Source organism: Microvirga ossetica (assembly GCF_002741015.1).
GTDB classification, from domain to species: domain Bacteria; phylum Pseudomonadota; class Alphaproteobacteria; order Rhizobiales; family Beijerinckiaceae; genus Microvirga; species Microvirga ossetica.
This window is the reverse complement of the sequence record NZ_CP016616.1, coordinates 1580804-1636588: the sequence shown is the minus strand read 5'-3', so window position 1 is coordinate 1636588 and position 55785 is coordinate 1580804. Positions and strand designations below refer to the sequence as shown.

Sequence of the window (55785 nt, the reverse complement as noted above, 5' to 3'; positions counted from 1 at the left end):
AGCCGGGACATGTCCGCCCGAAGCCCGGCGAGATTTTGCGAGACAGGGGCGAGCGCCTTGAGCGCCTCGTCCATAGGGAATGCGATTCGCGGCGGGGCGGCGCGCTCCGAGGCGACCTGCCGCTCCACCGTGTCGAGGCGCTCCTTCATCGAGGACAGAGCCTGGGACAGGATCGCCGCGACCCGGTCCTGCTGGTCGGCCGAGGCGCGGGCGCTATCGGTGAGGCGGATTTCCGCCTCCTCGATCCAGCTTGCCATGGACTCGAGCGCGATGGAGGTCCGGGAGGCCTGCTCCTGGGCCTCGCGCTCGGTCTCGGCCGCGATCGCAGCCATCAGCGTCTCGTAATCTCTCTTCGTCTGGGAGCGGGAGGACTGCGACATCCGCGCGATCAGGTTGTCGAGGTCGCTGCCGGCCCTTCGCGTCGCCGGGGGAGGGCTGCTCTGGTGCTCGGCGAGGATGGCGGCCGCCCATTCCTCGAGACTCAAGCCCGCCCGGCGCGCCGCGGCCTTCGCCAGCTCGCGGGCATCGAGGTCGAAATCGTCGGGTCTCGAGAGGACGGGTCGTCTCATAACAGGCTCGCGGGGATACGCTCGAACGCTTGAGACGGCCCCGACCCCGTGCCGATGCTCGCCCGACGGGCGTAAGGCCGAGAGGCGAATCACTTCGCCTGGTGGCCCTTCGTCCGACGCCGCACCTTTTGCCCGGCGTAGTAAAAAACCCGTTAAACGGAGGGGGATGAAAGGCATTTGCGGCCCGTCGGGGCTGCGCTTTCCCCTTAGGCATCCTGCAAGGGGAGGTCTCTGCGGGCTCCGATAAAATGATGATCGTAATACTCTTGCAAAATCCGAAATAAATGTTCTATCATTTCATTACCAAAGGAGATGTGCTCCAAGCACAGCATCGACAACGAGACATGACGGGGCGTTCCATGGATCATTACGCAAACGGCACGGCGGCCGAAGGCGCCGCAGACGGCACGAAACTCTACACGATCGGCGACCTTGCCCGTGAGTTCGGGGTCACCCTCCGCACGCTGCGGTTCTACGAGGATCGCGGCCTCCTGTCCCCCCGACGGGACGGAACCGCCCGCATCTACGATCCTCGCGATCGCGAGCGCCTCTCCGTGATCCTGAAGGGCAAGCAGCTCGGCTTCACCCTCACCGAGATCCGCGCCATGGTGGCCGAGGAGCGCTCAGGCGGCGGGCCCGGCATGAACCTCAAGCTCTCCCTGGACCAGATCGAGGACCAGATCCAGCATCTGGAGCAGCACAAGAAAGAGATCGAGGCGGCCCTCGCCGAACTCCAGACCCGCCGCGCTGGCCTCGCCGCCGCCGCCTAAGACAGCGCGTCTTCCTCGTTTTCCCTTGAACGCCCAAATCGGGCCCGTGAGTATTGGGTCCGGTTTGGGCGTTCTGCGTTGTGTCGTCGGATCGCAGGGCGCACAGACCGTCGGGTAGGGGAACGGACGAATATAGACCCTTTGTCTGTCGTCGAAGATTTGTCGCCCTACCTCTTTCCAAAACGGCAAGATAGTTTATATGTGAACTATCTGCTTGGCCGGCGCGCTCCCGTTTGGGAAGATACGGCGTCGGCGCCGATTTGGGAGAGGTCCGAATGCCGGTCTACAAGGCCCCCGTCGAAGACGTCATGTTCCTGTTGAACGACGTGTTTCCGATTGAGCGTCACAACAACCTCCCCGGCTTCGCCGATGCGACACCCGACACGGTGGAGGCTATCCTCGAAGAAGGCGCCAAGCTGTGCGAGGAGGTGTTCGCGCCCCTGAACCTCTCAGGCGACCAGGAGGGCTGCACCCGCAGCCCGGACGGATCGGTGACGACACCGAAGGGCTTCAAGGCGGCCTACGAGGCTTACTCCGCCGGCGGCTGGATGGGGCTAGCCGCGCCCGAGGAGTTCGGCGGGCAGGGCCTGCCTTCGGTTCTCAACACGATCATGCAGGAATTTGTCTCCTCGGCGAACCTGGCGCTCGGCATGTATCCGGGCCTGACGCAGGGCGCCATCGCTGCGCTCATCGTGCATGGCACCGAGGAGCAGAAGAAGACCTATCTGCCGAAGATGATCGAGGGCGCATGGACCGGCACCATGAACCTCACCGAGCCCCATTGCGGCACGGATCTGGGTCTTCTCAAGACCAAGGCGGTGCCGAACGGCGACGGCTCCTATTCTATCTCCGGCACCAAGATCTTCATCTCCGCCGGCGAGCACGACATGGCGGAGAACATCGTCCATCTGGTGCTCGCCCGCATCGAGGGTGCGCCTCAAGGCACCAAGGGCATCTCGCTCTTCGTGGTGCCGAAGCTCCTCGTCAACGGAGACGGTTCGCTCGGCGATCGCAACGGCGTCGCCTGCGGCTCCCTCGAGCACAAGATGGGCATTCACGGCAACGCCACCTGCGTCATGAACTACGATGGTGCGAAGGGCTGGCTCGTGGGCGAGGAAAACCGCGGCCTCAACGCCATGTTCGTGATGATGAACGAGGCGCGCCTCGCAGTCGGCGTGCAGGGGCTCGCCCAATCCGAGGTCGCTTATCAGAATGCGGTGGCCTACGCGAAGGACCGCCTGCAGGGCAGGTCGCTCACCGGCGCGAAGTTCCCCGACAAGCCGGCCGATCCGATCATCGTGCATCCGGATGTGCGCCGCACGCTTCTCTCCATCAAGGCGGTCAACGAGGCGGGCCGCGCGCTCATCGTGTGGACGGGGCTCAACAGCGACATCGCGCACCGCTCCTCCGACGAGGCGCAGCGCCAGGTCGCCGAGGATTACATGGGCCTGATGACGCCGGTGGCGAAAGGCGTGCTCACCGATCTCGGCTTCGACAACGCCGTGAAGGCGCAGCAGATGTTCGGCGGCCACGGCTATGTCGAGGAATCGGGCATGTCGCAGTTCGTGCGCGATGCCCGCATCACGCAGATCTATGAGGGCGCCAACGGCATCCAGGCCATGGACCTCGTCGGCCGCAAGCTCGGCAAGGATGGCGGGCGCGCCGTCATGACCTTCTTCAACGAGGTCGGCGCCTTCTGCCAGGAAAACGCAGGCGACGAGAACCTGAGGGCCTACATCGCGCCGCTGCAGCAGGGCCTCGGCCATCTGCAGCAGGCGACCATGTGGTTCATGCAGAACGCCATGGTGAAGCCCGACAACGCCGGCGCCGGCGCCACCGACTACATGCATCTCTTCGGCCTCGTCGTCATGGGCTACATGTGGGCGAAGATGGCAAAGGCCGCTCAACGCAAGAAGGCCGAAGGCAACGGCAGCGCGGACAAGATGGACGCCAAGCTGCTGACGGCCCGCTTCTTCATGGAACGCCTGATGCCCGAGACCGGCACGCGGCTGGCCCGCATCACCGCGGGCGCCGACACGACCATGGCGCTGCCGGCGGAGATGTTCTGACAATCGCAAAGGGGAGCCCGATGACGTCCAAGCGCCTTCCATTGCCAAAGCGCTTCAATGTCGCGACGACTGAGGAAGCCTATGGAAGGCTTCGCGCTCTCCACCAGACCTACTGGTTGTCGAACAACTACCTGCTGACCGTCTTGCTCGAACATCTCGACGAATATGCCGATCGCGAGAAACTCGATACGGTCTTCAGGACGTTCATCGCCGAATATGGGGCTCCGGCCCCGGTGCCTGGCGAGCCCTCCGGAAAGGGAATGGGCTCAGGCATGAAGAAACGCAGCTAGAAGGAATTTGCCATGGCTGAAGCCTTTATCTATGACGCCGTCCGCACGCCGCGCGGACGCGGCAAGCCGGACGGTTCGCTGCACGAGGTGCCCGCGGTCGATCTCGCCGTGACGGCGCTCGATGCGATCCGCAGCCGCAACGATCTCGATCCGATCCTGGTCGAGGACGTGGTGCTCGGCTGCGTCGATCCGGTCGGCGAGGCGGGCGGCGACATCGCGCGCGCTGCGGCGCTGAAGGCCGGCTTCGGCAAGGAGGTGCCGGGCGTGCAGATCAACCGCTTCTGCGCCTCCGGCCTCGACGCGGTGAACCTTGCCGCCGCGCAGGTGATGTCGGGCATGAAGGACATCGCCATCGGCGGCGGCGTCGAATCCATGAGCCGCATCGGCATGGGCGCCTCAGGCGGTGCATGGCCCGTCGATCCGGGCCTCGCCATTCCCACCTACTTCCTGCCGCAGGGCATCTCGGCCGATCTGATCGCGACGAAATACGGTTTTTCGCGCGACGACGTGGATGCCTATGCCGTCGAATCGCAGAAGCGCGCCGCGAAAGCCTGGGACGAGGGGCGCTTTGCCAAGTCCGTCGTGCCGGTGAGGGACGTGAACGGCCTGACCATCCTTGCCAAAGACGAGCATATGCGGCCGCAGACCGACATGCAGTCTCTCGGCCAGCTCAAGGCCGCCTTCGTGCAGATGGGCGAGATGGGCGGTTTCGATGCGGTGGCGACAGCCGCGCATCCCGATGTGGAATTCGTCAACCACGTCCACCATGCGGGCAACTCGTCGGGCATCGTCGATGGCGCCGCCGCCGTTCTCGTCGGCAACAAGGAGGGCGGCACGAAGGCGGGCATGAAGCCGCGCGCACGGCTCAAGGGCTTCGCCTCCATCGGCTCCGATCTCGCGCTCATGCTCACCGGCCCCATCGACGTGTCGGAGTTGGCGCTGCGCAAGGCCGGCATGACGAAGGACGACATCGATCTCTTCGAGATCAACGAGGCGTTCTCGTCCGTGGTGCTGCGCTACATGCAGGCGATGGATCTCGATCCGGCGAAGGTCAACGTGAATGGCGGCGCCATCGCCATGGGCCATCCGCTCGGCGCCACCGGCGCCATGATCCTCGGCACGGTGCTCGACGAGCTCGAACGCACCAACAAGCAGACGGCCCTGATCACGCTCTGCGTCGCCGCCGGTATGGGCACGGCCGCGATCATCGAGCGGGTTTAATTTTCACTGTCATCCCGGGGCCGCGAAGCGGAATCCGGGATCGTAAGACCAGAAATTCGGACGACGATCCCGGCTCTTCGCTTCGCTGCGGCCGGGATGACGGGACCCCTCCCGGGAGGACAGGATGACGAACTTCACCAATTTCCGCTTCGAGATCGATGGCGACGGCATTGCCGTCGCCACATGGGACATGCCCGGCCGCTCCATGAACGTGATCACGCCCGAGGTGATGGGTGAGCTGGCGCAGATCGTCGAGACGGTCGCCGGCGACGAGGCCATCAAGGGCTGCGTCATCACCTCCGGCAAGGAGGCATTCTCCGGCGGCGCGGATCTGACCATGCTCCAGGGCCTCGGCGCGGAACATGCGCGGCTCGCGAAGGAGAAGGGCGAAGAGGCTGCCATGCAGTTCGTCTTCGACGAAACGCGCAAGCTCTCGCTGCTCTATCGCCGTCTCGAGACCTGCGGCAAGCCGTTCGCGGCGGCCGTGCACGGCGTCTGCCTCGGCGGCGCCTTCGAGCTGGCGCTCGCCTGCCATTTCCGCGTGCTGTCGGATGAGGATTCCACCCGCGTCGGCCTGCCCGAGGTGAAGGTCGGGCTTTTCCCCGGCGCCGGCGGCACGCAGCGCGTGGCGCGTCTCATGCAGACGGGTGATGCGCTGCAGATGCTGTTCAAGGGCGAGCAGATCCGTTCCTTGATGGCGCGCAACATGGGCCTCGCTCATGCGGTCGCGCCGCGGGAAGGGATTGTGCAAGCGGCGAAGAACTGGATCAAGGGCGGCGGCTCGGCCGTCGCGCCCTGGGACCAGAAGGGCTACAAGCTGCCGTCCAACAAGGTCTATTCCGCGGCCGGCATGCAGATCTGGCCGCCGGCCAACGCGATCTACCGCCGCGAGACGCAGGACAACTACCCGGCGATCCGCGCCATTCTGGAATCGGTCTATCAGGGCCTGCAGCTGCCGATGGATCTGGCGCTCAAGGTTGAGTCGCGCTGGTTCGCCAAGATCCTGCGCTCGAAGGAAGCGGCGGCGATGATCCGCACGCTCTTCATCTCCATGCAGGATTTGAACAAGGGCGCGCGCCGTCCCAAGGACGTGCCGCCGACGAACCTGAAGAAGGTCGGAATCGTCGGCGCGGGCTTCATGGGCGCGAGCGTCGCCTATGTGACCGCCAATGCGGGCGTCGAGGTGGTGCTCATCGACCGCGACATGGAAGCGGCCGAAAAGGGCAAGGCCCACTCGCACAAGCTCATGTCCGATCAGATCATGAAGGGGCGCGCCAAGACGGCGGACCGCGATGCTTTGCTCGCGCGCATCACGCCCTCGGCCGATTACGGCGATCTCAAGGATTGCGACCTCGTCATCGAGGCCGTGTTCGAGGATCCGAAGGTGAAGGCCGAGGTGATCCAGAAGGTGGAGGCCGCGATCCGCCCGGATTGCATCTTCGCCTCCAACACCTCGACCCTGCCGATCTCAGGGTTAGCCCAACAGTCGAAGAAGCCCGACCAGTTCATCGGCATTCATTTCTTCTCGCCGGTCGAGAAGATGATGCTGGTCGAGATCATTATGGGCAAGGAGACAGGCGACAAGGCGCTTGCCACTGCGCTCGACTATGTGCGCCTCATCAAGAAGACGCCGATCGTCGTCAACGACTCGCGCGGCTTCTTCGCCAATCGCTGCGTGCTCGCCTATATCCTCGAAGGCCATCTCATGTTCGCCGAGGGCCTGCCGGCAGCGATGATCGAGCAGGCGGGCAAGCAGGCGGGCATGCCCGTCGGTCCGCTCTCGCTCAACGACGAGGTCGGTGTCGATCTCGGACTCAAGATCCTGCGCGCCACGAAGGCGCAATTGGGCGAGGGTTCAATCGTACCGGAGCAGGAGCAATTGCTCACCACGCTCGTGGAGAAAGAGGGACGGCTCGGCCGCAAGAACCGCAAGGGCTTCTACGATTATCCGGAAGGCGGGCAGAAGCGCCTCTGGCCGGGCCTGAAGGATCTTCAGACGAAGCAAGTAGAGCCCGAGCGCGTCGACATGCAGGAGCTGAAGCAGCGCCTGCTCGTGACGCAGGCCTTGGAAGCCGCGCGCACCGTCGAGGAGGGGGTGATCACCGACCCGCGCGAGGCGGATGTGGGCTCCATCCTCGGCTTCGGCTTCGCGCCCTATACCGGCGGCGCGCTGTCCTACATCGACTTCATGGGCGCGAAGACCTTCGTGGACCTGTGCCAGAGCCTTCGGGCCAAGCACGGCGACCGCTTCGCCCCGCCGAAGATCCTCCTCGACATGGCCTCGAGCGGCGGGACGTTCTATGGACGGGCCGGAGCGAAGAAGGCAGCGTGAATGAACTTCCCTCCCTTGCGGGGAGGGATTGAGGGTGGGGGTCGTAAAGTCAGAGCTCTTCATTGCATTGTGGAGATGCGAGGGCAGTACAATCCCTAAATTGGTTGTTCGCCTACCCAGTCGAACCACCCCCACCCCTTACCCCTCCCCGCAAGGGGGAGGGGAGAAAGGCTTCCCATGAAACCGCACTTCGCCATGATGGCGGGCTACAATGCGTGGTGCAACGAGCGCGTCTACGATGTGGCCGCGCAACTCTCCGATGCGGATTACCGCGCGGATCGCGGCGCGTTCTTCAGGTCGGTGCACGGCACCCTGAACCATCTTCTCGTCACCGATCGCATCTGGCTGAAGCGCTTCTCCGGGACGGGCGAAGCGCCGAACCGGCTCGATGCGATCCTGTTCGAGGATCTTGCCGGGCTTCGTGCGGCGCGCGCGAGGGAGGACGAGCGGATCGTCGGCTATATCGACAGCCTTTCCGATGCCGATCTGGCGGGACGCATCCGGTACAAGACGATCACGAACCCGGCCGAGATCGAGCAGCCCCTGGCGCCGGCTCTGGTCCATTTCTTCAACCATCAGACCCATCATCGCGGCCAGATCCATTGCCTGCTCACCGGCTTCGGCCTCGAAGCGCCGTCGGTCGATCTCATCCTGTTCCAGCGCCAGACGGGAATGGGTCTCGCATGAACCTGTGGCTGCGCGTCCGTCACCTGATCCTCACCGCGTTCTTCCGGCCAAAGCTCGATCCGGTGCGGGACGTATCGCGCCTGACCTTCCGGGTCTGGCCGCACGACCTCGATATCTCATTTGCGAAAGGCATGAAAAGCTAAGTTGTTCTAAAATCAAGATAAACATGATTTTGTGTCTCCCAGGTCAGTTGGCCAGAGGGACGAACGTCGCACCACGGAAGCTGGGCCATCCATCAAGGATGCGATCCACGAGGGCAGGGGCCTCAAAGGCGTCGATCTCGATGATCTCGCCACCCAGGTCGCAGATTGCAGGTTTGGGCATCCATAAGTCGTCGGCCATCTTGAGCATCCCGTGAACGACGTGGTTGCGGTGGTCTTGTCCGGTACCGGGGGTGCGGATGCCAGCCAAGTGCAAGAACGCGGCCTGTTGGGCGAAGGTAGGGTTCAGTAGCCCGTCAACGGGTCGGAGGGTTTCCCGGTAGGCCGCACGTCCAACGGCCTTGGCGTCTTCCCACGAGGGTGCATCCGCATCGAGCCGCAGGGTTGGCGCGACGGTCCAATTGCCCATCTTCAAGGTTCGGTCAGCCGACATGCCCCGGAACCAGGGTGCAGCCGCCTTTCAGGCATGCAGCCCCGTTGATCGTCGTGGAAGCGGATCATAAGCGAAAGTGATCGATGACCCTCGGCAAACGCCGCATCCAAACCCTCAGTGAATGGGAGCGCCGGATCAAGTTGAAGCTCCGGGATCGCGGTTGGCCGGAGCATGACATCGACCGTCGCGCCGACGAGATCATGCGACGGGCGTTCAAGCCTGAATGGATGGACGCGCTCAGGGCGTATTGAGGGTGAGGTCCAAGATCCCGTCCAATGGCTCCCGTTTTTAAGCCCCTCTCCCGGCAGCTTAGGTCACCAAAACCGAACGAGTAGATGGATGTGCTCATGCGCATCGAGGATGATCTCCAAGATCTCGCCCAGGGCTAATGGACGTGGACCGTCCGACCCGCAGCCATGACCAGCGTCACGCCATGAAAACGTTCAAGGCCGCTCCCGACGAACTCTCGGAGGCGAGAGTCGGGTGAGGTCGAACTGTTTGAAGCGGTTCGTGCGAGCTTGGATCTGCGATGAATGATATCCTGCTGCCCATGGACCATGCCACATACGAACCAGGAGATCACTTTTGAGAGGGAGTGATCCTGCCCATCCGTCGATCTGGAGGCCCATGATGTCTTCACAGTGGGATTTCATCCGAAGACGGTCTTCGCAGCTTGCGCTCGACCTTCGTTGCTGGGCCTTCGGCATCTATTGGGATGATGATCTACTTGGGGTGGATCTCGGGCCACTGGGGTTCACGTGGTGCCCAGGAGACGACAGGTTCAAACGGTTTCGTTGGTCGTGGATGGTATTTGAGAAAAGTCTTGGCAGGATCAATCTGCACCTGGACATAGATAGCTATAATTGGCGACTTGGATACGTCATGGCTGCACCATGGGATCATGGGCTGTATCTGGGTCCGGCCAATCTCCAAATCGAGTATGATCGTTGGAATGACGAGAGCGCCTGATCATGGAATCAAAGAAGTTGAAGCATCCGCCGACATGGCAGGGCAAGGATGGCCTCGACTACCAGGAGCAGACCCGGCACGAATGGGATCGTGAAGAATTCCCATTTCGCTCTGGAGATCGGGTCGTCGTCAAAGGTCCTGATACGATCTGGGACACCGAAGGTCGCGAACACCTTCTGACTAACGATATGAAAGGAATGGTCACGGAGATCTGCCACGACCCCGAATGGACCACGCATCTCTGGGTCAGCTTCCCCGGTCTGGGGCGGGTATGCGTTGGCTGGGAAATGCTCACACGAGACGAAACATCAGACGAGGTAAAGGATCACGAGCAGCAGAACCGTGTTCGCTGTTACCATCCACTTCAAACGATTCAGGTCTCTAAGAATCCTGTCCATCAGTCGTCCCTGTGAAGCCGGTCCTCATCATATCCCTCATGTATTCACGCGTGAACAGGGCGGCTTTCGGGTACAGATCCTGCACTTTTTAGGCATGGAAACACCGGCATTACGCCTATTGCGATGCTCTCCTGCTGAAATCGTTTGAAAACGCCTTTACGAACTCTCAGGGCAAGGCTGCCGTCGCCAGTAACACCGCTTTAGACTCGTGTAATAGTGTGATATTTTGAGTCTTCGATGTAGGAGGTCGATATGGATGAAGACCACTTCAACATGGCCGTCCGCAAGTTCCTCAAGGAAGTCGGCGTAACATCGCAGCGAGAGATCGAGCGGATTGTGCGTGAGGGAGCCGTAAAAGGGACGAGCCTGCGGCTTCGCATGACCCTGACCTCAGCCGATGCGCCTACGCTAGAGCATGTGGTCGAGACGACCATCGAACTTCGGTAACGCGTTCTATGTCGCTCTTCTAACCGGACCTCCCATGCGATGGTTGAGTTCTCAAAGACCGGCGTCGTCTGTGCCGGTTGGAATGTCATGGCCAAAATCGTTTGAAAACGCTCGCGGGCAACTCTCAGGAGAGGGGTAGGGCAGGATCTAAAACCGTTTGAAGAGGGGCCGCAGATTAATCACCCTGACCTTCGGCTACCGGACTCGCCCAAGTGTCGGAGTGCATGGAGCTTGTGTGGGGCTCCGGTTAGACGCGGCACCCCGGCTCACCTTTTACCTCAACTTTTCTCTCGACGAGGGAAACAGCCTTTCGACACTAACCTTTTCGTTGAGGACGAGCGAAGCGAGGCCCACGACGTTACCGGGCACACTTCCGGGTAGTCCCCTTGTAGACAAGAGGCATAGCCGGGTTGTAGTTACGTAGTCACTCATAGGGTGCGCAGCAAAACTCATAGTCTATGTAGTCTTTCGGAGTCTATGTAGTCTACGTAGACTATGAGTTTTTGTTGCGATGCAAGATGCGGTTCCCCGTGACTACACGATGACTACCGGACCAAGGAATTTGAGCAGTATGAAATCGGCGAGGTCCTGGACGTAGATGCGCCACGTGTGGTGTGACCTGCACAGGAACCCTTCGGCGATGTAGTAGAGCGTGCCATCCGCCGTCCGCTTACGGCATTTGCGGAATTTCTCGATATGAGATTTGAACTGCATTACGTCGTTCCCCAGGCGTCGCGGTATTCACAGAGGTCCAGTCGTCCCTGGTATTTGACCGGGGCTTTGAATGGATTGCCCTTCATGTCCGTCGTGGCGAAGGCTTCAAGGGACAGCAATTCCCCGTTGACCGACAGGATCATGAAGTTTGGATGCCCGTTTTCCATCTCCACCATGATGAACTGGCGGTCGTAGTAGTTGGTGCCCTTCTTGCCATCCATCGTGCCCTTGTCGCCGATCAGGCCGAACCATAAGAGCTTCGGTGAGTTCAGGGGAGGAAGCGCATTCTTCCAGACCTGCATCAGTTCGTCGTGGTATTCCTGGCTGATGGATTTACGGGCCAGGAGCTTGGTCAAACGGCTTTCCATCTGCCAGTACTCGATCAGGACGACTGATCGTTTGAAGCTCCATTCGGACAGGCGAATGTCTTCGGCGTCGTCGGTCCACACTTCCAGGGTCATCTTGTAGCGATGGGAGTTCTTCACCTTCGCGCCATCCGGCCAGTTATCGAAGAAGGTGGCTTGCAACAGCGTGATATCGTCGATGGCGGGACACGTATCGGTTTCGAACTGGGCCGGGATCTGGGCCGGTGCTGGGATTTGGGCTGCCTGGGTCTGGGCGAACATCTGGGCCTGCCCTTGCAGGGCGGCTGCAATGGCATTGGTGATGAATGCCCGCAGTTGTGGGTCGTTAGGATCAAAACTCATATGAAGAATATCACTTTCAAAAAATTGGCCCCGCTCAGTAGTGGAAGGTACTGAACGGGGCCACTAAAGACCGGCTGCCTAATAGTTGCGCCGGTAAAGCTTACTGTGCGATGCTTCCACCCATCGTTCTCACATAGAACTATTTATACCAGCAGCCTATTTTCACTGCAATATTAAAACAATTCTATGGAGCATACATTGGCGACTGGATGAGCCACCGCCCATGAGTTCAAAACCGTTTGAAAACCGATGTCGGCATGGTCGTAGGCGGTCGTGGAAGTTATGAATGAGACGATGGGACAATACCGGCTGGCTTAATTGCCTGGACGAAAATCTGACATTGCCAAGGCGAAATGTGCCCTATTCTAAAGCATGGGAGATCAGGAGCGTCGGAAAGACAGCTATTGGTTAGAGTCTGATGCTTGATACCTGCTTCTGGTACCTACTATGCTGGCGCTTCACGCTATTGAGAGGGGAGCGTCATGGCTGAGACCTTCGACAGCCGCGCCGACATCTTGCAGCACATCCTTGAGGTCCGTACCTGCATAGATACCTTTCTCACCGAGATGTTGAGGCGCGGTCGTGTGCATGACGCCAGCAAGTTCGATCCAGCGGAAAAGCCCGCCTTCGACGAAGCCATTCCACTCCTGCGAGGCGTCCCCTATGGCTCGCCCGAATACGCCAGCGTGTTGGAGCGTCTTGCACCGACTTTCGACCATCACTACCGCTGCAATTCCCATCACCCAGAGCACTATGGCCCACAAGGCATATCAGGCATGGACCTATTCGATCTGGTCGAGATGGTCTGTGACTGGATGGCAGCAGCGAAGCGCAACCCGCAGGATGGGATAAAGCTTGCCTACAACGTCGAGCTTTTCGGCATTCAGGATCAACTCGCTGCCATCCTTGCAAACACCCTTGCCCGCTGGCCTGGGCGGCATCCGGATCAGCCGAAGCAGGACTCTTCCAAATGATTTTTTCCACCATGGACGGGCCGCCACTCGACATCGCAGACCCTGCTGTTGAACAAGGGTCTAAGTTAGGACGCTGGACGAACTGTCGTGAAATGGATTGAGGAGGAGAATCTGTGACTTTCTCCTACCGAAGAACGTTCACCGCGTGTTTTGACGGGGGTGCACACCCGCAAGATACGTGAACCGCCGTTAAGCGCTGGAAGAGCCAGTTGAGCGGTCCTCAGGGTGCGAATTTTTAAAGACGGTCGGGGATACCGAGAAGCCAGGGCTTGAGCGAGAACGGTTTGAAGTCGGAGCGGGCGTACCGAGGCTATTGGAAGGCAGGGTTCAAATCGAAGCTTACCCGCTATGATGACAAGCAGGGAGGAGATGGCCATGACCGAAGCAGGCACGCATATCGTCCGGGTCACTCTCCAGGACGAGCCGACCATCTACCGGGAGATCGAGGTCGAAAGCCGTAAAACGTTGAGTAATCTGGCCGAAGCTATCGTGCATGCCTTCGGCTTTGAGTTCGATCACGCCTTCGGATTTTACTCGAAGCTCACGGGCCAAGACGTAATGCGTTCCCAGCCCAAGTACGAGTTGTTTGCCGATATGGGAGAGGCGACCGAAGCCAAAAGCGTGGAGAAGTCCCGCATTGTCGATGCCTTCCCAGACGTGGGCCACATCATGCTGTTCATGTTCGACTATGGCGACGACTGGCGCTTCGTCGTCGAGGTCATCCGCCTGGGCCAAAAGGCGGCGAAGACCCGTTACCCGAAGGTGCTCAAAAAGGTTGGCAAGGCTCCCGAGCAGTACGGTAATTGGGATGACGACGATGAGGACGAACTCTAAGGCTTCTGGGGTTGGCGCAAGATCTCAAGGCGCTCTCAAAATCGTTTGAAGAGGATTTGGAGACAAGCCGCTCGCTGCCAGTCGTAGGATCGAGGACGAAAGGCAAGGGGGTACATATCTTGAAGCGCCACATCCAGTTGCACGTGATGGTTTGACATGACGAAGTTCACCCATTCTCGGTCCATGCCCAAGAGCATGCAGGCCACCTATGAGACCATCACGGGCCTGACGGACACCTTCTGCCGAGAGCACCTGAATGACGAATACCTTCAACTGGCGAGGGACATGGCGGCAGCCTTATGCCGGAAGCGACCAAGCCCTGTCGTGTCAGGGCAGCCCCGCACTTGGGCATGCGGCATCATCTATGCCCTTGGCCAGACAAACTACCTCTCAGACAGATCCTTCAAACCGTTCATGACCATGGCCGATGTGTGTGCCGGGTTCGGCGTCGGCCAGAGCACAGCCAGTGCGAAGGCGCAGGCCATTTCACGGGCACTCAAAATCAGTCCGCTCAATCCGGAGTGGTCGTTGCCAAGCCTGATAGAGAAGAATCCGCTGGTTTGGATGGCCGAAGTGAATGGCATACTTGTGGATCTACGGGACATGCCGCGTGAGGTTCAGGAAATCGCCTTCGAAAAGGGCATGATCCCGTACATCCCTGCCGACCGTGAATGAAGTCCATCGAGTCGGGTAGCAAATAACTGGCCGATGCCTCGGATCTATAAGGATGAGGGAGATCCTCAAACAGTTTTCTGAACCTCGCGTTCCTCCTGCACGGCACGCCATGCGCGGAGGACGGCTTCAATTGTTTGATCAGAATCCTCTTCAGTGGTTGGAGCCGAAATCACTGAGATCCGCATTACCCACTGGCCTCGCCACTGGGCTCCACCCATGAAGCATGTGCCGTCTGCCTGAATACGCCGAACTGTTCGAAGAGTCAGGTCGTCACCGATCTCAGGCGAGGCGTCCGTACCAAAGCGAACGATGATCTGATTGAGCACGACCTCGTTCACCACGCTTAGGCCCGGCTCAGAGGCAAGACCATCAGCAATGCGCTGGGCAAGACGGCAGTGGCGCTCCACCATGGCTGCGATGCCCTCGCGTCCAAGGTGTTTGATCATCGCCCAGGTCGCAAACCCTCGCGCTCGCCGGGATAGCTCAGGAACGAAGTGGGACGGGTCACGCTCACCCTCAGAAATGGGAGGTAGATAGCTGGCGGAAATCGTCATTGCTCTGCGGTGAGCTTCCGCATCCCGGACGATGGCATAGCCGCAGTCATAGGGTGTCTGAAGCCACTTGTGACCGTCTGTGGCCCAGGAGTCAGCGTCTTCCACGGACCCCGCAAGGCCCGCCTTTTCTGGACAGGCGCGAGCCCAGAGCCCGAAAGCTCCGTCCACGTGAATCCAAGCTCCGTGGGCTCGGGCTAATGGGATCAGGTCAGGGAAGGGATCGAGGGCTCCTGTGTTCACCTGTCCAGCCTGCATGATCACGATGACGGGTCCGATACAGGTTCGGATGGCCTCAGCAAGGGCTGATGGTATCATCCGTCCGGCCTCGTCCGCCTTCACGCGGATTGCACGGTCGTGACCGAGCCCCAGGAACTGCAAGGCCGAGGAAACCGTGGCGTGAGCTTCTTCGCCGAGCAGGACAGAAATCGGTGGAGCCCCGAAGAGGCCATGGGCTTCCACATCCCAGCCGACCCGCCTGAGAACCTCACCCCGTGCGGCGGCGAGGCAAACGAAGTTCGCGACTGTCGCTCCGGTCACGAAACCCACAGACGCTTGTCGCGGCAGACCGAGCAGGTCCAGTAACCAGCGGGCTGCAATCGTTTCGGCAGCCGAAGCCGCAGGTGCCGCCACGTGGTTTCCAGCGTTCTGCCCCCAGACCGAAGTCAGCCAGTCAGCCGCGACTCCAACCGGATGTGAAGCACCGATCACCCAGCCATAGAAGCGGGGGCCGGTCATTGCATTCAGCCCCGGAGAGGCTCGGGTCACGAGGTCAGAAAGGACGAGATCCGCAGGGGTGCCGCTCTCAGGCGTGGGGTCCTCGAACGCTTGCAGCGCCTCTTGGTAGGTTGCCTCAGGGTGTTGTGGGTGGTCTCCAACTGAGGTCCGGAATGTCGTCGCATAGGTGGCGACCTTTTCGAAGAGGCTAGCTGCTTCAAGGCTTGCGCTGCTCATAAGTCGTCCTCCTGTGCCACCGGACTAACTGTTGATGCTGCTAATGGTACGTCGAAAGCTCGACTGCGCTAACGCACATCATACTGGAATAGCATCAGGGATGGGCATTGTGCGTCTGGGCTCAGGTGGTTCACGGCCTTGTGAGAACGGCGGTGCAAAATTTGACCACGGTAGCGGCGGGATAGACCCGCTGCGGGCGGCGTAAAAGTCGTCCACCTATTCCCTTTCTGCCGGTTGCAGGGAGGGCTGGGGGATTTTCACCGTGGAACTTTACCGGAAGGTTCGGCTGGCGTGCTCTGAAGGCATGAGCCAGCGCGAGGCGGCGAAGCATTTCAACATATCGCGCGACAGCGTTCGCAAGATGATGGCCTATGCGGAGCCGCCCGGCTATCGGCGTCATGCTCCTGTCCGGCGCCCGAAGCTGGAAACGTTCGTCCCGATCATCGATGCCTGGCTGGAGGGCGATCGGTCGGTTCACCGCAAGCAACGCCATACGGCGAAGCGGGTGTTTGACCGGCTCCGGGAGGAGCATGGGTTCACCGGCGGCTATACGACGATCAAAGACTACATCCGCGAGCGCGAGCGGCGATGCCAGGAGATGTTTGTGCCGCTGTCGCACCCACCCGGCCATGCGCAGGCCGACTTCGGGGAGGCGGTGGTCGTGATCGGCGGGGTGGAGCAGAAAGCGCATTTCTTCGTGCTTGATCTTCCGCACAGCGATGCGTGTTTCGTCCGGGCCTATCCCGCGGCTGTGTCTGAGGCCTGGGTGGACGGCCACATCCAGGCCTTTGCCTTCTTCGGTGCGGTGCCGCAGTCGGTGCTCTATGACAATGACCGCTGCCTGGTGGCAAAGATCCTGCCGGACGGGACGCGCAAGCGGGCGGCGTTGTTCAGTGGTTTCCTGTCGCACTACGTGATCCGGGATCGCTACGGTCGTCCGGGCAAGGGGAACGACAAAGGGAATGTGGAGGGCCTCGTCGGTTATTCCCGTCGCAACTTCATGGTGCCAATCCCGAACTTCCCGAGCTGGGAGACCTTCAACACCTGGCTGGAGGGGCAATGCCGCAAGCGGCAGGATGACAAGCTGCGGGGGCCGGCCGAGACGATCGGCCAGCGCCTGCAGCGGGATACCGCGGCCATGCGTCCCCTGCCGGCCTCGCCATTTGAGGCCTGCGATCAGGCCAGCGGGCGCGTCTCATCGCAGTCGCTCGTGCGCTACAAGACCAACGACTACTCGGTGCCCGTGGCCTGGGGCCATCAGGATGTCTGGATCCGGGGCTATGTCGACGAGGTGGTGATCGGCTGCCGCAGCGAGGTCATTGCGCGCCATCCCCGCAGCTACGAGCGGGAAGAGGTGATCTTTAATCCGCTACATTACCTCCCGTTGATCGAGAACAAGATCAACGCACTCGATCAGGCCGCTCCTTTGCAGGGATGGGACCTGCCCGAGGAGTTCGCGACCTTGCGCGGCTTGATGGAAGTCCGCATGAACAAGCAGGGCCGGCGCGAATATGTGCAGGTGCTGCGGCTGCTGGAACTCTTCAATCTCCCGGATCTCCATGCTGCGGTGAAGCAGGCCCTGCAGATGGGGGCGATCGGCTTCGATGCGGTCAAGCATCTGGTCCTGTGCCGGGTGGAGCGCAGACCGCCGCGGCTGGACCTCGATGTTTACCCCTATCTGCCGAAAGCCAGGGTCGAGAAGACATCGGCGGCGGCCTATATGTGCCTGATCTCGGAGGATGCCGCATGAGCGCTGAAGCTCCCGAGATTTTGCTCGCCCACCACCTCAAGGCGCTCAAACTGCCCACATTCCTGCGCGAGCACCAGAAGCTGGCCCGCCAATGCGCCACCGAGGGGCTTGACCATGTCCGCTTCTTGGCCCGGCTCGTGGAGATGGAGCTGATCGACCGCGAGCGGCGGATGGTCGAGCGGCGCATCAAGACCGCGAAGTTCCCGGCCGTCAAAAGCCTCGACAGCTTCGACTTCGCCGCCATCCCGAGACTGAACAAGATGCAGGTCCTAGAGCTGGCGCGTGGCGAGTGGATCGAGCGGCGCGAGAATGTCATTGCCCTCGGCCCCTCCGGCACCGGCAAGACCCATATCGCCCTGGGGCTCGGGCTGGCCGCCTGCCAAAGGGGACTGTCCGTCGGCTTCACCACAGCCTCTGCCCTGGTCAGCGAGATGATGGAGGCCCGTGACGAGCGCCGCCTGCTTCGTCTCCAGAGGCAGATGGCCGGATACAAGCTGCTGATCATCGACGAACTGGGCTTCGTGCCCCTCTCGAAGACCGGGGCGGAGCTGCTGTTCGAGCTGATCTCGCGACGCTACGAACGCGGCGCCACCCTCATAACCAGCAATCTGCCCTTTGACGAATGGACCGAGACCCTTGGCTCAGAACGCCTTACGGGCGCACTTCTCGACCGACTGACCCACCATGTCAGCATCCTCGAGATGAACGGCGAGAGCTACCGTCTTGCTCATAGCCGATCGCGCAAACGGCAAACATCGTCCTGAAATCAACCCGATGACAATTGGCCCAGGGGGCCAATGCGCCATGGCACGCGCCAGCTATGTGGTCAGCGCGCCCGCCACTGGCCCAGTTTTGCGCCGCCCCGTGGTCGACTTTTGAACCGCCGTTGACACAATCCCCAGCAGTATCAGAAAGCCATAACGCTCCAACTTGGCGAACGGTCTGGCCAGCACATTGGGCAGAATACTCGTGACAACCCTGCCTCCATCCAGGGGTGGTATCGGCAGCATGTTGAAGATCGCCAGGATCAGGTTCAGCAGGATAGACTGATAGAGGGTACGAACGAGCCACGGCGCAATCGTCTCAGGCAGCAGCGGTGCAGTCCGAAGGAGAACCGCCGATATGAAGGCGAGCGCCAAATTCGTCAGTGGCCCGGCCAGCGCAACAAGGGCCATGTCCCGGCGCGGATGGCCTAATCGCCCGAATGCCACCGGGACAGGCTTCGCCCACCCAAATAGGAAGGGAGCATTGGTCAGGAAGAGCAAGGCAGGAAGCAGGATTGTCCCAAACGGGTCAACATGCTTGATCGGGTTGAAAGTGACACGACCCAGGCGGTGGGCCGTATCGTCCCCAAGCTTCCAGGCGGCATAGGCATGTGCCGCTTCGTGGAAGGTGATGGCGATGAGGATCGGGACGAACCAAGTCGATGGCGTGTAGATGGTGCCAGGAAAGTCCAATCAGCAATCCTCATCGTTGCGCCGTGTTGATGATTAGGCGGCGCAAGCGAATTTAATCGGTGTCACTCTGGAAGACCAGCCGTGCGTAGGCCGTCAAACAAGGCATGCTGAAAGGATGGGCTTGGGGGCATTGATGCTTGTTTGATCGCCGCAATCGTGATCCCCGGATGCGCCTGAACAAGACGGGTGAGCGCCTCCCGTGCCTCATCCAATCTTCCCAGATTGGCGTATGCTGCCGCAACAATCCGCCATGCCCACGTCGCACTCGGCTTCTCGGCAATCCCTTGGCGCACCCAAGACGCGGACTCTGCGAAGCGCTCGGCATGAAAGTGGGCGATGCCAATTCCAATGGCAGCATCGAAGTTGTATGGATCGAGCGGGCTAATGCGGATCGAGCGCTGGAAATGCTCGATGGCAAGATCCGGCTGGTTGAGAAAGTTTCTGATCCAGCCGCTGTGATGCCATGCCCAGGCTGAGTTCGGATCAAGCTGCACAGCCCTGTCAATGAGCGGGACCGCCTCAGTAAACTCTCTCCCGACCGCATGAGCCGACGCGAGGATCGTCAGCACGAGCGGATCATCGCTGTCGAGACGAGCGGCTTCCTTCGCCAGCCTGAGAGCCGCCGAACGCTCCTCTTCCGGATGGTTCGTCCATAGGAATGGCACCCGCTGTCCGTGACACCAAGCAGCAAGCGCTTTGGGTAGAGCATAACTTGGATCAAGAGCCATCGCTTGCTCAAGCAGGCCGAGAGCTTCTTCATTCGTCGCACGTTCCACCGCCCAAATCGACGGCAGAGCCCGCATAACGTAGTCATAGGCATGGAGATTGCCCGGTCTCTTGCGCCGAGCACGCTCGATCTCGGAAGAGCGGATAGTGGGCTGCAAGGCCCCGATAATGCGCTCGGTGATCCGGTCTTGTAAGTCGAACAGATCCGTGATCTCACCGTCGTAGTGGTCCGATCATATATAGCTGCCACTCTGTCCGTCGATGAGTTGCGCTGTAATCCTGACCCGATCACCCGCCCGCCGCATCGTACCTTCCAGCACATAGCGGACCCCAAGTTCTCGGCTGACCCGCTTCACATCCGCAGCACGTTCCTTGTAGGCGAGGGTGGAACTTCGCGCGATGACGAACAGAGAGCGAAAACGCGACAGGCCAGAGGTAACCTCGTCCACGATGCCTTCAGCCAGAAAACTTTGATCCGGATCTTCGCTCAGGTTTGTGAACGGCAGCACCACAATGGACGGCTTATCAGGAAGGGGAGGAGCGTCAGGAGAGTTCGGTGGCGTGAAGCTGGCAGAGGTAGTACCGACCCGGCCAACACTATAGACGCGGATCGACTCCTCAATATTCTTCACTTGCTGCGAGCCGAGATCTGTAAACGGAAATGGCAGAGCCTTTCGCACATACCCGTATGCAGCCTCCGAAATGCAGATGCCTCCTGGCTCAGCAAGGCTCTCCAACCGTGCAGCAATGTTCACTCCGTCTCCAAGCAAGTCGCCGCCACGGATCATCACATCGCCGACGTGAATTCCGATACGAAATTGCAGGTGGCACTCCGTGGGCCGATTCTGATCAACGGACGCAAGAGCACTCTGAATCTGGGTGGCAGAGCGGACAGCATCGACAGCGCTGGGAAACTCGGCCAGGACACTATCGCCTGCGGTGTTGGCGATGCGACCGCCATGCTCGACGATCAGTCGGTCCATAATCTCGCGACAGGCAGTGAGTGTGCGAAGTGTCCCAACCTCATCCTGCCCCATCAGGCGCGAGTAGCCCGCTACGTCAGCCGCGAAGATCGCAGCCAGTCGTCGCTCGACCCTGTGCTCCTGCGGACCCATCGGACCCCCGGTGCAATCTCAGATGAGATTCTGAAGTGGACCGGTTGATGTGTCCAGCCTGGATCTGAGACATCGCGAAAATTGTAACAGAGATACTAACGCGGATAAGGAACCATGACATACATCAGTCCGGCAAACCAGCCTGACGTAGGGCCGCTCCGAACTGCGCCACTCTCTCGGGTGCGGTGAACTCCATCTGCTCCATCATAGTGACCGTGAAGCTGGGTGCGGCTTCGAGAAGCCTTTGTGCCGCCACCCTGGCGGCATCCAGACGGCCAAGCTGCGCGTAGCTTGCGACGAGGAGTGCATGGGAAACCATAAAAGATGGATTCGCTTGGATAGCGTGATTGGACGCGACCACTGCCTCCTCGTTCCTTCCACTGAACAGGTAGGCAAACCCCATCCCTAAATATGGATGGTAGTTCATCGGGTCGAGCGGGCTCAGGTGAACCGCTCGCAGACCATGCACAATTGCCGCCTCATACCGCCCGGCATTGGCTTCAGTCATGGCACTGAATCCAAGTGCCAAAGCCGAATTGCCATTGAGAAGGAGCGCTCTGTCCACTGCTCCAACGGCACTCTCATAATCATGAGTAAGCATGGCGACAACGAAGGCGGCTATAGCAAGCGCCAGGGCGTCATCTGTTGCCGACGCCATTACCGCACGGGCATGTCGCACAGCCTCAGCCTTATCCTCGGAGCGATGACCGCCCCGGAAGAAGCGCTGCTCGTAGCACCATGCGGCATGAGCCTGCGCAGTAGGATAATCCGGCTCTCTCGCCAATGCCTCAAGCAGAAGACGCAGTGCCTCCTCGCCGTCTTGTGGCGTATTCGCATACGCGTAGGGCAAGGAGCGGAGATAGAGATCATAAGCATCGAGGCTATTTGGGCGTTTGCGCCGTGCCCGCTCGATCTCGGCTCGGCGAAGGCTTGGCTCGATAGCTCCAATCACACTTTCAGTGATCTGGTCCTGGAAATCGAAGATGTTCTCCATGCTGCCATCAAACCGATTAGCCCACAGATGGGCTCCGCTCGTCACATCAATTAGCTGGCCAGTGATGCGGATACGATCCCCAGCCCTCCGGATCGAGCCTTCAAGCACATACCGTACCCCAAGTTCGCGCCCAACCGTCTGCACATCCACGGCTTTTCCCTTGTAGATGAACGAGGAGTTGCGGGCGATGACGAAGATCCACTTGACGCGTGAAAGGGCGGTAGTGATGTCCTCAACTACCCCATCAGCGAAATACTCCTGTTCTGGGTCACCGCTCATGTTGGCGAATGGCAAGACAGCGATGGAGGGTTTTTCCGAGAGCCGCGATACCGTGGACTCGGGCGTTGTTCGCGGAGCGGTCAAGGCATTGCTTTGCAAGGTGATGGCAAAGGCTCGGATTGTCTCCTCCATATTCTTGACGTGCTGCTCACCGAGATCGTTGAAGGTCAGTCGGACGCTCTTTCGCACGTACCCATAAGCAGCTTCTGAGAGACAGATGCCACCCGGATCAGCAAGGCTTTGCAGTCGAGCGGCGATATTCACGCCGTCTCCAAGCAGGTCACCATTCCGCACCATGACATCGCCGACGTGCACCCCAATCCGAAATCGTAGGGTAGGTTCCTCGGGGAGGTCCTGGTTCGCCTGCGAAAGTGTGTGCTGTACGTCTACAGCACACTGGACGGCATCCACGGCGCTGGGGAACTCGGCCAAGACACTATCACCAGCGGTGTTCGCGATCCGTCCTCGGTGGTCTGCAATAAGACGGTCCATGATTTGACGGTGGGCTGTCAGGGTACGGAGCGTTCCGACCTCATCCAGGCTCATCAGGCGCGAGTAACCAGCCACGTCGGCAGCGAAGATTGCCGCCAGTCGTCGCTCGACCTTATGCTCCTGGGGGCTCATGGGAGCCTCGGCGCAGTTCCAAAGAGAATTCTGCTCCCGGTCAAGTTAGGTGTCCAGACAGCCTTACAATTCGGTAGTTGAGCTTCGAGGCGGGGTTGTTTCGGCATGGCTCACCCCCTTGTTTCATCTGGAATTTTGGGCCTGAAGAGCGCATTCTGAAAGCAGTATCGCTGCTGTCCAATGCGACACAGCCACTGCGTACAACTTCGTCCCACGAGCACCAGCCAGCGGTCGGTAAGCTCGTACCAAAGCAGGACTAATCAGGACTAATGCTGGAGGTTGTATGATGAGAAAAATCCTTATCAAAGTATTTGTTTCAGGACTGTTCATCTTGCCCTCACTGGCCATGGCGCAGCAACAATCCTTCTTCGTCAAATCACTGATCGAGAAAAAAGTAGCAGAGTTACCAAGCGGCGATCTGTTCTGGCAGATCGAAAATTTCGACACCAAGGAGCAGGCGCAGGCGGCTGCTGGTCCTTATGGCTTAGTCGCGGACTACGACAGCAAGGTTTGGCTCTTCAGGCTTGCTCGCGCGGGCGACAGGACCAAGGATGGCAAGAAGGTCGCCGAGATTGGTCCAATCCCTCGGATCGAGGCAACGGAATATCTACTTCGGGTCAATGAAGCGGGTGGTCCTGAAGGCAGCGCTACCGCCGCTCATACACACCCCGGTTCGGAGGCGTTCTACGTCCTCAAGGGTGAGTTGTCCCAAAAGACACCGCACGGTGTGGCGCGGGTCGCGGCTGGACAGAATATGGTAGGCCATGGCGGGGGCACGCCGATGGTGGTGTCGAACAGCGGCTCAGGAGACTTGCGCGAGTTGGCGTTGTTCGTGGTGGACGCCACCAAGCCGTTTTCGTCACCGGCACAGTTGCCCTGAACCTGCGGTCTGAGGCTCATTGTGGAGTCGGGATCAGCCGACTATCGTACTCATGCTGATGTTTGCCAGGAGCGTGGGCTATGACGGACACACTCCCAACCGATGCAGACCGTGAAGAACTCGATCTGCTCCTGCACGGCTTCAAGATCTCGCGAATACTCCGGCTTGTGGCTGACCTTCGGGTTGCCGACAAGATCCCGATAGACGATCAGGTTACGGTCAATGATCTTGCGGCCACCTGTGCCGTCCTGCCTGAACCCTTGCTGCGCGTCCTGCGGGCGCTCGCCGCTGTCCAGATCTTCCAACTCACTCCCGATGGCCGCGTAGCACATACACCGCGCTCGCGCCTCCTGCGGACGGATATGCAGAACAGCCTGCATCATGCTGCTCGATTCTGGACCGGGCCGGGTTCCTGGGGGGCGTGGGCCAAGCTGGATGTCGCCATGACTGGCGGCATCCCTCACGAGGCGGCGTGGAACATGGGGCGCTACGACTACCTGCGCCAGCACCCAGATGAAGCTCGCATCTTCGACGAGATGATGGCGAACTATCCCGATAACCGCCATGCCGCTATCGCAGCAGCCTACAACTTTTCGGCGGCTGGGCTGATTGTCGATGTCGGTGGCGGGAATGGCGCAGCCCTTCGCCACATCCTCACCCGCTTTCCGGGGACGCGTGGGCTGGTCCTGGATCGCGAGGATGTCGTTGGGGCAATCAAGCCCGAGGACCGAATGGAGGGACGGATCGCCGTCCAAGGCGGCAACTTTCTGGATCGGGTTCCAAGCGGGGCCGACCTCTACATGCTGATCAGGGTTGTGCACAATTGGTCCGACGAGGACTGCGTGCGTATCCTACAGACCTGCCACGCAGCAATGGCTCCGCACGCGCGACTGCTCATAGGCGAGGAGATCCTTGAACCTGATCCCGCTCGTGGTCGGCCAACCAGCTACCTCATCGATCTCCAGATGATGGCCATGTTTGGTCACGCCCGCGCCCGCACGGAGGCTGAATTCCGCGACTTGCTTGAGTAGTCCGGGTTCTCGCTGCGCCAAGTCATTCCGACCGTATCGGCAGTGTCAATCATCGAGGCTGGTCCAATCTGATCGCTCGCAAGCCGCTTGGTCTATGCCCTAACGGAAGCGTAGGGTTGATATCAGATTACCCGGCCTGCAATCCATCGCGCCAGAGGGCCTTGCGACGATTGAGAGTACCAACCTCAGCCATAGTGAGCCTTCGCGATCCTCTCGGCCACAAGCGCCTGTAAGTGCCAGAGATTTCGATCCTGAATACCGTGCTCAGCGAGATGAGCGGTGGTGTTGTGAAGATACTCAGCGCATGAGCCCCAATGGCCACATGCCTTGGCCAGAATATCCGCTGTCTCTTCTGGGGAGAGTTTGCCGACGTAAAACCGGGACTGCCGGTTCATCACGAAGGCCATTGCCCGCAGCGATCCCTGCTCGGTCTCAACCATAATCCAGCGCGGAATATTGTTGGGTGGCTTTACCGTGATCTCGCGCCGGACCAGCTTTTGTAGCTGCGCTTCCAGATCCTCCGGGGGCAACTTGAAGACAACGCCCTGACACTGACCTCCTCGGTCGAGGGACATCATGAGCCCCGGCTGGTCTTTGGTGCCCCGGAACCGCTCGATCCTGAAGCAAAAGGAGCGGTGCCAGCCCCGTGCCGTGCCCTTCCGAACTTCAACATGAGCGAGTTCAGGCTTCCAGATCAGGGAGCCGTAGGCGAAGAGCCACGTGTCCGGTCCATCAGGACGGGAGGCGAGTAGGCTCTGCACGAGAGCGTCATAATCCTCGTCGGCGTGGTACGTCCACCTTGGGTCGGGACCAGGATCTTCGAGCACCCGGTGAACTTGCGCCACGAGGTCAGGCGTGAGTGCCATCTGCCGGGGAGCCCTCATGAGCCATCTCCAGGTCCGCGATGTGTCAGGCTGAGCTTAGCACTGTCTGACCTTTAATCCGACCAGAGCATTCCTGCCCGTTCGGGCCATAGCTTGCTGGGCACGGATAGTTGTGGAAGAGTTGAAGTAGGAGAGCGTCAAACTGGTAGACCGGCTTTTCGCAACCCCTCGAACAGGAGTTCACGCTTTTCGGGATTGCGATAGCATGACCGGTGCAAGTGTGTGCGCATCGCTTCCCAGCGGGTGGACTGCAACAAGCGCCTAACTTCCGTGGCCTCGGCCAGCCGCCCCATCTGCGCCAGCGCCGCCGTCAAATAGCGAAGCGAGATAGGATGTCCAGGGTTGATCTCCAGGGCTCGCCGCGTGAACTGCTCCGTCTCCTTGAACCGCCTTTCCATGAAATGGGCAGCCCCCATCGCATTCAAGGTGATGTAACCGCGCGGGTCCAGCGGATTTAGCCGCTGCGTATTCTCCAAGCAGGCCAGGGCACGCTCGCACTCATCGTTGTACACCAGCACCCATCCGCAGTTCGTCAGGACATTCGACGAGTTAGGTTGACGATCCAGAGCCTGCTCGCAAAAGGTGACGGCTTGCTCCAGCATTCCCGAGAGTGACACCAGGGACCATGCGGCGACGGAGAGGACCAGACCGTTACTTGGATCGCACTGAACCGCTTGCAGAGCAGCCTCTCGGCTCCGGGCCGCGTCCGCATCCCAGTCTTTGGTCCACCCGCCGATCACCAGCCGACCTGTGCAATCGGCGAGCGCACCCCAGGCTTCGGCATAGCCGGGATCGCGTTCAATAGCCTGCCTCAGGAGCGCCTCGGCCCGGCGAAAGCCCGGTTCGGTAAAGGCATAGAAATCGGGCAGAGCGCGAAGGTAGAGGTCATATGCGCCCAGGTCGTCCGTCGCCTTCGCTCGGGCTCGCTCGATCTCAGCCGTTCGCAAGCTGGGCTCGATGGCTGATACCACGCTCTCGGTAATCTCATCCTGCAATGCGAAGATGTCTGTCAGGTCACGGTCAAAGCGCCCGGCCCAGATATCGGTGCTTGTCACCGCCTCGACCAACTGAGTCGTAATGCGCACCCGATTGCCCGCTTTGCGAACAGAGCCCTCCAGCACGTAACGGACGCCGAGTCGGCGGCTGACTTCCTTGATATCCACGGTCCGGCCCTTCAGTGTGAAGACGGAGTTGCGGGCGATGACGAAAAGCCACCGGTACCGGGAGAGTGCAGCAATCAAGTCCTCTGTGATCCCGTCCGCGAAATACTCCTGCTCGGGATCGCCGCTCAAGTTAGTGAATGGCAGGACCGCAATGAATGGCTTTCCGGGTATGGAGAACTCAGGTGGTGTCTTCAATACTGGGGCGGTTCCACGGTATGCGTAAACTCGGACAGGGCGGGCAATATTTTTCAGACGCTGTTCTCCTCGATCCTCGAACGAAAGCCCGAGCTTACCCTGTAGTTCGTCGAACACCTTGCCCGATACGCAAATGCCGCCAGGATCGGCGATGCCTTCGAGGCGAACAGCCACATTCACACTGTCGCCAAGGATGTCTCCATCGTTGCCGATGATGAGGTCACCCAAGTTAATGCCGATTCGTAGTTGGATATCATTCCAAGGTCGGGGCTGGGTCTTATCGCTCATTGTGGCCTGAGCCTCCACTGCGCACAGGACGGCTTCCACCGGGCTGGCGAATTCCAGGAGTGCTCCGTCGCCCATAGTCTTGACGATGCGCCCATGATGCCGTGCGGCGGCTGGCCCGATGACCTCCGACAGGATTGCTTGGATGGCCGAGAGCGTGCCTTCCTCGTCCTCTTCCATTAGGCGCGATGAGCCCACCACGTCAGCCGCGAAGATGGCTGCCAGCCGCCGCTCGACCTTGTGCTCCTGGGGACTCATGGCACTCTCGATGCGTTTCCGGTCCGATTCTGATGTGGGCCGAGTGACCTGTCCAGCCGACGACCGATCAGATCTGAAAGCTAAGGTTCGTTGGAAGCATAGAGCGGTCGAGGATGGCTTACTGGAGAATTCGAGGGCGGCAGGGAGAGTCAGCCATTTAAACTCTGCTCAAAAAACCAGTGCGCTCGGCGCACTGAGGAACCCTAATCTCGTTGCCGGACCCGGAGGTTATTTCAAAAGGCTTGCCATCGTCTCCCAGAGTCCAAGCTCGATAGCCCACCAACACATGCCGATACAGACCACAACGGCTGTCCAATTCAGGGTACGATCAACAACACCATTTGCTGAAGCAATCACGGCACTACTCGGCTTCGGGGGTAGGTCTACCGGCATGGCGTAGCACCCTTCCAAGGATCGGCCCCAAACGTCAGATGTTTTGTGATGTCACCAGGGCAGCCGCCAAAGGCTCTGCCTGCTTTGATCGAGTGTCAAGCGCCAGCGGTGGTTTGATCATGTCGTCGCTTCAGGCAGTGAGCAATGATAGCCTGAAGAGGAGACGCGCGGTGTTAACTGTTTGGCAGGGGTTCCGGTCCAACCTTCAACCCGAACTTGTTCTTGTCCTTCTCGCGAGCTTAACTGCTGCGAGCCACCACACGTAGCAGTTCCAGATGAACAGTTTGGTCTAACGACCGGTCATGATTGAGGCGATCCAAACAGGAGAAGCGCCATGGCCAAAGGAAAAGTACCGAAGAGCATCACCATCAAAATACCCAAAGCTCTGCGCAAGTCGCGATTGGTGAAGTCACTGCTGGCTTACAAGGTGGATTATGGTCTGTTGGTGTCAGTCTTCGTAGCAGCAGGCAGTGCCGCAGCACTGGCCCTGACGCGTGAGAGTGCAGGCGAAAGACAAGCCTCCGAGCCAGCCCAAGAAGGGTGGTTCGGTCGCGACATCGTGGTTCGGGTCGGAACGAATGGCTCTGGACCCCATAATGGTGCGGGGAAAGGCGACCCAAAAGACAGCGATGCCTTCTATTCTGATGATGGCGAGTAGCCTACCATTACAGGATTGAACCTGGGATGACCTGCTGATCATCCGAACTGACCCAACAAGGCCGGGAGGGACACAAGTGGAACCCTGCCTTACTGCTGCGGCACCTGAGGCCGCTCCCGGTCTGCCGTCCTTCACTGTCCGTCAGGCTGAGGCGGGTCCGCATGCCCCAGTGGTCATCACGGCATGGTTCGGAGGTGGTTCCATGCTGAACCTCCTTTCCGGGGATGTCCGGTCTACTCAGGACCAGCACGCTGCACTAAGACCGCGTGGAAAGGCCCTGCCTCATGATTCCAAGTATAAGCAACCAGACGGCAGAATTGAGCGGGTTGGGTGCTCACAAATGGGATGTGGAAGAAAGGTCAGCATCACACACCCAAAGATAGTAGTTCGTGGTATGCCGTTAATAGGTGCGGGGACACTTTGGACAGAAAGCCCCCGTGTACGCCACAATCAGCAAGTTCAACACGCCTCAGGTTACCAACGTGGCTGGATGGTCAGCCAAGGTGGGTATCGCAGTGATCCTGCGCCGGTCATCAAGGATCTTCTCAAGACTCGCCAGTTCCGTTCTTATTTCGATGCAGTCCTCCTTGTCACTGGCCAAACCGCACTGAGTCAGGATGCGCCAGTGATGCCGGGCGGTAAATTCTGGGATCTCTGAAAGGCCATTCCGCTCATCGTGGCAGAAGCCCTCTACGCGGTCCTTTGATTGTGAGCCATGCCTATACCGGCAATACGTATCCGAACCTCCCTCCGTCTGAGCGGGCCAGCATCCTATCCCACAACCTATGGCTCTCTGTAGCTGTGCTTTGCTGCTCGTCAGTCAGAATGAGGAATTTGCGTTCGATCTCAATAGGGATGAATGATGTCCAATTGCTGGACACTGCAACGGCAGGGCTGGGCATGAAGGGGTGCCGTGGCTAAACTCGATGATCGTCCAGCGCATCAAGAGGAATATCAAAATCCTGCTCGTCGCCGCCGAGCGCTGTGGCAAGGTTGGCGGCTGCTCGCAGGAGAAGCTTCCGCAGACGCTTGCGCTCTTTGGGGTCGAATTCGACAACCATATCGGTCTCAACATCGTCCCATAATGCCTGGATACGAGCAGCAGCGGTTTCGCCTTTCCGGGTCAGCCTGACTCGGACTGCGCGTCTATCCCCATCGTTGGACTGCCGCTCGACAAACCCCAGCACTGCCAATCTAGTCACGGCTTTGGAGGCGGTGGGGGGACGAACCCGTAGAATAGTCGCAAGATCTCCTATCGTTATTGCGCCTTGATTGGCGAGTACCTGAAGTACCTGCTCCTGCCCGGCAAACAGGCCCATCTCGACCATCTTCTCATTGAGATAGAAACGGTGCAGCCGGGCTGCCTGTGCCAAAACCCAGCCGATGGTGTGTTCATTCGGATGCTGCATGAGGGTGATCGACCTATTTACCGGCCAAGAGGTTGGACCCTCGAAGGACGGCGGACAAGGATCGGATAGACACAACTTTGGGCCGATTGACCTGTTGTGGCCCAAGATCCTCGAATGATAAGGATATTGCCTTCCGCACATACTCGTGCGCCGCCGCTGACAGGCATATCCCTCCTGGTTCGGCGAGACTTTCGAGCCGGGCCGCAATGTTCACGCCGTCCCCTAAGAGATCGCCACCCCTTACCATCACATCACCAACATGGATTCCGATCCGGAATGTCGGGGTCTGCCTGGGTAAGGGCCTCCTGCACGGCCACGGCGCATTGGACAGCATCGACGGCGCTGGGGAGTTCGGCGAGCACACTGTCGCCAGCCGTATTGGCGATCTTGCCTCCATGCTCTGAAATGAGCCGATCCATGATCTCTCGATGGCCGGTCAGGGCTCGAAGGGTTCCGACCTCATCCTGTTCCATCAGGCGCGAATAGCCTGCTACGTCCGCTGCGAAGATAGCTGCCAGCCGTCGTTCGAGCTTGTGCTCCTGTGGACCCATCGGACCCCCGGTGCCGTTCCCGATCAATTGTGCTGCCGGTTGGACTGGGTGTCCAGCTTGCATCTGGGATCGGCGAAATCCGGCAGCCAAGCTTAGCCGAGTGTTTTAAGCAGGTGTGGACGGTTGAGGGAGAGTTCGAGGCAACTGGGTCAGGTCCTCCGCTCGGTCACAGCAGCGAACAAGGGCATACTCTCACTCAAGCCCTTGAGGGAATAAGTGCCCCGCTCCTCCAGCCGCAGTCTGGACCCGGCCACCAGATCGCGCACCGTTCGCGACACCAGCACCTGACCGCCCTCTGCCAGCGCAGCGATGCGGGCTGCCATGTGAACGGCGATGCCGCCGATGTCCTCACCCTTCATCTCGATCTCGCCTGTATGGACCCCGCAGCGGACCTCCAGACCCAATACGCGTAGGGCTTCTATAATCGCGCTGGCGCACCGGACGGCTCGGGCCGGACCATCGAAGGTCGCCAGAAAGCCATCTCCAAGGGTCTTGATCTCACGTCCTCTGAAGCGGTCGATCTCGCGCCGAACGATCTGATCATGCTCGTCGAGAAGAAAACGCCAGCGTCGGTCACCCATCTCTTCCGCCCGCGTGGTAGAGCCCACGAGGTCTGTAAACAGCACAGTGGCGAGCACGCGGTCGGGCTCAATCTCGCTGTGCGTGCCAGTGAGGAATTCCTCGATCTCATCAGCCACTGCGTCCGCGTTACCGGCCCACAGGAAGTGATCCGATCCCGGGAACTCCACGTATTTGGCTCCCGGTATGTTGGCGGCGAGATAACGCCCGCCCTCTACGTTGACCCGTGTATCTCCTGCGCGATGCAGAATCAGGGTCGGAACACGGATCGCGGGGAGGATATGTCGAACGTCAATCTGGCTGTTCATCCGCATCAGCGTGATGGCGGCTGTGGGACTGGCACTCAGCCGCTCAAAGCGCCCCCACCACTGTTTGAACCGCTCATCTGTGGCTTTACTTGGCGCGAAGGCGCTCAGACTGATGCCCTTGCCCCATGACGGCTCGACCATCTCCACGAATGGTTCAAACCGTTCTGGTGGCAGCACCCAAGTATGGAAATGGGCGTAGGTCCCGTACAAGATCAGGGCCTGGGTTCGTTCAGGATAAGTGGCGGCGAAGAGCATGCTCATCGCGCCGCCTTCGGACATGCCGAAGAGGGCGGCACGCTCACTCGCCACCGCGTCCATCACGGCCCGAACATCGTCCATCCGTTCTTCCAATGTCGGCAAGGTGCCAAGGCGATCCGAGAGGCCGGTCCCGCGCTTGTCGAACAAGATGAGGCGGCTGAACGAACCGAGGCGGGCGAGGAAGTGCGCCACGGTTGGCTCATCCCAGTAATGGTCGAGGTTGGAGATGAAGCCAGGGACAAAGACCAGATCGAGTGGCCCCTTGCCGACCACCTGATAGGCGATCCGGAGATCGCCACTCTTGGCGTAATGGGTCTCCACCAGCATAGCTCGGCTCCCGGACTGGGATATAGGGTGTAGGAATCTTACGGCGTCGGTCGCCGCTCTACTTTATGCTCCTGCGGACCCATCGGACCCCCGGTGCAGTTCCAGATCCGATTCTGCTTGTGCCTGGGTAAGGTGTCCAGCCTGGATCTGAGATCGGCGAGATCCGGAAGCCAAGCTTGGCTTTAAACATCAGAAAGGCGCGAACGATCAAGGAAAAGTCAGCCAGCATTAGTGCCACCTGACATCAGAAAGGAACAGCTTAGTCGGTGTTTGTAACTTGGCGACTGGAGCTTACTCCCGGTGCCGTTGAAGCGTATAGTATCTGGCAAAACCTGTGTATTGCCTGCCACGCGTCCCAAGGCTGAATAGCCGACACCAACGGGGCGGCAGCATCTCGACCCGCCTTTTAGGGCCATCGTCACGCTTAGCGTCAGGTCGAGCTTGGCACCATCATCAGGCTCCGCTCTGTAGCAGGCGTTCGCTCGAACCCGTTGGAGGCTGCCTATGACTCACATCGCCATTCCATTCCGGCCCGTGCTGGTCGGATCTCTTGCCCTTATTGCGATGGCTCTCCTCGCCGGGAGCGTTCAGGGACAGAACGCCCCAGACATTATGAAGGCGACGCTGGTCCAACCCAAAGAGAAAACAACCGAGGTTTCGACCGACGAGTTGCGCCAGATCTTGGCAGACGGAAGTGCAGCGGTCTTTGACGCGCGTCCGCATCTGGAGTTCGCGATCAGCCATATCCCCGGTGCCCACAACGTCGCTCAGAAGGCTGGGGTACCCATGTCGCTCTACGTTTCCGATATTGCCGAGATCGGGCGCGTCCTAGGCGAGAAGAAGGATGCGTCCATCGTCCTGTACTGCAACGGCCCGTTCTGCGGGAAAAGCAAGCGGCTGGCCGAGGAACTGAGTGGGGCAGGTTACACGAATGTGCGCCGGTATCAGCTTGGGGCACCCGTCTGGCGGGCGCTGGTGGGCGCGATGCAGATTGAACCTGACGGTATCCGGTATGTGCGGGAAGGCGACAAGACCGCCGTGTTCTTTGATGTGCGATCAGCCGACGAGTTCAGAGCCGGAACGATTGCCAGTGCTCGGCACCTGCCCAAAGAAGAGGTCGTCAAGGCAAAGGACGACGGGCGCTTGCCCATGGAGGACCACAACACGCGCATCATCGTGTTCGGGAAGGATGCAGCCCAGGCCAAGGCGGCAGCCGAGGAGATTGCCCGAAACGCCTTCCACAACGTAAGCTTCTATGCGGGCTCGCTCGCTGATCTTAAACTCGCAGGCAACTAAGCTCGACCAAGGTGCTCTGACTGTTACAGATCCAGATCAGGAGCAGTCGCTTAAGCACCGATCCAGCGTGCTTAGCGCTCTATTGGACGGCTGTGTAATAGCCCCGCCCGATACGCCTTCGACGGTGGGAGTGGGGGCAATCACTCCAGTCACACCGTCAGCACGCGAGGCTATAATGCACATCGTCGATCATGCAGGACAGGAGCGGGAGCAATGGCGACCCGGTGTGACGACGCGCATGCGAGTCTCGGCCATGGCTGGGGCAGCCCAGCTATGCGTCTTTGAGCAATGGTGTGATCCTGGCTGCGGCGCACCCACCCATCTGCATGCCGTGGAAGAGATCCTGACTGTACTTGAGGGCCGCGCCGAGGTCTGGGTCGGCGACGAACATGCGCCGGTGACAGTCGGGCAATCGGTGATCGTTCCGGCAGGCCACCCGCACGGATTCCGCAACATAGGTGAGACAACGCTTCATATGGAGGCGGTACTCGCCGCACCTATTTTCGAGGCTGCCTGTAGCGACCTGCAAGAGACGCGGCGATGCTGGTTTCCGGGTGAGGGAAAGCCCCTGTGATGCTCACATCGCTGATCGGTTACAGCCCACGACCTCGCCATTACTCAGGTAGGCCCGCCTCTCGCAAGCCGTGAGCATAACGGACAATTGTATCCGGCTGACCGGGGGCTGCATCCATAGCTTTCGAAACCGTCAGGCCGGGAAATGCCTCAAGAAGCTTGGCCGCAGACTGCTTGGCCTCCTCCAAGCGCCCAGCATTGGCGTACGTGGTCGTCAGAAGCCGGTAAACCCAGGTGGCGCTCGGCTTCTCGCGAAGAGCCTGTTCGATCCAGCCTGCCGCCTCGTCATACTGGCATTTGCCAAAATGCGCGGCTCCGATTCCGACCAGGGCGTTGAAGTGCATCGGGTCGAGCGGACTGAGGCGCATGGATCGCTGGAAATGCTCAATGGCCTTGTCGGGATGGCTGGTATAGAAATTCGCCCAGCCGCTGCGAAGCCACGCCCAGGCCGAGTTTGGGTCCAAGGCGAGCGCCTTCTCGATGGTAGCGAGCCCGAGGTCGAACTTCCCTCCGAGGACATACGCACCACTCAGCACTGTCAGCACCAGAGGATCATTGCTGTCGAGAGAAGCCGCCTCTTGCGCCAGCTTGATTGCTTTCGCCCGGTCTTCGGCAGGGCAGGGGGTCCGCATGTAGGTGACACCCTGGGCATAGCACCATGCCGCGAGTGCCTTCGGCAGGGCATAGGTGGGATCGAGGGCGATTGCATGCTCAGCCAGCCGAAGCCCCTCCGCTATGGCTTCTGCATCGTGTGACCAAATAGTGGGCAGTGCCCGCATCACGCAATCATAGGCATCGAGGCTGTCGGGGCGCTTGCGCTTGGCCCTTTCGATCTCGCTGAGCGTGATCGTCGGCTCAATGGCCCCGACAATCGCCTCCGTCACCCGGTCCTGAAGGTCAAAGATGTCGTCGAGGTCTCCGTCATACCGTTCGGACCAAATGTGATTGCCCGTCGAGGCATCAATCAACTGGGCGATGATGCGGAGCCGGTTCCCTGCTTTGCGGACACTGCCCTCCAGAACATATCTCACACCAAGCTCGCGGCTCACTTGGCGCACGTCCACGGCCTTGCCCTTGTAGGTGAAGGTCGAGTTGTGAGCGATGACGAAGAGGGAGCGAAAGCGCGACAGAGCCGAGATGATCTCCTCCACGACTCCATCGGAAAAGTAGTCCTCGGGATCGCCACTCATGTTCGTGAACGGCAGCACGGCAATCGACGGCTTGTCAGGCAGGGGAGGCGGTTGTGCTGGCTCGGTTGGCCTCGTCGAGCCAGTGGCTGGCAGTACTGGGGCCGCGACGCGGAACACGTGTACCGGCTTCTCCATATTTTTGATCTTTTGCGGTCCAAGATCATGGAAGCCGAGGGTAAGAGTCCGATGAGCATACATGTGAGTTTCTGCGGAGATATACACGCTTCCAGGCTCTGCGAGGCTCTCCAGTCGCGCGGCGATGTTTACCCCGTCGCCCAACAGGTCGCCATCCCGCACCATCACGTCGCCAACGTGAATCCCGATCCGGAATTGGAGGCAATGGTCCTCGGGGATCTCCTGGTTTGCTTGCGCGAGTGCCTCCTGCACGGCAACAGCACACTTGACTGCATCGACGGCGCTGGGAAAGTCGGCGAGAACACTATCACCAGCGGTGTTGGCGATCCGTCCTCCATGCTCGGCAATAAGCCGGTCCATGATCTCGCGATGAGCGGTCAGGGTGCGGAGCGTCCGGACCTCATCCTGCGCCATCAGGCGCGAGTAGCCTGCTACGTCAGCCGCGAAGATCGCCGCGAGCCGCCGCTCAACCCGTCCTTGCTTGCCCGCCATGAGCGCTCTCCGCGCAGGGCCATTTGGAATCGTGCATCATAGAATCCAGATGGTCCAGCGCCTCTTTTCAAGGGCTACTATCAAACGTTCATTGGTCAGGAACGTCACTACGGCTTGAGCCTACAGCCTGTCCCGGAGGGCTTCTGTTTACACGGGCCTCGCCTCGATAATGTAAAATGGTGACCTTGTTTGCAGGACATGGGGTGCACTGAACCCAGATCGAGTGAATAATCCTGCGAACTCTGTTTCGGTGCGTTCCCTTCCACCGTCGAAGTTCACCATCATATGAATATCCGCCAGATAACTCATGGGATTCGTCTGGCCGGGCTCCTCATCCAGCACGCGCTCGATGACGAGAAGGCGAGCATCTTGCCCCATAGCCTCTCGGCAATTCGAGAGGATGGTTAGACAGCGCTCATCATTCCAGTCGTGCAGGATCTGGGACAGAGTGTAAATGTCGCCGCCTTTCGGGAGAGCCTCGAAGAAGCTGCCTGCCTCGATCCGGCAGCGCTCGGACAGGCCAAACCCCCGCAGCATCTCTGGAGCAGCCGCGACGACAGCCTCCTGGTCGAACAATAGCCCTTTCATGTCCGGATGCGCGATCAGGATAGCGGTGAGTAATGCGCCAGTACCGCCGCCGACATCCACCACCAGCCGGGCATTTGAGAAATCGTATGCCTCAACCACGGCAGCATGCCGATCATCGGGGCTGTGCTGCATGAACAGATCGAACAGGCTGGCCTCGTAAGGATGCGCCGCAAGGTACTCGAAATTGGCGACCCCAAAGGTTTCTCGAAACGGCGACTCTCCGGTTCTGACGGCATACTCCAAGTTGGCCCAGGCTTGCCAGTTGCCGCGCGTCGTCCAGTACCGCGCAGCATAATAGAGCGTCGGCTCGGCGTCCTTACGGAGCCAAGCCGAGTGGGAGGTTTGGCTCACCTGTCCATCTGGCATGACCCGGAAGATGCCGAATGCCGCCAGGGCTCGGCACAGACGCAGGAGCATATCTGGGTTTGCTCCGCAGTCGGAGGCAAGCTGCGTCACCGGCTGCGGACCATCTGCAACCCGGCCTGCCAGATCCAATGAAGTGGCTACTTGTAGCATCCTGGATAGCTGGAAGGCACGGACCAGCAGGGCGACATTGTTGAACCCCTCAATGCCCGTTATCTGGTGCGACATCGAAGGCACCCCATTCAGCACGAGCGAGCAGAGTAGCAGTTAAAGCCCGACAATAGAACGGCTCTCCCCGAGGAGATGGTCGTAGCGGCAGCCGTCTCTGAACTCTCCTACCCCGCTTCCCCTCGGCTTGCTTCTGCTTGAGGGATTCAAGAACGGCCTTCAAAGCTCCCCGATAGCCATTGGCCTGAATGGTCACTGTCATAAACACCGCCTCTGGCAGATCAGGATGGCGAAAGCCATTGAGCAGCCTCTCATCCTTTATGAACCCGTTCCGCTCCATCGCAGCCACAAATTGCTTTTCGGTCAAATCACGCATGAGTTGTGCTTTTCGAGACCGGTCGTTGGAGTGAATCCACCGAGCGGCGCACCTACTCCGAAACTGACGAGCCGATCTGTTCTTGGTTATTGGAATGAGCAGAGCGGTACGTCGAAGCTATTAGGTGGGCAAGGTCATCTGACAGCGGCAGGATGTCTGAGGCTATCCCTTACACCGGGACGACTACGAGACTGCGCACCATCGGTGAAGATCCAGGTGACGCTCTACATTTAAGGACTTGAACGACCTTGGGAGAACAGGAGGCTGGGCTGCCCCCTACTCCTTGCCATCCTGAAGGACCGTAAGCTTCCGCAAGATCGACGGGAGATGTGAGGTAGGGAACTGTTTCAGCGCAACCTCAGCGCCGAGGTCGGATGTAGTTATAGCCAGCCCATCCCAATCCGGATGGGGCATAGGTGCCGGGCAGCGCCTTCTCAACGCGGATGCGGATCTTGTGGTAGCACTCACAGGTCGCCTGTTCGAGGGCAGCGCGGTCGGCCACGACGATGCCGCCTCGGCGTTGTTCAATCAGGCCAGTGGTCTGAAGGGTGCGCAAAACGGTGCTGACCGTGGAGCGTTGGACCCCAAGCCTCTCGGCCAGTGTTTCATGGGTCAGGGGCAGGGTGTCCTGATCCATCCGGTCATGGATGCTGAGAAGCCAGCGGCAGCACCGGGCCTCGACCGGGTGAAGGGTATTGCAGGCCATGGTGTGAAATGTTTGGGCGAGCAGTGCCTCATTGAAAGCGGCCACCATCCGTCGCAGCCGAGAGCGCAACACGAGAACCCCGCGCATTTGCTTGATCGGAATCCGCGAGGCGGTGCCCGAGACCAGCACCACAGAGCGTCCGAGGGCTTCACCGCTGATAAAGGCGCTCAAGAGACCGAACATCCCCTCACGCCCGAACAGCGCCACTTCGGCCACACGCCCATCTTCCATGACTTCGACAAGGGACACGATGGCATTGTGCGGGAAGTAGGTGTAGCGAATGCTGTCGCCAGCCTCGTAGAGCACTGCGCCCTTCGGTAGGTCAACAATCTCAAGATGCGGTTCCAGCACGGCAAAATCTGCTGGTTCCAGCGCAGCGATCAGCCGGTTGGCTCGATGATCCCGTGGCGGAATTTTTGCCAAGATACGGCTACATCGCTCCTACGGATCTATGACTGTAATGTGGGAGAATAACCATAAGTTCATCACGCACAGGTGAAGGCTACTGGCTCATTGGGGTTATTCAGCGGAGCCTCAACGCCATTTGAAATGCTGCTCTCTTGGTTAAGTCGCGGCAGAAATGATCGGTGGCTCAGGTAGAGTAGGTGTCTGCTGAATTGACGTTCCACGTCTCCGGGTCGGGCATCTGGAAGACATAGCAATCATTCCGAACGGGAGGGCTCTGTTGCCGTCATCCGCACCAGCGGCACGAGTGGGTTGCCTGCCGTGGCCGCGATCATGGCATGAGCCGTACCGGCATCAATGGGGCGTGCTCTAAGGTTCCGTCAGAGCCCATAGTATTACCGACAGCGCATATCGACGGATGCCAAGGAACTATCCAGAGACGTTGAGCAGAATTTAGATATTAACTTAGGTTATCTGTGAGGCTTATGATAGTAGCATAGTGGCGGTAGAGCCTTCGATTATCTGGTAGGCATGTGTGTCGGGTTTTTGACAGACGCGATTCTCGTTGCCTGTGCACTTTATTTCTTTACATCAAAAGCTAAGCAGGTGGCATAAATGACTGTCCACACGATCAAGCTTGTACCAAAGCCGACACTTCAGACCAAAGATCAGGCATGCGGTCTTGAGACAACGGTCGCAACGGCTCTGATCTGCCAAAGCTCCCTTCTGCGCTCTGGGCTTCAGCAAATCCTGCGAGGATCGGTGTTCGTGGTTGCTGAGGCAGATGCTGCTACAAATTCGCGAATGATCCAAGATGCTGCTCCGGAGGCTGCACTCGTCATCATCGAAGCGAACCACGACACCAGCCGCATGCTTGAGGCGGTCAGGGCAGCAAAACAACAATCGCCAGAGGTTCGGGTTGTTGTTCTGACGAATCAGTTCGATCTCGGCTTTGTGCGGATCGGACATGAGGCGGGAGTGGATGGCTTCTGTGAAGGAGCAAGCGCCCCTGAGATTCTGATCAAATCCCTTGAATTGGTCATGCTCGGAGAGACTGTTGTACCCTCGGCGATCATGCACTTGCTATTGAGTGGGATGATCCAGAGCCCAGAGCAGCCATTCCAGAATAACGCGGTGGCCGAGCCGAAGATTTCTAATCTAAGGGAGTGCAACCTCTCCGTGCGAGAAGCCCAAATCCTGGGTTGCCTGATGCACGGTTCGTCCAACAAGATCATTGCCCGTGACCTGGACATCACCGAAGCCACCATCAAGGTCCACGTCAAGGCCATTCTGCGCAAGGTCGGTGCCTCCAATCGCACCCAGGCAGCCATGTGGGCCTCGCAGCGCCTGCCGAGGAGAGGAGTGCCGACTCCGAATGTCTGAGGCAAAGACAACGAGGCTTGCCATTGGCGACGAGGTTCGCGTCCACTTCCATCCATCCGGTTCATGGAAGAGCTTTTCCGAAGGAGTGGTTAGGCGGGTGGATGTGACCACTCAGGCAGGGCGCTTCTTCGTGCTCGAAGTCCGGAATGAGATCCTTCTCGACCAACCGCACCGGATCAGGTCCAATTTCCACGATTACGTCCAGTATGAGTGCCGGAATGACTTCCCTGGCCGGATCGAGGTACTGGCCCCCACAGAACAGGACGTGGAGAGGGAGCCCGCGTCCGCTCCGATATCGGTAGAAGCGCCCGAAGGCTCCGTGCGAGAGGCAGACGAGCCGCATCTGGGGAAACTGGATGTCCACACGGAATCTGAGACCGAGCGGATACCCGAAGTAGAGACCGTCTCCGCACCGTCCCAGGTCGATGTTGAGCGACTGTCTGCGGTGTGTACGCCGGTACTTTCGATGATCCCAACTGGTTTGATATCAAACCGGAAAACTCGAAGCACATCTTCATTGATGTGGCGAGGCACGAGACCATTCTTCCCTCTGGCATCTCCTGCTTTGCCGAGCACGCGATGCGGAATGATGGTACGGCGCTCGAACCAGTCGTATTCGACCAGCCACAGATCGTCGGCAGTCGGCCTCTGTGATCGGGCCAGATCTCTTCGCCTGTAACATCGTGCGATCAGACGCGGCATTGGGTGGTCGCAGGGTCAAGGCATCATTGCGTCAGCAGGATTTGCTGGTGTCACGCGCGGTCAGTAGGCAAGCTATCAATCACCTCGCGACCGAAGACCGCTAACACCAGACGAGATGAGACATAGACTCGCTCTTATTTTCGCGCGTGACCTTTGCGGGATGCCGTGGCTCTGCTCGCACCTTCTTAATTTGCGTCTCATCAACGACGCACTCGGCTGCGCTCGATAGCGCCCTGATCCGGTACTGAGGTCCGTGCGATGTGTCAGGCAGTGCTTGGACAATCACGTAGGTATCAGGATTTGCTCGCCTGGGATGGGCTGGGAGGACCGTCTGTCCAACCTGAAATCTGTGCGTCATGGGACACCTCGCCTCGAAACCTCACCGCACAGCATTCAGGCCACCACCATCGCGGCGGGCAGATTCCCACTTTTCTGAACCTATGTAAACAGCTTCGCCGAAACTGGAGCGCCCGCTAAGGGCATGGCTGATCCCTCAGCCGCAAGAACAATGGAATCGCTGTCATCGCCGAAGGACAGGGGAAGGTTCCATGGTGTCTCAGGCGGCAGTCCCAGCGGCTGCGACAGAATCATCCTGACCAGGATAATGGAACGGCCTCAGTGATGGCACGGTTGACGGGGCTCGTAACCCGAGCAGCCGATTAGCCACAGATGCGCCGTCTGATGACCACCGGTTCCCCGAAGCGATTAATGCGCCGCGTGACCACCACCCGGCACCCCGGCGCGTAGTATCGCCGACCGTAGTAGGGTCGGCCATAGTACGGCCTCCTATAGTAGGGCCTGCCATAGTAGGGTCTCACGATTCGGCGCTCCACAGGCGGGCCGTAGCGATAGCCAGGACCGTAGTACTGCGCCTGGGCCGGAACGACCGTCGCGAGCGTGGCTCCGCCGAGGACCAGCGCAGCCAAGCCTGTCGGCAGCCATCCTCTCATCTTTGTGGCAAACGTCGTCACGATGCAGTTCCTTCCACCAATGATTGCCGAAGCGGGTAACGCACCAGCGCTATGAAATGCTCCTGAACGGCGCACTCGGGCGCGGACGGTTACGGGTCAGTGGTCCGGCTCAGGATCTCGGTCGTCCCGCCTTCCGTTCTGGATGATTGTAAGCCTCCGCATCGTAGCGCGAGGGGAAGGTCCAGTGGACTGTACCTTGGTGCTCAGCCCTTCCTCCCTGGAGGATGGTGAGCTTCCGCATCGTCGGCGGGAGGTTTGGGGAGGGCGGCTAACTTAACACAAGGAATCGTCAAGCACGCCTGTTCAGGATAGATTCAAGCTGGATGGGCGAAGGCTGATCGGATGACCAAGCAGGCCAACGGCAGACCGCTTGTCCTCGTCTTGGAGGACGAAGCCCTGATCGCGCTCACTCTCCAGGATGATTTGCAGGATGCGGGCTATGAAGTGGCTGGCCCCTTTACCACCTGTGCCGCTGCCCTGGACTGGCTCCAGACCGAGACGCCCGACACAGCCATTCTGGACGCGGCGCTGAAGGATGGCCCCTGCCGCGAGGTTGCTCTGGAGCTTAGCCGCCGTGAAGTGCCGTTCCTGATCTATTCGGGGCATCATGAGGACCGCCAGCTTCTGTCAGAGTTTCATCATGTGACTTGGATCGAAAAGCCGGTCCCATTTGCCGTCCTGGTTCGAGCCTGCCAGCAGCTTCTGGTCGGCGACGTCTAAATTGCTTGGGGACATCAGCCACTTCACTTGAACCTACCCGAATCAAGCACGTTCTCACGAGTGATCCCAGCGGACGGGCTCGTGTTGAACGATCAACGGCATCCCACCTGGACAGAGCGCGACCGGCTCGCAACGTTGCGCAGCTACCGGGTTCTCGACACGCCGCCAGAGCCCGCATTCGACGATCTGGTACAGCTTGCCGCTCAGTGCTGTCAGACCCCCATTGCACTCATCAGCCTCATCGACGAGCGCAGGCAATGGTTCAAGGCCGAAGTGGGGCTTGGGCTGCGCGAGACGCCGCTCGACCGCTCGATTTGCCTCAGCGCCATGCTTGAGCCTGGGCTAACCGTGGTTCCGGACCTGATCGAGGACCATCGGTTTGCTAGCAACCCTCTTGCGACAGCGGAGCCGCGCCTGCGCTCCTATGCCGGGGCGGTGCTGAGAGCCCCCGATGGGGTTCCCTTGGGAGCCCTGTGTGTGCTCGATCATGTACCGCGTGACCTCACAGAGGAGCAGGCATCCACCCTCACCATGCTCGCGCGACAGGTGATGTCACAGTTCGAGTTGCGCCGTGCCATTGCCGAGCGGGATGAGCGATTGGAGGCGAGCCACAAGGTCGAGCAGCGCCAGTCTTTGCTGGTCCGCGAGCTTCACCATCGGGTGAAGAACACCCTGGCGACGGTTCAGGCCCTCGTCGGAGCCACAGGCCGGTCTACTGGCAGCTTCGACGAGTTCTATCGCTCGTTCTCCAAACGCATCTCGTCCCTGGCGAAGACCCACAACCTGTTGACCGAGGACTACTGGCAAACCGCGCCGCTGAGGGAGATCGTTCTCAACGAACTCAAGCCGTTTGCTGAAAGCCGAGTGCCCCGCTTCATGCTGTTTGGTCCGCCTGTTGAGCTATCGGCGGATCTGGCCGTGCCGGTCGGCATGGCGCTCCACGAACTGACCACGAACGCCATTCAGTACGGGGCTCTATCTGCTCCTGATGGCTATGTCGAAATCCGGTGGGATGTCGTTGCGGTCGAGGGCGTCCGAAAGCTCCATCTGGAATGGCGAGAGCACGGCGGGCCTCCAGTGAGCGAGCCGCAGCATTGTGGGTTTGGCTCGACTCTGCTTCAGCGGGTTCTGCCCATGCAATGTAATGGCAAGGTCGAGGTTCGGTACGGCCGGGCCGGTCTGCGATTTCAGATGGATGCCCCTCTGATCGAGCAGCGATTGGTCCCAGGCTATTAGCTCGCCCGCCCACCTTGATCATGCCGCTCCCGTGTTCACCTATCGTTTGCCCCCTGGATCACCGTCATCTTCCGCATCGGGGGAGGGCGGCTGGTAGCTTCAAGGTCGGTGAACTGCGCCTTGCATTGGGGATCGTACTGACCAGCAGGCCCCTCCCACGGGCGGGATTTCCTCGGGCAGTCGAGTGCGATCCTATCGAGAAGGTCGCATAGCTCAAGGTCGGCCCCGACCTTCTCGGCCAGTCGAGCCAATCGATTCCGGTCCAGTATTCGATTCCTGAGTTCGCGGAACTTACATACCTCACCCTCGTTATGGGGTTGCGTCATGAAAGCGCCCCCAACGAAGCGGATCAAGCTGCCGATCAGCCGTGTCTGGTCGTGGCGAGGGAGTACGCGATGATCGAAACTGGTTCCAATGCTGGTATTTGCTGTGTCACCGACACTGGACAAGGCCGCATTCGGTGGGAGTGGCATGAGGGGCACTGGGTAAGGTCGGAAAGCCGTAGCTCTGGTACAGCCAACGTGCCGCCATCCCGGAGGCATCCACCATCAGCGAAAACCTGAGCCGCCCGCTTTGGCTAACCTCCACTTTGCCATGGCTTTCATCAAACAGAGTTGGGTATTGAAGGATGCAGGAGCCAAACGGTTTGAATGAACGGATTGCTGATCTCGCCGCCTTTCTCGACCCGATTGCCTTTGAACTTGACCAGGACCGGTCGTTGGCTAAGCGGCGCAACGCGGCGTGGCGTGAAGCCCCCAATCGGATCAGACAGGCTACAGCGCTATAGCTCGCCGCGACCTACCCCCAGCCATTCCCATAGGCCCACTGCTGGTCAGGTGGCGCGGTCAACATCAGAGCATCCGCAGCCTCTGCGGCCTGCTACGCAGTACCGCGGGCGGCGCGAGCCTCCTCAACCAGGGCAACCCGCTGCTCCCGTGTCATGGGCTGGGATGCCTCAGGTGCTGTCGCCGACGCCGGTTACGGGCACGCCGAGCGGATGAGGCGCTCTCATGGGCAGGGTAGTTGTGCCTGTGAGCGGTCATCGTCATGGCTTCGCTCCACCTTGGCTATGACCGAATTATACGCCGCTCAAGCTCTGTCATCCAGGAGAAACGGGACAGATTGTTGCGCAAATTCTGGTTCTATCTCAAGCCCGATTAGGGCTGCCGCCATGGCCAGTTTGGGTCGCTCTTTTATCGAACAGAAGATCATCATCGAATTCAGTCGCGATCTTATCGACTACGAGATTGTTGAAAACGGTTTGAAGGAGATCTCAAGCATGACCCCTGGACCTGATGATTTCTTGAATCGCTTGATCGAGGGCAGGACCGCTGGTGATTGAGGAGAGCCCATCAATGCCAGTGGCCAGACTGTTGACGAGTTTCGGAGCGCCGGTCGCAGCGATTTGTTCGCTGCTCAGGGTTCGGCGTTGGCATCGTTGATTTCGATCCAGTGTCCGTCAGGGTCCTGGAAGTAGACCTGACGAACGCCGTCTGGCCGGATGGTGATATCCCTCGGCTGACGGGCAAGGCTGACATACGTCACCCCGTGCTGCTCCAAGCGAGCCAGCGCCGCAGCGAAGTCTCTGGTGGCGAGTGCCACGTGCGTAGAGAATTGGCGCGGTCGCTCTGGTTCTGAGTCGCCGCCGATCAGGTGGAAGGTCCGAAAGCCGTCGACGGTAAACCAGCGGATATGGCTCTTGCCGACCCTGTTGGGGATTTCCTCAAGCCCAAGGACAGTGGCGTAGAAAGTGGCACTTGCATCGACATCCCGCACATAGAGCGAGACATGGTGCAGGGTGAAAAGGTCCGACATGGCCAAGTCTCCTTGGTGGATGGCCGCATAACGCAGGACGCTCTGTGGATTTCCTAAACTGCGTTGCGAGTCATCAGCAAGCCCAGCACGGTCGGGCTGCAAACCTCAATCGCCTATTCGGAGCAACTCACTCGGGAACCCCGGCCTTGACTAAGCCTTCCACGAACACTTCACCATGGGCAAACCGGCTCATGCCTTGACGCACAACACTCACGCGATACGGACGGCCAGTGATGCTGTTCCGCTTCTGCAAGTACATTTGCGCCTCATCCATTAGACCCAGGTGGCCACAACAACTGATCAGAGGGTTATAATGGCTCACAAGATCAGGGAGCCCCTTAATGGATTTACGGAGATAAACAAGAGCCTCAGGGAATCTCCGGGCAGCAAGCAGCGCCAGCCCATGGAATACAGTGTAGAGACCTGCGAAGGGGTCCACCGGGCTCATGCGGAGCGCGTGACCTGTTTCCGAAATTGCATCTTCGAAATATCCGGCTCGAAGGAGCGCCACCCCGTGCATCGTGTGACCCAAAGCCCAGTTCGGGTGAGCATCAAGCGCGGTGCGGAACTGCTCCAAAGCCCTATCATGGTGACCAGCGCCACTTAGCGTAAGCCCAAACGTCATGCGTGCCCAAGGCTCATCGGAATCAAGGGCTAAGGCACGTTCGGCCAGATCCTCGGTTTCTCTGTAGAGACCGTCAAGGCCAGAATTCTTTTCAGAAAACCACTGACTGAAGACCTGCCACCACTTGGCCCAAGCGAGAAATGCATAGGCTCGGGCATAAGAGGGTTCTTTACTGATGGCGAGTTCAAGAAGAGCTTGTGCCTCTTGGTTAGCCTGCCGCTCAACCCGATTGATCAGTGTGATGGCTCGGACAACGAGGCCCCAGGTGGCAATACTCTCAGGAGACTGTTGAGAGGATCTCAAGCCTTCTTCGGCATAGAGGTGTGGCTCGATGGTGGCGACCACGTTTTCCGTAATCTCATCCTGAACAGTGAAGATATCCTCAAGCTGGCGGTCGTATCGTTCGGCCCAGATGTGCTTGCCCGTTTCGGCGTCGATTAGCTGCCCGGTGATGCGGATACGTTTGCCAGACGCCCTGACACTTCCTTCGAGGACGTAACGGACGCCAAGCTCACGAGCCACCTGTCGGACATCGACAGCCTTGCCCTTGTATGTGAAGGTGGAGTTGCGGGCGATGACGAAGAGCCACTTCAGCCGGGATAGGCCCGTAATGATGTCCTCGGTAATTCCATCCGCGAAGAACTCCTGCTCCGGATCGACACTCATGTTGGTGAAGGGCAGGACGGCAATGGAGGGTTTGTCAGGAAGGGGGAGGGGTTTGGTACTTTCCGTTCCCGCTGACATGGGACGGGTTGCCTTCAGGGTGAAAGCTCGGATCGGTTCCTCAATATTCTTCACCCGCTGCGAGCCGAGATCGGTAAACGGAAATGGCAGAGCCTTGCGCACATACCCGTAAGTAGCGTCCGAAATGCAAAGCCCTCCTGGTTCAGCGAGACTTTCGAGCCGGGCAGCGATGTTCACGCCGTCCCCGAAGAGGTCGCCTCCGCTCACCATCACGTCGCCGACATGTATCCCGATCCTGAATTGGACGCGCTCCTTGTCGGGCCGGTCTTGGTTGTTTTGCGCGAATACCTCCTGCACTGCCACGGCGCATTGGACGGCATCGACGGCACTGGGGAACTCGGCAAGGACACTATCACCAGCCGTATTCGCGATCCGCCCACCGTGCTCAGAAATCATCCGATCCATAACTTCGCGATGGTCAGTCAGACTTCGGAGCGTCCCAGTCTCATCCCGGCTCATGAGACGGGAGTAGCCTGCCACGTCAGCCGCGAAGATCGCTACCAGCCGCCGCTCGACCTTGTTCTCCTGCGGACCCATCGGACCCTCGGTGCAGTTCCCGATCAATTGTGCTGCCGGTTGGACAGGGTGTCCAGCTTGCATCGGGGCACGTGAGGTTGAGAAGGGGCGGATCGACCGCCCCTGGGAGATGTAGTCTTGCTTCGTTCCTAAGTCTCAAACTCCGAAAAAGCTTGCATTGGCTTGATCCCATTTTGCCAATTCCGCTTTGGCCAATACGAACTCAGATGCTGATGGATTGGTCACAATCACATTCCCTGCGCTTAACCACTCACTTTCGCCGACGCCTGACAGCAACACCCATGCGTCGGTGCTGCCGTCTCGATTGTGGTCGAACTTGAGAACAACTTCGCCTGTGAAGAGGCTTTTAAAGTAGCCGTTGTAGATGCCATCGACCACGATCTTGTCTCGGTTGCCGGTTGAGTGGCCGAAGTCCTTGATGGTGTCGTATCCCGAGTTTTGGCCGAAGTAGAATATGTCGTCGCCAAATCCGCTGTTTATCAGATCGTCTCCGGTGCCAGCATCTATGATGTCGTTTCCGCTGTTTGCATAGATTGTGTCATTGCCACCAAGACCCTTGATGACATCCTTCCCGCCATTGGTTTGATTTGATTCTTTTCCATAGATGACATCTGTATTGCTATCGATACGACCGCCGAACGCGTCTCTAAGAATATAGTTATAAGGCATGACTATTCTCCTGATAAAGAGTCGCTAGCGTTACTTACAGAAGATCGTAGATAAACTTTGCTTTATAGCGAATGCGTATGTCGCTTGAACCAAGTTTCGGTGCGTTTGCAGTATCAAAAGAGGGTGTTCGAGCTATATCCAGAGTGCCGTCTCAATCTGTCCGATGTGCGAAGCGGTAGTTCTCAGTGCTTAAAGTATTAGCAGAATCCGCAAGTCATAGCTGATGCTGACGATGGTAGTCTCGGTACGCGCAGAGCCTCTGTGCTGCGTTGTTAACACGGGTTTTCTGGCCTCTGCCTCGGCCCAGCATCAACATACAACCGGTGCGATGAGCGATGAGGATTTGCCACGAGCGCCGTGGCGGCAACCCCACCCGCTGTCGCCAAGAACGCCACTATTGTCGATCAGAGAATTCGGGACTTTTCCGCTCACGTCAAAGTAAAACGTCAATCTATGGTTATTTTTGCTTCAGAATGTTGATCTATGTTTATGTTAGTATCATTAACATAAACATAGATTGAAAATGCTAAAGAAAATCGTTGAAATTGTACGCTTATGCGGGAACGGCGTTCGCATTTGGGGTATTGGTTGATTGCCGAAGGATATCGGGACTTTCCTTGAGGCTTCTTCATGTTCACTCCCTCTGACTGGCAGGAGATCGTTCGCGGTCTCCTGCTTCTTTTAAGCAGCGGTGCGGGGGAACGAGACAGGTAGGAGCCGTAGGATTCTCCGAGAGAATGGAGCACCGGCTCGGCAGCACCATCATCAGGTCTCACCGAGACCTGAGATTTCCTGCGTCGGACGGCAGTTACAAGGCAGGGTGCTGATTATACGGAGGCTCAGATACCTCGTTACTTCTTCCACCTTCGCTCTGAGGACAACCTCGTGTGGGACGATGAGGGCGTCGATCTGCCCGACCCGCTGACAGCCCAAGGAGCGGCTGACAAGACCGCAGCGGAACTCCGAGGCGGACTGCTCCATCAGGTGCGGCACGACTCCTGCTGGACGGTCGCAGTCATGGACGAAAGCGGCGAGATCGTCCATACCGTGTCGCTCTGACCCCGCGTTCGGTCGCAAAAGTCACTAGCGTTGAACCGAGCGGTTTGGTGGTCTCCAGTGGCATTGTTCCCGATGTCAGGAAGCGCTTGGTTTCCGTGTTCTTGGATTAAAGGCCCGTAGGGCGGGCGTAGTCTGACGCACACTTCGGCCTCGTGCGAACAGGCCGATCAGGGTGGAGGGCATGATATGCTTTCACGAAATTCCCTTTCCCCTCCAATCATCGGCCCTAATGCTGCGTGGCTGCCGTTTCTGACTGCATTCCTGTTTCTCGGCGGCTCTGTCAGCGCCTCTGCCCAAACGACCGTCGATCTGGCCTTGGTGCTGGCCGTCGATGTGTCCCCCTCGATGGAGTTTGACGAGCAGGAGATGCAACGGCACGGCTTCATTGAGGCATTCCGATCCACGGAGGTTCACAACGCCGTCCGCAAAGGTGCCATCGGTCGCATCGCCGTCATGTATGTCGAATGGGCTGATGCTTCCCTTCAGGAGATCGTCGTTCCCTGGACCGTGATCGAGCATCCCGCAGATGGGTTCAAATTCGCCGCGAGTCTTGCTGGTCACTCGATGCGACGCGGCAGGCACACGTCCATATCGAGCGCCATCGATTTCGGGGTCCGGAAGCTTCGCGAGAGTCCGGTCCATGCGTCCCGTCAGGTCATCGATATTTCCGGAGATGGGGTCAATAACCAGGGTCGGATGGTGACCAAGGCCCGCGACGAGGCCATAGCGCAAGACATCACCATCAATGGGTTGCCGATCATGCTGAAGCGCCCCGATCCCGATGGCTCGGGGTTGGAAAGCCTGGACCTCTACTTTCGGGATTGCGTGATCGGTGGTCCGGGAGCCTTCTTGATCCCGGTCAGGAAGCGGAGTCATTTCATCGAGGCCATTAGAGAGAAGATCGTCCGAGAGGTCGCGGGCTTGCCCCCGTTCCAGTCGTTGACTCAGCCCGCCCGAAATGAGCGGTCTCAGTGCTTCCATGACCCTTGTTCCGAAGAGGGGTCATTTTGCTGAAGCTGGCATGATGGACACAACCGTGGGCGGTTCCCGGTGACAGCTTGAATGACCGAGCTTCACGTCAGCTAATGCGCTGAGCCACCCAGTCCTCTGCCTCATCCAAATCGTCGAAAATCGGGTGAGCCGGTCCGTCTAAACGGCCAAAGCCATGTTCCAGATACCAACGTCCTGCCTCTTGACCATGCAGGTCCGACAACCGCACCAACACCGCCACGAGCCGATTACCGGCAAACACGAGGCAGCCCTCGTCATCGGGAGCATGCGTGTCTACGGTGACCCGTTGAAAGCCAAGTTTCATTCGATCTCCCAGCACTGGCGCAAATGACGGCCAATGGTGCTCCTCTGCACGGCAGCGACGCGGACAAAAGTCCTGCTACTCAGGGGCCTCGGGGCTCACTCTTAGCGCATAGCCACAACGCGGGTTAGTCTGATACCATCACGTTCCGGTGATGGAGGGTGGCCATGCCCACCCCATTCGTTCTGAAGCTTGAGTATGGCGCTACGCTGTCTGATCAGGACCGGCAGGTGCTGGAGCAGGCTGTCCGAGACGTGCGGCAGTTCAAGCCCCGGCACGATCTGATCTTGGAAGATGACAGCCCTGAGAACGTCCATGTGATCCTGGAAGGCTTTGCCTGCCGCTACAAGCTCCTGCCGGACGGAGGTCGCCAGATCATGGCTTACCTTGTTCCGGGGGATTGCTGTGATCTGCACGTGCCGATTTTAAGCAAGATTGATCACACCATCGGAACGCTCACAGCCTGCAAAGTCGCATTGCTGCCCCACACCATGATCGAGGACCTGACCGCCCATTCCAGGACCATCACCCGTGCTCTCTGGTGGTCAACGCTGGCGGATCAAGGCACCTTGCGGGAGTGGCTGGTCAACATGAGCCGAAGACCTGCCGACAAACGGCTGGCCCATCTTTTGTGCGAGTTGCTGGTGCGTCTTCAGGCGGTCGGGCTGGCCACCGACAACAGTTTCGTGCTGCCGCTGACGCAACGGCAACTGGCCGATACGCTGGCCATGACCGGGGTCCATCTCAACCGCATCGTGCGACAACTCCGGGTGGAGGGTCTGATCACGCTGAAAGGGCACACCGTCACCATCCCGGATGTCGAGCGTTTGACGATGTTTGCCGATTTCAACCCCAACTATCTGCACTTGACGCAACGTCGCGATGAGGCGCGGCAAAGCGGGGACAGCAGGAAGTGAGTGAAATCTCCGAGCGGAAGCCGCGCTACTTCGTGTGGTCCTGTTCTCGCATGCGGGCGGCGCGAGCCTCCTCAACCAGGGCAACCTGCTGCTCCCGTGTCATGGGCTGGGTATGCCTCAGGTGCTGTCGCCGACGCCGGTTACGGGCACGCCGAGTGGATGAGGCGCTCTCATGGGCGGCATTCTCATGGGCAGGGTAGTTGTGCCTGTGAGCGGTCATCTTCATGGCTTCGCTCCACCTTGGCTATGACCGAATTATACACCGCTCAAGCTCTGTCATCCAGGAGAAGTGGGGCAGATTGTTGCGCAAATTCTGGTTCTGTCTCAAGCCCAATCAGGGCTGCCGCCATGGCCAGTTCGGGTCGTTCTTCTCGTAGAACAGGCGACGGGCCTCCTTTGACAGGCTTAGCGGATTGGTGGAGGTCGGCTGGGTACCCGAAGAACGGTGAACCGGCGCTTGACACGCGGTCATTCTATTGTCTGGACGGACAGCCGGAGCCGAATTGGCGGCTGCTCGGCATCTGAGAGAATCTCAATGGAAAAACTTGACGAAATCGACCTCCAGGATGGCCGAAGTGGAACGGTCGTGTACGTTTCCTCTGATCACGCAATGATCATTGTTAAGGTCGGTCCGGAACTTATCGACTACGAGATTGGTGAAAACAGTTTGATGGAACTTTCACGGATGACCCTTGGACCGGAGGATCTTGCGAACCGTTTGATCGAGGGCACGAAGTGGGCGGCGGATGCGGACATTCAGAGATGAGTATAGCTCTGGATCAGCGCTTGGGCTTCCTCTTCGTTCCTGTTGAAGCCTTTCTGGACGACCGAGTGGTAGTGGATCGGCCCTTCAGCCCCGATCCCGTCATTTCCTTCAGCAGAGCCTTCTGCTGACGGCTCATCTCTGCCATCCCAAAACCACGGGCGGCACCAGCCCAGGTGTTCGCCGCACTCAACCAGAGGCTCATCCAAGGGCTCTTTGTCATCGTGACCGCAGCCTTGATCATATGCTCCCGGCGCTCTGACCGTCACTGGGGTTGATCCCGTCGCTCAAATCATCTCTGAGGGCCTCTTCACAGCGATCAATGTGGCTCATGGCTCGTTGGCGAATCTCCTGTATGTCGTAGCAGGGGTCCTTCACGTCTTGATGGCAGAATGCGCAAATCATTGGCTAACTCCCCTCAGCATAAGTATGTGAGGCCAACGGAGGATACGAAGGCAGAGTTCCTCTGCCAGCGCAGCGGCTTCGGGGAACGTCAATCGCACTGCCTGGGTTGATATTAGAGTGGGCAACATCCGCCCCACGCGCCGTGGAGACGTAAATTGAACATCATCCGCGTGATTTTGGCGATCCTGCTGCCGCCTGTGGGGGTTCTGCTCACTGTCGGCTTAGGTCTGCATTTCTGGATAAACATCCTGCTGACGATCTTCGGGTACATCCCCGGCATCGTCCATGCCGTCTGGATTATCTCCTCGCGGGCCAAGGAGCGTGAACTGCGCTCATCCACTTACCACTAACCGCACCCTTGGATTGGTTTGCGCTCAGCGCAACGATCCAGTTGGGGATCGAAGCCGTTCTCCGCACTTGCGCATCATCGGCAGATCAAGGGGAAGGGGGCGGAGGGCTTCGGTTTGATTCGAAGGGATTTGAAGGATTTCCCAATAGGTGAGAGACAGCAACAGACCTCCCTTGCCAGGAATCTGACCGACTTCAGGCTGTGAAAATCCAGACCAGCATCTGAATTGCTCCGACCACGATCAGGGTGAATCCAACCACACGGGTGGTCGTGGCCGTCTTACGCCGGGCCTCCGGAGTGTTCTCCCCCATGAGCAGGATGTAGGAGCGAACAATGGCAGCAAGGCCGATGACCGTCCACGCGACGGATAGATAGAGCATTGGAAGTCCCCGTTACCGTTGTTTTCCTCTCTATCACGAACACGGGGAACTTGTTCGGCGTCCTCTGAGTGTTCTTCAGAACGGACAGGGGAGCTATAAGCCAGTGCATCAGAGTTCCTTCATTGGCTCCTATGCGATGAACTCCCCCCGCTCCATGACCGTGTTGAAGGATCTTTCCAACATCGGGTTATGAGCACTCGTCAGCGAGCATGGTTCAAACTCGATCATTGAGTCGGCTATTCGATAACCTCGTTGGCCTGTGCGAGAAGCCAAAACGGAAGATCGATGCCGAGTGCCCTGGCGGTTTTCAGGTGAATGACAAGCTCAATTGTCGTGGGGTCCTCAATCGGAAGTTCGCCAGCAGGCGTGCCGCGCAAGACCCGTGCGCCGAAATCGGCAATGCGTCTCCGCAGGTCAGCCGGATTCGGCCCCTAGCACAGCAGGCAGCCTTTCTTAGCCGAATCCGGCCAATCACACACGCTCGGCAGCCTTTGGGCTTTCCTCAGAACGGTGCCCTCAATGTGTGCAGATGTTTTATGCCGCAGGAACGGCTCAACTCAGTGCACGTTGAACCAGCAACTGAGGAGAGAATTATGGTTGATAAAAATCGCGTTGATGGTTCCGCCAAGAACATCGGTGGCAAAGTCAAAGAAGGTATCGGTAATGTGACCGGTGACTCCAAGATGCAGACCGAAGGCAAGGCGGATCAGGCCGAAGGTAAGATTCAGAACACCATTGGTGGCATCAAGGATTCCGTCAAAGACGCCTTCAAGAAGGATTGAGGAAGGGGGCTCAACCCCCTTCTTACTTATATGTCATGATCCCTCGTAAAGAATGGTGCCTCTCCCGAGTGCTTGACTATAGAAGAGACTTTCGGGATCTCTGACCCAATGTAATCCGGACATTACGGGAACCTTCCTGGCAGCCAAGTATTGCGCCAGTGTCTTCGCACTAGAGGAGCCTTGCTATGGCCAACAGCACCGGCACCAAAGACGCCACCTACAATCTCGTCAGCGTTCTATATCATGCTCTCCAAGGAGCAGATCTGTACGAGCAGTATGCTAGTGACGCTGGGAGCGATCAGGATCTCGCCGCCTTCTTCCGCGAAGCTCAACAGCAAGAAAAACAGCGGGCTGACCGCGCTAAGCAACTCTTGGCCAAGCGTCTCCAGCAGAGCAGCTAAACGCGACCGGGCTGCGGCTGTCCGGTTCAAAACGGTTCTGGGGGGCTGACCCCTTTCAAAATCACGCTCCTCATTCACCAGAGTGAGGATCACACTCGTGAAAAATCGTCAGCCTCCGAGCACCGGTAGCGGTTGTGCGATTCAGTGCTCAGAGGTCGTTGATCTCGCTGGTGCGGAGGAAAACCCAATGAAGAGCATTCCCGCCTTGGTCTTCCTGTTTGTGTCCTCAGCCGCTTATGCGCAGACCACAGGGACGCCAGCGCCCACAACACCGCCTCCAACCACGGATGATGGCGGTGGACTAGGCTGGCTGGGGCTTCTGGTTCTGCTGGCGATCATCGGTGCTGCGGTCTGGTATTTCATGAAGAAACGAGGCGCGACAACAGCCTCCGGTGTGGCTGGAGTGAACCGGACAGCAGCAGGAACGACTACGACTGGAACAACCAGCCCATCGAACCCGCCCGCAGGCCCCAATGTCTACCCTGCCAAAGACTCCAAAGACCTCAACCGCTAAGTCCCACGAGACCGCATCCGCCTCGTGATGTCTTTGATGTGGGCTCGAACCACGAGGGCCGAAGGATTTACATGGTCGGTCGGCATCGAACTTGGACCACCCATATTCTGCGGACGCTATTGGGGCACCCCTGCTACTGCTAGGAAGAACGGGGTCAGCCATCGGAGCGGAATACCAACAGCCCACCGGAAGAGGTTCAGGTCGGTTCAGATCTGTCTGCCCAGCAGCGGCAGAAGGACGATGATCCCGAGCAGAATGAGGAAGCCGAACCGCTCCAGCTTTGCGAATGGCCTTGCCAGTGCTTTGGGCAGAATGCTCAAGGCGACGCGGCCTCCGTCCAGGGGCGGGAGGGGAAACATATTGAAGATTGCCAGTATCAGGTTCAGCAGGATCGATTGATAAAGGGTCTTCACCAGCCAGGCTGCTATTGCCTCCGGCAGCAGCGGGACCGTTCGAAGAAGAGCCGCCGATATAAAGGCCAGCGTCACATTTGTCAGCGGCCCGGCAATGGCGACAATTGCCATGTCGCGGCGCGGATGGCCAAGACGCCCGAATGCTACCGGGACAGGTTTCGCCCATCCAAACAGGAAGGGTGCCTTGGTCAGGAACAGCAGGGTGGGAACTAGGATCGTTCCGAAAGGGTCTACATGCTTCAGCGGGTTGAATGTGACACGACCCAGACGGTGCGCTGTGTCGTCCCCTAGTTTCCAGGCGGCATAGGCATGGGCCGCTTCATGGAATGTGATTGCGATGAGGATTGGGACGATCCAAGTCGATGCCGAATAGATGGTGCCAGGAAAGTCCAACCAGTAATCCTCATTGTTGCGCCGTGTTGATGATCGTGAGGCGCGAGCAAGTTCGGTATTCGGCGGTGGTCGTAAGCTCAGGCTGGCTCGGTGTCGATGCCTGCCTCGACCAAATCCTTGAAGCTGCCAATGTTAAACACGTCTGTGTAGCCCATGTCCTGAAGGGACTTTCCCGCAAGAGCGGAACGGCCACCGGATGCGCAATGCAGGAGGATCGTCTTGTCCTTCTGGAAGGCCGAATTGTGATATTGGCTCTCTGGGTCGGCCCGAAACTCCAGCATGCCTCGCGAGACGTTCACAGCGCCTTTGATCTTTCCACTTTGCTGAACCTCTGTCGGATCACGGACATCCACGATGAGCACATCACCAGACCGCATTTTCTCAGCGGCCTCGGCGGGAGATAGCTTGGGGACAGTCGAGTTCGCTTCCGCCAGCATGTCCTTGACGTTCTTAGCCATCATTCCCTCCGACTGGTTCGCCGCTGCGGGCAGCGACAAAAGGCTCCGCTTATCAGGAGGTCCTGT

Annotated in this window: 60 protein-coding genes (1 of these 60 running past the window's edge); 32 read left to right on the top strand and 28 right to left on the bottom strand. The window is 59.0% G+C overall.

The genetic code is table 11. From position 1 onward, the window contains the following. Positions 1-569, bottom strand: partial view of an SEL1-like repeat protein gene (locus BB934_RS07765; protein ID WP_099509114.1) — the 5' end (the start) only. 2623 nt of this gene lie to the left of the window's left edge; 569 of the gene's 3192 nt are visible here — the first part of the coding sequence; the start codon lies at positions 567-569; its stop codon lies beyond the left edge, outside the window. A gap of 359 nt (positions 570-928) precedes the next feature. On the opposite strand from BB934_RS07765, the gene BB934_RS07760 reads away from it, so the two are divergent. The 7 genes from BB934_RS07760 to BB934_RS07730 all read left to right on the top strand — a co-directional run bounded on the left by BB934_RS07760 (position 929) and on the right by BB934_RS07730 (position 8081). Continuing rightward, on the top strand, positions 929-1339 hold the full coding sequence (locus tag BB934_RS07760; RefSeq protein ID WP_099512691.1) for a MerR family transcriptional regulator: 411 nt from the start codon (positions 929-931) through the stop codon (positions 1337-1339). A gap of 275 nt (positions 1340-1614) precedes the next feature. Further along, complete coding sequence (locus BB934_RS07755) at positions 1615-3408, top strand: acyl-CoA dehydrogenase C-terminal domain-containing protein (protein WP_099509113.1); 1794 nt, start codon at positions 1615-1617, stop codon at positions 3406-3408. Between the two features lie 20 nt (positions 3409-3428). Then, complete coding sequence (locus tag BB934_RS07750; protein WP_099509112.1) at positions 3429-3698, top strand: hypothetical protein; 270 nt, start codon at positions 3429-3431, stop codon at positions 3696-3698. Between the two features lie 12 nt (positions 3699-3710). Further along, positions 3711-4919: an acetyl-CoA C-acetyltransferase gene (locus BB934_RS07745; RefSeq protein ID WP_099509111.1), complete on the top strand. Its 1209-nt coding sequence runs from the start codon at positions 3711-3713 to the stop codon at positions 4917-4919. A gap of 124 nt (positions 4920-5043) precedes the next feature. Continuing rightward, entirely contained in the window at positions 5044-7251 is a 2208-nt protein-coding gene (locus BB934_RS07740) for an FAD-dependent oxidoreductase (protein ID WP_099509110.1), read from the top strand. A 177-nt stretch (positions 7252-7428) separates the two neighbouring features. Beyond that, complete coding sequence (locus BB934_RS07735; RefSeq protein WP_099509109.1) at positions 7429-7938, top strand: DinB family protein; 510 nt, start codon at positions 7429-7431, stop codon at positions 7936-7938. Continuing rightward, positions 7935-8081, top strand: coding sequence for a hypothetical protein (locus BB934_RS07730; protein WP_175608879.1), 147 nt, complete (start codon positions 7935-7937; stop codon positions 8079-8081). The genes BB934_RS07735 and BB934_RS07730 overlap by 4 nt, the downstream gene beginning before the upstream one ends. A 43-nt stretch (positions 8082-8124) precedes the next feature. On the opposite strand, the gene BB934_RS07725 is transcribed toward BB934_RS07730, so the two are convergent. Continuing rightward, positions 8125-8508, bottom strand: a complete 384-nt coding sequence (locus BB934_RS07725; RefSeq protein ID WP_157934079.1) for a hypothetical protein — start codon at positions 8506-8508, stop codon at positions 8125-8127. Positions 8509-8615: 107 nt separating this feature from the next. Between BB934_RS07725 and BB934_RS46955 the strand changes: the two genes are divergently transcribed. The 3 genes from BB934_RS46955 to BB934_RS07710 all read left to right on the top strand — a co-directional run bounded on the left by BB934_RS46955 (position 8616) and on the right by BB934_RS07710 (position 10346). Next, complete coding sequence (locus BB934_RS46955; protein WP_157934078.1) at positions 8616-8783, top strand: hypothetical protein; 168 nt, start codon at positions 8616-8618, stop codon at positions 8781-8783. Between the two features lie 720 nt (positions 8784-9503). Continuing rightward, positions 9504-9914, top strand: a complete 411-nt coding sequence (locus BB934_RS07715; protein WP_099509106.1) for a hypothetical protein — start codon at positions 9504-9506, stop codon at positions 9912-9914. Between the two features lie 237 nt (positions 9915-10151). After that, a complete protein-coding gene (locus BB934_RS07710; RefSeq protein ID WP_099509105.1) occupies positions 10152-10346 on the top strand; it encodes a DUF6494 family protein in 195 nt (64 codons plus the stop codon). Between the two features lie 534 nt (positions 10347-10880). Here the strand turns inward: BB934_RS07710 and BB934_RS07705 are convergent. Together BB934_RS07705 and BB934_RS07700 are read right to left on the bottom strand one after the other, a co-directional pair. Further along, entirely contained in the window at positions 10881-11060 is a 180-nt protein-coding gene (locus BB934_RS07705) for a hypothetical protein (RefSeq protein ID WP_099509104.1), read from the bottom strand. Then, positions 11060-11686: a hypothetical protein gene (locus tag BB934_RS07700; RefSeq protein ID WP_157934077.1), complete on the bottom strand. Its 627-nt coding sequence runs from the start codon at positions 11684-11686 to the stop codon at positions 11060-11062. Before BB934_RS07700 ends, BB934_RS07705 begins: the two co-directional genes overlap by 1 nt. A 563-nt stretch (positions 11687-12249) precedes the next feature. On the opposite strand from BB934_RS07700, the gene BB934_RS07695 reads away from it, so the two are divergent. From BB934_RS07695 to BB934_RS07685, 3 genes are all read left to right on the top strand, one after another. After that, positions 12250-12741, top strand: coding sequence for a DUF5662 family protein (locus BB934_RS07695; protein ID WP_099509102.1), 492 nt, complete (start codon positions 12250-12252; stop codon positions 12739-12741). Between the two features lie 369 nt (positions 12742-13110). After that, a complete protein-coding gene (locus BB934_RS07690) occupies positions 13111-13575 on the top strand; it encodes a plasmid pRiA4b ORF-3 family protein (protein ID WP_237050218.1) in 465 nt (154 codons plus the stop codon). A gap of 156 nt (positions 13576-13731) precedes the next feature. Then, positions 13732-14250: a DUF6398 domain-containing protein gene (locus tag BB934_RS07685; protein WP_210422139.1), complete on the top strand. Its 519-nt coding sequence runs from the start codon at positions 13732-13734 to the stop codon at positions 14248-14250. A gap of 65 nt (positions 14251-14315) precedes the next feature. Here the strand turns inward: BB934_RS07685 and BB934_RS07680 are convergent, their stop codons facing one another. Further along, a complete protein-coding gene (locus BB934_RS07680; RefSeq protein WP_099509101.1) occupies positions 14316-15755 on the bottom strand; it encodes a pyridoxal phosphate-dependent decarboxylase family protein in 1440 nt (479 codons plus the stop codon). A 262-nt stretch (positions 15756-16017) separates the two neighbouring features. On the opposite strand from BB934_RS07680, the gene istA reads away from it, so the two are divergent. Continuing rightward, positions 16018-17505: an IS21 family transposase gene (gene istA, locus BB934_RS07675; protein ID WP_157933989.1), complete on the top strand. Its 1488-nt coding sequence runs from the start codon at positions 16018-16020 to the stop codon at positions 17503-17505. Then, positions 17502-18269 (top strand): IS21-like element helper ATPase IstB, encoded by a 768-nt coding sequence (gene istB, locus BB934_RS07670; RefSeq protein ID WP_099508287.1) that lies wholly within the window; start codon positions 17502-17504, stop codon positions 18267-18269. Before istA ends, istB begins: the two co-directional genes overlap by 4 nt. 54 nt (positions 18270-18323) lie before the next feature. Here the strand turns inward: istB and BB934_RS07665 are convergent, their stop codons facing one another. The 4 genes from BB934_RS07665 to BB934_RS07655 form a co-directional block, all read right to left on the bottom strand. Then, entirely contained in the window at positions 18324-18962 is a 639-nt protein-coding gene (locus BB934_RS07665) for a site-2 protease family protein (RefSeq protein ID WP_099509100.1), read from the bottom strand. Positions 18963-19024: 62 nt separating this feature from the next. Further along, on the bottom strand, positions 19025-19531 hold the full coding sequence (locus BB934_RS49010) for a tetratricopeptide repeat protein (protein ID WP_237050217.1): 507 nt from the start codon (positions 19529-19531) through the stop codon (positions 19025-19027). Positions 19532-19921: 390 nt separating this feature from the next. After that, positions 19922-20725, bottom strand: a complete 804-nt coding sequence (locus BB934_RS49005) for an adenylate/guanylate cyclase domain-containing protein (RefSeq protein WP_237050298.1) — start codon at positions 20723-20725, stop codon at positions 19922-19924. A gap of 202 nt (positions 20726-20927) precedes the next feature. Further along, positions 20928-22700, bottom strand: coding sequence for an adenylate/guanylate cyclase domain-containing protein (locus tag BB934_RS07655; protein ID WP_099509099.1), 1773 nt, complete (start codon positions 22698-22700; stop codon positions 20928-20930). A gap of 283 nt (positions 22701-22983) precedes the next feature. Between BB934_RS07655 and BB934_RS07650 the strand changes: the two genes are divergently transcribed. Both BB934_RS07650 and BB934_RS07645 read left to right on the top strand, forming a co-directional pair. Further along, entirely contained in the window at positions 22984-23580 is a 597-nt protein-coding gene (locus BB934_RS07650; RefSeq protein ID WP_099509098.1) for a cupin domain-containing protein, read from the top strand. An 80-nt stretch (positions 23581-23660) separates the two neighbouring features. Continuing rightward, the gene (locus BB934_RS07645; protein WP_237050216.1) at positions 23661-24611 is read left to right on the top strand and encodes a methyltransferase; all 951 of its coding nucleotides are present in this window, start codon (positions 23661-23663) and stop codon (positions 24609-24611) included. Between the two features lie 185 nt (positions 24612-24796). Here BB934_RS07645 and BB934_RS07640 read toward each other — a convergent pair whose 3' ends face one another. Both BB934_RS07640 and BB934_RS07635 read right to left on the bottom strand, forming a co-directional pair. Continuing rightward, positions 24797-25495, bottom strand: coding sequence for a gamma-glutamylcyclotransferase (locus BB934_RS07640; protein ID WP_099509097.1), 699 nt, complete (start codon positions 25493-25495; stop codon positions 24797-24799). A gap of 137 nt (positions 25496-25632) precedes the next feature. Continuing rightward, entirely contained in the window at positions 25633-27396 is a 1764-nt protein-coding gene (locus BB934_RS07635; RefSeq protein ID WP_099509096.1) for an adenylate/guanylate cyclase domain-containing protein, read from the bottom strand. Between the two features lie 727 nt (positions 27397-28123). Here BB934_RS07635 and BB934_RS07630 point away from each other — a divergent pair. After that, on the top strand, positions 28124-28447 hold the full coding sequence (locus tag BB934_RS07630) for a hypothetical protein (RefSeq protein ID WP_099509095.1): 324 nt from the start codon (positions 28124-28126) through the stop codon (positions 28445-28447). Positions 28448-29364: 917 nt separating this feature from the next. Here the strand turns inward: BB934_RS07630 and BB934_RS07625 are convergent. The 4 genes from BB934_RS07625 to BB934_RS07615 form a co-directional block, all read right to left on the bottom strand. Continuing rightward, a complete protein-coding gene (locus tag BB934_RS07625) occupies positions 29365-29856 on the bottom strand; it encodes a MarR family winged helix-turn-helix transcriptional regulator (protein ID WP_099509094.1) in 492 nt (163 codons plus the stop codon). Positions 29857-29869: 13 nt separating this feature from the next. Then, positions 29870-30103: a nucleotidyl cyclase domain-containing protein gene (locus BB934_RS50545; protein ID WP_335645610.1), complete on the bottom strand. Its 234-nt coding sequence runs from the start codon at positions 30101-30103 to the stop codon at positions 29870-29872. A 4-nt stretch (positions 30104-30107) separates the two neighbouring features. Next, on the bottom strand, positions 30108-30407 hold the full coding sequence (locus tag BB934_RS50540) for a hypothetical protein (protein ID WP_335645609.1): 300 nt from the start codon (positions 30405-30407) through the stop codon (positions 30108-30110). 149 nt (positions 30408-30556) lie between these two features. Continuing rightward, on the bottom strand, positions 30557-31879 hold the full coding sequence (locus BB934_RS07615; RefSeq protein ID WP_099509093.1) for an adenylate/guanylate cyclase domain-containing protein: 1323 nt from the start codon (positions 31877-31879) through the stop codon (positions 30557-30559). A gap of 504 nt (positions 31880-32383) precedes the next feature. On the opposite strand from BB934_RS07615, the gene BB934_RS07610 reads away from it, so the two are divergent. Together BB934_RS07610 and BB934_RS07605 are read left to right on the top strand one after the other, a co-directional pair. Beyond that, the gene (locus BB934_RS07610) at positions 32384-33175 is read left to right on the top strand and encodes a rhodanese-like domain-containing protein (RefSeq protein ID WP_210422138.1); all 792 of its coding nucleotides are present in this window, start codon (positions 32384-32386) and stop codon (positions 33173-33175) included. A gap of 175 nt (positions 33176-33350) precedes the next feature. Then, positions 33351-33749, top strand: a complete 399-nt coding sequence (locus BB934_RS07605) for a cupin domain-containing protein (protein ID WP_099509092.1) — start codon at positions 33351-33353, stop codon at positions 33747-33749. 40 nt (positions 33750-33789) lie between these two features. Here BB934_RS07605 and BB934_RS07600 read toward each other — a convergent pair whose 3' ends face one another. The 4 genes from BB934_RS07600 to BB934_RS07590 all read right to left on the bottom strand — a co-directional run bounded on the left by BB934_RS07600 (position 33790) and on the right by BB934_RS07590 (position 38117). Beyond that, positions 33790-35565 carry an adenylate/guanylate cyclase domain-containing protein gene (locus tag BB934_RS07600; protein WP_099509091.1) on the bottom strand — a complete coding sequence of 592 codons (1776 nt, stop codon included), beginning with the start codon at positions 35563-35565 and terminating at the stop codon, positions 33790-33792. Between the two features lie 147 nt (positions 35566-35712). Further along, entirely contained in the window at positions 35713-36744 is a 1032-nt protein-coding gene (locus BB934_RS07595) for a methyltransferase (protein ID WP_099509090.1), read from the bottom strand. Further along, positions 36719-37060, bottom strand: coding sequence for a hypothetical protein (locus BB934_RS46950; protein WP_157934076.1), 342 nt, complete (start codon positions 37058-37060; stop codon positions 36719-36721). The genes BB934_RS07595 and BB934_RS46950 overlap by 26 nt, the downstream gene beginning before the upstream one ends. Before the next feature lie 358 nt (positions 37061-37418). After that, on the bottom strand, positions 37419-38117 hold the full coding sequence (locus BB934_RS07590; RefSeq protein WP_237050215.1) for a Crp/Fnr family transcriptional regulator: 699 nt from the start codon (positions 38115-38117) through the stop codon (positions 37419-37421). 669 nt (positions 38118-38786) lie between these two features. On the opposite strand from BB934_RS07590, the gene BB934_RS07580 reads away from it, so the two are divergent. Then, the gene (locus tag BB934_RS07580; RefSeq protein ID WP_099509089.1) at positions 38787-39554 is read left to right on the top strand and encodes a LuxR C-terminal-related transcriptional regulator; all 768 of its coding nucleotides are present in this window, start codon (positions 38787-38789) and stop codon (positions 39552-39554) included. A gap of 1361 nt (positions 39555-40915) precedes the next feature. Here BB934_RS07580 and BB934_RS07565 read toward each other — a convergent pair. Beyond that, positions 40916-41206, bottom strand: a complete 291-nt coding sequence (locus tag BB934_RS07565) for a hypothetical protein (protein ID WP_237050214.1) — start codon at positions 41204-41206, stop codon at positions 40916-40918. Between the two features lie 363 nt (positions 41207-41569). Here BB934_RS07565 and BB934_RS07560 point away from each other — a divergent pair, with 363 nt between their 5' ends. From BB934_RS07560 to BB934_RS46945, 3 genes are all read left to right on the top strand, one after another. Further along, positions 41570-41947, top strand: a complete 378-nt coding sequence (locus tag BB934_RS07560) for a response regulator (protein WP_099509086.1) — start codon at positions 41570-41572, stop codon at positions 41945-41947. Positions 41948-42028: 81 nt separating this feature from the next. After that, positions 42029-43183, top strand: coding sequence for a sensor histidine kinase (locus BB934_RS07555; RefSeq protein ID WP_099512686.1), 1155 nt, complete (start codon positions 42029-42031; stop codon positions 43181-43183). A 1171-nt stretch (positions 43184-44354) separates the two neighbouring features. Further along, entirely contained in the window at positions 44355-44525 is a 171-nt protein-coding gene (locus BB934_RS46945; RefSeq protein WP_157934075.1) for a hypothetical protein, read from the top strand. A gap of 74 nt (positions 44526-44599) precedes the next feature. On the opposite strand, the gene BB934_RS07545 is transcribed toward BB934_RS46945, so the two are convergent. The 3 genes from BB934_RS07545 to BB934_RS07535 all read right to left on the bottom strand — a co-directional run bounded on the left by BB934_RS07545 (position 44600) and on the right by BB934_RS07535 (position 47573). Next, entirely contained in the window at positions 44600-44998 is a 399-nt protein-coding gene (locus tag BB934_RS07545; protein ID WP_099509084.1) for a VOC family protein, read from the bottom strand. 127 nt (positions 44999-45125) lie between these two features. Further along, positions 45126-46904 carry an adenylate/guanylate cyclase domain-containing protein gene (locus BB934_RS07540; RefSeq protein WP_099509083.1) on the bottom strand — a complete coding sequence of 593 codons (1779 nt, stop codon included), beginning with the start codon at positions 46902-46904 and terminating at the stop codon, positions 45126-45128. A 135-nt stretch (positions 46905-47039) separates the two neighbouring features. Next, a complete protein-coding gene (locus tag BB934_RS07535; RefSeq protein ID WP_099509082.1) occupies positions 47040-47573 on the bottom strand; it encodes a calcium-binding protein in 534 nt (177 codons plus the stop codon). 885 nt (positions 47574-48458) lie between these two features. Here BB934_RS07535 and BB934_RS46940 point away from each other — a divergent pair. Together BB934_RS46940 and BB934_RS07530 are read left to right on the top strand one after the other, a co-directional pair. Then, positions 48459-48632: a DUF6894 family protein gene (locus BB934_RS46940; RefSeq protein ID WP_157934074.1), complete on the top strand. Its 174-nt coding sequence runs from the start codon at positions 48459-48461 to the stop codon at positions 48630-48632. A 186-nt stretch (positions 48633-48818) separates the two neighbouring features. Further along, positions 48819-49646: a DUF1194 domain-containing protein gene (locus tag BB934_RS07530; protein ID WP_099509081.1), complete on the top strand. Its 828-nt coding sequence runs from the start codon at positions 48819-48821 to the stop codon at positions 49644-49646. 64 nt (positions 49647-49710) lie between these two features. On the opposite strand, the gene BB934_RS07525 is transcribed toward BB934_RS07530, so the two are convergent. After that, positions 49711-49947 (bottom strand): hypothetical protein, encoded by a 237-nt coding sequence (locus BB934_RS07525; RefSeq protein WP_099509080.1) that lies wholly within the window; start codon positions 49945-49947, stop codon positions 49711-49713. Positions 49948-50174: 227 nt separating this feature from the next. Here BB934_RS07525 and BB934_RS07520 point away from each other — a divergent pair, with 227 nt between their 5' ends. Next, positions 50175-50861 (top strand): Crp/Fnr family transcriptional regulator, encoded by a 687-nt coding sequence (locus tag BB934_RS07520; RefSeq protein WP_237050213.1) that lies wholly within the window; start codon positions 50175-50177, stop codon positions 50859-50861. Positions 50862-50886: 25 nt separating this feature from the next. Here BB934_RS07520 and BB934_RS07515 read toward each other — a convergent pair whose 3' ends face one another. Continuing rightward, complete coding sequence (locus BB934_RS07515; protein WP_099509078.1) at positions 50887-51087, bottom strand: hypothetical protein; 201 nt, start codon at positions 51085-51087, stop codon at positions 50887-50889. 309 nt (positions 51088-51396) lie between these two features. Here BB934_RS07515 and BB934_RS07510 point away from each other — a divergent pair, with 309 nt between their 5' ends. Both BB934_RS07510 and BB934_RS07500 read left to right on the top strand, forming a co-directional pair. Further along, complete coding sequence (locus BB934_RS07510) at positions 51397-51627, top strand: hypothetical protein (protein ID WP_099509077.1); 231 nt, start codon at positions 51397-51399, stop codon at positions 51625-51627. A 557-nt stretch (positions 51628-52184) separates the two neighbouring features. Beyond that, positions 52185-52379 (top strand): YqaE/Pmp3 family membrane protein, encoded by a 195-nt coding sequence (locus BB934_RS07500; RefSeq protein WP_036365010.1) that lies wholly within the window; start codon positions 52185-52187, stop codon positions 52377-52379. A 193-nt stretch (positions 52380-52572) separates the two neighbouring features. On the opposite strand, the gene BB934_RS07495 is transcribed toward BB934_RS07500, so the two are convergent. Next, positions 52573-52758: a hypothetical protein gene (locus BB934_RS07495; protein WP_099509075.1), complete on the bottom strand. Its 186-nt coding sequence runs from the start codon at positions 52756-52758 to the stop codon at positions 52573-52575. 593 nt (positions 52759-53351) lie between these two features. Between BB934_RS07495 and BB934_RS07490 the strand changes: the two genes are divergently transcribed. The 3 genes from BB934_RS07490 (at position 53352) to BB934_RS46935 (ending at position 54455) form a co-directional block, all read left to right on the top strand. After that, positions 53352-53540, top strand: coding sequence for a CsbD family protein (locus BB934_RS07490; protein ID WP_099509074.1), 189 nt, complete (start codon positions 53352-53354; stop codon positions 53538-53540). Between the two features lie 185 nt (positions 53541-53725). Continuing rightward, entirely contained in the window at positions 53726-53941 is a 216-nt protein-coding gene (locus BB934_RS07485; RefSeq protein ID WP_099509073.1) for a hypothetical protein, read from the top strand. 187 nt (positions 53942-54128) lie between these two features. Next, the gene (locus BB934_RS46935) at positions 54129-54455 is read left to right on the top strand and encodes a hypothetical protein (RefSeq protein ID WP_157934073.1); all 327 of its coding nucleotides are present in this window, start codon (positions 54129-54131) and stop codon (positions 54453-54455) included. 206 nt (positions 54456-54661) lie between these two features. On the opposite strand, the gene BB934_RS07480 is transcribed toward BB934_RS46935, so the two are convergent. Beyond that, entirely contained in the window at positions 54662-55261 is a 600-nt protein-coding gene (locus tag BB934_RS07480) for a site-2 protease family protein (protein WP_099509072.1), read from the bottom strand. Positions 55262-55338: 77 nt separating this feature from the next. Then, positions 55339-55719, bottom strand: coding sequence for a rhodanese-like domain-containing protein (locus BB934_RS07475; RefSeq protein ID WP_099509071.1), 381 nt, complete (start codon positions 55717-55719; stop codon positions 55339-55341). Positions 55720-55785: the final 66 nt, after the last annotated feature.

Coding starts and splice junctions, on each gene's coding strand:
- BB934_RS07760 (WP_099512691.1), top strand. CDS start 929: ATGGATCATTACGCAAACGGCACGGCGGCCGAAGGCGCCGCAGACGGC.
- BB934_RS07755 (WP_099509113.1), top strand. CDS start 1,615: ATGCCGGTCTACAAGGCCCCCGTCGAAGACGTCATGTTCCTGTTGAAC.
- BB934_RS07750 (WP_099509112.1), top strand. CDS start 3,429: ATGACGTCCAAGCGCCTTCCATTGCCAAAGCGCTTCAATGTCGCGACG.
- BB934_RS07745 (WP_099509111.1), top strand. CDS start 3,711: ATGGCTGAAGCCTTTATCTATGACGCCGTCCGCACGCCGCGCGGACGC.
- BB934_RS07740 (WP_099509110.1), top strand. CDS start 5,044: ATGACGAACTTCACCAATTTCCGCTTCGAGATCGATGGCGACGGCATT.
- BB934_RS07735 (WP_099509109.1), top strand. CDS start 7,429: ATGAAACCGCACTTCGCCATGATGGCGGGCTACAATGCGTGGTGCAAC.
- BB934_RS07730 (WP_175608879.1), top strand. CDS start 7,935: ATGAACCTGTGGCTGCGCGTCCGTCACCTGATCCTCACCGCGTTCTTC.
- BB934_RS07725 (WP_157934079.1), bottom strand. CDS start 8,508: ATGGGCAATTGGACCGTCGCGCCAACCCTGCGGCTCGATGCGGATGCA.
- BB934_RS46955 (WP_157934078.1), top strand. CDS start 8,616: ATGACCCTCGGCAAACGCCGCATCCAAACCCTCAGTGAATGGGAGCGC.
- BB934_RS07715 (WP_099509106.1), top strand. CDS start 9,504: ATGGAATCAAAGAAGTTGAAGCATCCGCCGACATGGCAGGGCAAGGAT.
- BB934_RS07710 (WP_099509105.1), top strand. CDS start 10,152: ATGGATGAAGACCACTTCAACATGGCCGTCCGCAAGTTCCTCAAGGAA.
- BB934_RS07705 (WP_099509104.1), bottom strand. CDS start 11,060: ATGCAGTTCAAATCTCATATCGAGAAATTCCGCAAATGCCGTAAGCGG.
- BB934_RS07700 (WP_157934077.1), bottom strand. CDS start 11,686: ATGTTCGCCCAGACCCAGGCAGCCCAAATCCCAGCACCGGCCCAGATC.
- BB934_RS07695 (WP_099509102.1), top strand. CDS start 12,250: ATGGCTGAGACCTTCGACAGCCGCGCCGACATCTTGCAGCACATCCTT.
- BB934_RS07690 (WP_237050218.1), top strand. CDS start 13,111: ATGGCCATGACCGAAGCAGGCACGCATATCGTCCGGGTCACTCTCCAG.
- BB934_RS07685 (WP_210422139.1), top strand. CDS start 13,732: ATGACGAAGTTCACCCATTCTCGGTCCATGCCCAAGAGCATGCAGGCC.
- BB934_RS07680 (WP_099509101.1), bottom strand. CDS start 15,755: ATGAGCAGCGCAAGCCTTGAAGCAGCTAGCCTCTTCGAAAAGGTCGCC.
- istB (WP_099508287.1), top strand. CDS start 17,502: ATGAGCGCTGAAGCTCCCGAGATTTTGCTCGCCCACCACCTCAAGGCG.
- BB934_RS49005 (WP_237050298.1), bottom strand. CDS start 20,725: ATGGGGCAGGATGAGGTTGGGACACTTCGCACACTCACTGCCTGTCGC.
- BB934_RS07655 (WP_099509099.1), bottom strand. CDS start 22,700: ATGAGCCCCCAGGAGCATAAGGTCGAGCGACGACTGGCGGCAATCTTC.
- BB934_RS07650 (WP_099509098.1), top strand. CDS start 22,984: ATGATGAGAAAAATCCTTATCAAAGTATTTGTTTCAGGACTGTTCATC.
- BB934_RS07645 (WP_237050216.1), top strand. CDS start 23,661: ATGACGGACACACTCCCAACCGATGCAGACCGTGAAGAACTCGATCTG.
- BB934_RS07640 (WP_099509097.1), bottom strand. CDS start 25,495: ATGAGGGCTCCCCGGCAGATGGCACTCACGCCTGACCTCGTGGCGCAA.
- BB934_RS07635 (WP_099509096.1), bottom strand. CDS start 27,396: ATGAGTCCCCAGGAGCACAAGGTCGAGCGGCGGCTGGCAGCCATCTTC.
- BB934_RS07630 (WP_099509095.1), top strand. CDS start 28,124: ATGGCCAAAGGAAAAGTACCGAAGAGCATCACCATCAAAATACCCAAA.
- BB934_RS07625 (WP_099509094.1), bottom strand. CDS start 29,856: ATGCAGCATCCGAATGAACACACCATCGGCTGGGTTTTGGCACAGGCA.
- BB934_RS50545 (WP_335645610.1), bottom strand. CDS start 30,103: ATGGTAAGGGGTGGCGATCTCTTAGGGGACGGCGTGAACATTGCGGCC.
- BB934_RS50540 (WP_335645609.1), bottom strand. CDS start 30,407: ATGGGTCCACAGGAGCACAAGCTCGAACGACGGCTGGCAGCTATCTTC.
- BB934_RS07615 (WP_099509093.1), bottom strand. CDS start 31,879: ATGCTGGTGGAGACCCATTACGCCAAGAGTGGCGATCTCCGGATCGCC.
- BB934_RS07610 (WP_210422138.1), top strand. CDS start 32,384: ATGACTCACATCGCCATTCCATTCCGGCCCGTGCTGGTCGGATCTCTT.
- BB934_RS07605 (WP_099509092.1), top strand. CDS start 33,351: ATGCACATCGTCGATCATGCAGGACAGGAGCGGGAGCAATGGCGACCC.
- BB934_RS07600 (WP_099509091.1), bottom strand. CDS start 35,565: ATGGCGGGCAAGCAAGGACGGGTTGAGCGGCGGCTCGCGGCGATCTTC.
- BB934_RS07595 (WP_099509090.1), bottom strand. CDS start 36,744: ATGTCGCACCAGATAACGGGCATTGAGGGGTTCAACAATGTCGCCCTG.
- BB934_RS46950 (WP_157934076.1), bottom strand. CDS start 37,060: ATGCGTGATTTGACCGAAAAGCAATTTGTGGCTGCGATGGAGCGGAAC.
- BB934_RS07580 (WP_099509089.1), top strand. CDS start 38,787: ATGACTGTCCACACGATCAAGCTTGTACCAAAGCCGACACTTCAGACC.
- BB934_RS07565 (WP_237050214.1), bottom strand. CDS start 41,206: ATGAGAGGATGGCTGCCGACAGGCTTGGCTGCGCTGGTCCTCGGCGGA.
- BB934_RS07560 (WP_099509086.1), top strand. CDS start 41,570: ATGACCAAGCAGGCCAACGGCAGACCGCTTGTCCTCGTCTTGGAGGAC.
- BB934_RS46945 (WP_157934075.1), top strand. CDS start 44,355: ATGGCCAGTTTGGGTCGCTCTTTTATCGAACAGAAGATCATCATCGAA.
- BB934_RS07545 (WP_099509084.1), bottom strand. CDS start 44,998: ATGTCGGACCTTTTCACCCTGCACCATGTCTCGCTCTATGTGCGGGAT.
- BB934_RS07540 (WP_099509083.1), bottom strand. CDS start 46,904: ATGGGTCCGCAGGAGAACAAGGTCGAGCGGCGGCTGGTAGCGATCTTC.
- BB934_RS07535 (WP_099509082.1), bottom strand. CDS start 47,573: ATGCCTTATAACTATATTCTTAGAGACGCGTTCGGCGGTCGTATCGAT.
- BB934_RS07530 (WP_099509081.1), top strand. CDS start 48,819: ATGCTTTCACGAAATTCCCTTTCCCCTCCAATCATCGGCCCTAATGCT.
- BB934_RS07525 (WP_099509080.1), bottom strand. CDS start 49,947: ATGAAACTTGGCTTTCAACGGGTCACCGTAGACACGCATGCTCCCGAT.
- BB934_RS07515 (WP_099509078.1), bottom strand. CDS start 51,087: ATGAAGATGACCGCTCACAGGCACAACTACCCTGCCCATGAGAATGCC.
- BB934_RS07510 (WP_099509077.1), top strand. CDS start 51,397: ATGGAAAAACTTGACGAAATCGACCTCCAGGATGGCCGAAGTGGAACG.
- BB934_RS07495 (WP_099509075.1), bottom strand. CDS start 52,758: ATGCTCTATCTATCCGTCGCGTGGACGGTCATCGGCCTTGCTGCCATT.
- BB934_RS07490 (WP_099509074.1), top strand. CDS start 53,352: ATGGTTGATAAAAATCGCGTTGATGGTTCCGCCAAGAACATCGGTGGC.
- BB934_RS07485 (WP_099509073.1), top strand. CDS start 53,726: ATGGCCAACAGCACCGGCACCAAAGACGCCACCTACAATCTCGTCAGC.
- BB934_RS46935 (WP_157934073.1), top strand. CDS start 54,129: ATGAAGAGCATTCCCGCCTTGGTCTTCCTGTTTGTGTCCTCAGCCGCT.
- BB934_RS07475 (WP_099509071.1), bottom strand. CDS start 55,719: ATGGCTAAGAACGTCAAGGACATGCTGGCGGAAGCGAACTCGACTGTC.